The 55,807-nt window shown below is 58.4% G+C and carries 57 protein-coding genes, 3 tRNA genes and 1 other RNA gene (2 of these 61 cut by a window edge); 17 read left to right on the forward strand and 44 right to left on the reverse strand.

The features are described from left to right. From HUO12_RS05755 to HUO12_RS05785, 7 genes are all read right to left on the reverse strand, one after another. Positions 1-446, reverse strand: the 5' portion of a protein-coding gene (locus HUO12_RS05755; RefSeq protein ID WP_176272682.1) for a DsbE family thiol:disulfide interchange protein. The gene continues 82 nt to the left of window position 1, outside the view; only the first 446 of its 528 coding nucleotides appear in the window; it begins with the start codon at positions 444-446; its stop codon lies beyond the left edge, outside the window. Further along, positions 443-2,431, reverse strand: a complete 1,989-nt coding sequence (locus HUO12_RS05760; RefSeq protein WP_176272683.1) for a heme lyase CcmF/NrfE family subunit — start codon at positions 2,429-2,431, stop codon at positions 443-445. The genes HUO12_RS05755 and HUO12_RS05760 overlap by 4 nt, the downstream gene beginning before the upstream one ends. Positions 2,432-2,473: 42 nt before the next feature. Then, positions 2,474-2,935, reverse strand: a complete 462-nt coding sequence (ccmE, locus tag HUO12_RS05765) for a cytochrome c maturation protein CcmE (protein WP_176272684.1) — start codon at positions 2,933-2,935, stop codon at positions 2,474-2,476. Further along, positions 2,932-3,120 carry a hypothetical protein gene (locus HUO12_RS05770; protein ID WP_176271649.1) on the reverse strand — a complete coding sequence of 63 codons (189 nt, stop codon included), beginning with the start codon at positions 3,118-3,120 and terminating at the stop codon, positions 2,932-2,934. The genes ccmE and HUO12_RS05770 overlap by 4 nt, the downstream gene beginning before the upstream one ends. After that, entirely contained in the window at positions 3,117-3,836 is a 720-nt protein-coding gene (gene ccmC, locus HUO12_RS05775) for a heme ABC transporter permease CcmC (protein ID WP_176272685.1), read from the reverse strand. The genes HUO12_RS05770 and ccmC overlap by 4 nt, the downstream gene beginning before the upstream one ends. A gap of 85 nt (positions 3,837-3,921) precedes the next feature. Then, positions 3,922-4,953: a Glu/Leu/Phe/Val family dehydrogenase gene (locus HUO12_RS05780; RefSeq protein WP_176272686.1), complete on the reverse strand. Its 1,032-nt coding sequence runs from the start codon at positions 4,951-4,953 to the stop codon at positions 3,922-3,924. 56 nt (positions 4,954-5,009) lie between these two features. Continuing rightward, positions 5,010-5,086: transfer RNA gene (locus HUO12_RS05785), tRNA-His, on the reverse strand. Between the two features lie 339 nt (positions 5,087-5,425). Between HUO12_RS05785 and HUO12_RS05790 the strand changes: the two genes are divergently transcribed. Then, the gene (locus HUO12_RS05790; protein WP_176272687.1) at positions 5,426-5,740 is read left to right on the forward strand and encodes a TraR/DksA family transcriptional regulator; all 315 of its coding nucleotides are present in this window, start codon (positions 5,426-5,428) and stop codon (positions 5,738-5,740) included. A gap of 84 nt (positions 5,741-5,824) precedes the next feature. On the opposite strand, the gene rpmE is transcribed toward HUO12_RS05790, so the two are convergent. From rpmE to rpsB, 12 genes are all read right to left on the reverse strand, one after another. Continuing rightward, positions 5,825-6,049, reverse strand: coding sequence for a 50S ribosomal protein L31 (gene rpmE, locus HUO12_RS05795; protein ID WP_176272688.1), 225 nt, complete (start codon positions 6,047-6,049; stop codon positions 5,825-5,827). Between the two features lie 95 nt (positions 6,050-6,144). Beyond that, on the reverse strand, positions 6,145-6,597 hold the full coding sequence (fabZ, locus tag HUO12_RS05800; protein ID WP_176272689.1) for a 3-hydroxyacyl-ACP dehydratase FabZ: 453 nt from the start codon (positions 6,595-6,597) through the stop codon (positions 6,145-6,147). A gap of 32 nt (positions 6,598-6,629) precedes the next feature. Continuing rightward, on the reverse strand, positions 6,630-7,319 hold the full coding sequence (locus HUO12_RS05805) for an OmpH family outer membrane protein (RefSeq protein ID WP_176272690.1): 690 nt from the start codon (positions 7,317-7,319) through the stop codon (positions 6,630-6,632). Next, positions 7,319-10,045, reverse strand: a complete 2,727-nt coding sequence (bamA, locus tag HUO12_RS05810) for an outer membrane protein assembly factor BamA (RefSeq protein ID WP_176272691.1) — start codon at positions 10,043-10,045, stop codon at positions 7,319-7,321. The genes HUO12_RS05805 and bamA overlap by 1 nt, the downstream gene beginning before the upstream one ends. A gap of 166 nt (positions 10,046-10,211) precedes the next feature. After that, a complete protein-coding gene (gene rseP, locus HUO12_RS05815; RefSeq protein ID WP_176272692.1) occupies positions 10,212-11,288 on the reverse strand; it encodes an RIP metalloprotease RseP in 1,077 nt (358 codons plus the stop codon). A gap of 30 nt (positions 11,289-11,318) precedes the next feature. Then, positions 11,319-12,473 (reverse strand): 1-deoxy-D-xylulose-5-phosphate reductoisomerase, encoded by a 1,155-nt coding sequence (gene dxr, locus HUO12_RS05820; protein ID WP_176272693.1) that lies wholly within the window; start codon positions 12,471-12,473, stop codon positions 11,319-11,321. Beyond that, positions 12,470-13,171 (reverse strand): phosphatidate cytidylyltransferase, encoded by a 702-nt coding sequence (locus tag HUO12_RS05825; RefSeq protein ID WP_176272694.1) that lies wholly within the window; start codon positions 13,169-13,171, stop codon positions 12,470-12,472. The genes dxr and HUO12_RS05825 overlap by 4 nt, the downstream gene beginning before the upstream one ends. Further along, positions 13,140-13,823: a polyprenyl diphosphate synthase gene (gene uppS / locus HUO12_RS05830; protein ID WP_176272695.1), complete on the reverse strand. Its 684-nt coding sequence runs from the start codon at positions 13,821-13,823 to the stop codon at positions 13,140-13,142. Before uppS ends, HUO12_RS05825 begins: the two co-directional genes overlap by 32 nt. A 36-nt stretch (positions 13,824-13,859) precedes the next feature. After that, on the reverse strand, positions 13,860-14,417 hold the full coding sequence (frr, locus tag HUO12_RS05835) for a ribosome recycling factor (protein WP_176272696.1): 558 nt from the start codon (positions 14,415-14,417) through the stop codon (positions 13,860-13,862). 3 nt (positions 14,418-14,420) lie between these two features. Further along, on the reverse strand, positions 14,421-15,143 hold the full coding sequence (gene pyrH, locus HUO12_RS05840; RefSeq protein WP_176272697.1) for a UMP kinase: 723 nt from the start codon (positions 15,141-15,143) through the stop codon (positions 14,421-14,423). 376 nt (positions 15,144-15,519) lie between these two features. Continuing rightward, positions 15,520-16,446, reverse strand: a complete 927-nt coding sequence (gene tsf / locus HUO12_RS05845; RefSeq protein WP_176272698.1) for a translation elongation factor Ts — start codon at positions 16,444-16,446, stop codon at positions 15,520-15,522. A 114-nt stretch (positions 16,447-16,560) separates the two neighbouring features. After that, positions 16,561-17,316, reverse strand: a complete 756-nt coding sequence (gene rpsB, locus HUO12_RS05850; RefSeq protein ID WP_176272699.1) for a 30S ribosomal protein S2 — start codon at positions 17,314-17,316, stop codon at positions 16,561-16,563. 396 nt (positions 17,317-17,712) lie between these two features. Here rpsB and HUO12_RS05855 point away from each other — a divergent pair, with 396 nt between their 5' ends. Beyond that, complete coding sequence (locus HUO12_RS05855) at positions 17,713-17,973, forward strand: hypothetical protein (RefSeq protein WP_176272700.1); 261 nt, start codon at positions 17,713-17,715, stop codon at positions 17,971-17,973. On the opposite strand, the gene pssA is transcribed toward HUO12_RS05855, so the two are convergent. Both pssA and HUO12_RS05865 read right to left on the reverse strand, forming a co-directional pair. Beyond that, the gene (gene pssA, locus HUO12_RS05860) at positions 17,936-18,769 is read right to left on the reverse strand and encodes a CDP-diacylglycerol--serine O-phosphatidyltransferase (RefSeq protein WP_408609445.1); all 834 of its coding nucleotides are present in this window, start codon (positions 18,767-18,769) and stop codon (positions 17,936-17,938) included. The two genes, HUO12_RS05855 and pssA, sit on opposite strands and share 38 nt — an antisense overlap. A 10-nt stretch (positions 18,770-18,779) precedes the next feature. Next, positions 18,780-19,532 carry a phosphatidylserine decarboxylase gene (locus HUO12_RS05865; RefSeq protein ID WP_176272702.1) on the reverse strand — a complete coding sequence of 251 codons (753 nt, stop codon included), beginning with the start codon at positions 19,530-19,532 and terminating at the stop codon, positions 18,780-18,782. A gap of 122 nt (positions 19,533-19,654) precedes the next feature. Here HUO12_RS05865 and HUO12_RS05870 point away from each other — a divergent pair, with 122 nt between their 5' ends. Beyond that, positions 19,655-20,764 (forward strand): phosphatase PAP2 family protein, encoded by a 1,110-nt coding sequence (locus HUO12_RS05870; RefSeq protein ID WP_176272703.1) that lies wholly within the window; start codon positions 19,655-19,657, stop codon positions 20,762-20,764. Here the strand turns inward: HUO12_RS05870 and HUO12_RS05875 are convergent. Then, positions 20,725-21,855: a beta-ketoacyl-ACP synthase III gene (locus tag HUO12_RS05875; protein WP_176272704.1), complete on the reverse strand. Its 1,131-nt coding sequence runs from the start codon at positions 21,853-21,855 to the stop codon at positions 20,725-20,727. The genes HUO12_RS05870 and HUO12_RS05875 overlap by 40 nt on opposite strands. Before the next feature lie 159 nt (positions 21,856-22,014). Between HUO12_RS05875 and HUO12_RS05880 the strand changes: the two genes are divergently transcribed. The 3 genes from HUO12_RS05880 (at position 22,015) to HUO12_RS05890 (ending at position 23,824) form a co-directional block, all read left to right on the forward strand. Continuing rightward, positions 22,015-22,100 (forward strand) — tRNA-Tyr (locus HUO12_RS05880). Positions 22,101-22,153: 53 nt separating this feature from the next. Continuing rightward, positions 22,154-22,966 (forward strand): 23S rRNA (guanosine(2251)-2'-O)-methyltransferase RlmB, encoded by an 813-nt coding sequence (gene rlmB, locus HUO12_RS05885; protein WP_408609446.1) that lies wholly within the window; start codon positions 22,154-22,156, stop codon positions 22,964-22,966. Between the two features lie 6 nt (positions 22,967-22,972). Beyond that, positions 22,973-23,824, forward strand: coding sequence for a hypothetical protein (locus HUO12_RS05890; protein WP_176272705.1), 852 nt, complete (start codon positions 22,973-22,975; stop codon positions 23,822-23,824). Between the two features lie 117 nt (positions 23,825-23,941). On the opposite strand, the gene HUO12_RS05895 is transcribed toward HUO12_RS05890, so the two are convergent. The 10 genes from HUO12_RS05895 to HUO12_RS05940 all read right to left on the reverse strand — a co-directional run bounded on the left by HUO12_RS05895 (position 23,942) and on the right by HUO12_RS05940 (position 35,425). Further along, the gene (locus HUO12_RS05895) at positions 23,942-24,214 is read right to left on the reverse strand and encodes an HU family DNA-binding protein (protein ID WP_176272706.1); all 273 of its coding nucleotides are present in this window, start codon (positions 24,212-24,214) and stop codon (positions 23,942-23,944) included. Between the two features lie 259 nt (positions 24,215-24,473). Next, entirely contained in the window at positions 24,474-26,870 is a 2,397-nt protein-coding gene (lon, locus tag HUO12_RS05900; RefSeq protein ID WP_176272707.1) for an endopeptidase La, read from the reverse strand. Positions 26,871-27,036: 166 nt separating this feature from the next. Next, a complete protein-coding gene (locus HUO12_RS05905; protein WP_176272708.1) occupies positions 27,037-27,885 on the reverse strand; it encodes a hypothetical protein in 849 nt (282 codons plus the stop codon). A 132-nt stretch (positions 27,886-28,017) separates the two neighbouring features. Continuing rightward, complete coding sequence (locus HUO12_RS05910) at positions 28,018-28,812, reverse strand: class II aldolase/adducin family protein (RefSeq protein WP_232367317.1); 795 nt, start codon at positions 28,810-28,812, stop codon at positions 28,018-28,020. 95 nt (positions 28,813-28,907) lie between these two features. After that, positions 28,908-29,249 (reverse strand): YbaB/EbfC family nucleoid-associated protein, encoded by a 342-nt coding sequence (locus HUO12_RS05915; protein WP_176272709.1) that lies wholly within the window; start codon positions 29,247-29,249, stop codon positions 28,908-28,910. Positions 29,250-29,291: 42 nt separating this feature from the next. Further along, positions 29,292-31,151, reverse strand: a complete 1,860-nt coding sequence (locus HUO12_RS05920; RefSeq protein WP_176272710.1) for a DNA polymerase III subunit gamma/tau — start codon at positions 31,149-31,151, stop codon at positions 29,292-29,294. 159 nt (positions 31,152-31,310) lie between these two features. Continuing rightward, an RNA gene (ffs, locus tag HUO12_RS05925) (signal recognition particle sRNA small type) lies at positions 31,311-31,405 on the reverse strand. 132 nt (positions 31,406-31,537) lie between these two features. Further along, on the reverse strand, positions 31,538-31,816 hold the full coding sequence (locus tag HUO12_RS05930; RefSeq protein WP_176274311.1) for an ETC complex I subunit: 279 nt from the start codon (positions 31,814-31,816) through the stop codon (positions 31,538-31,540). Between the two features lie 162 nt (positions 31,817-31,978). Next, on the reverse strand, positions 31,979-34,402 hold the full coding sequence (hrpB, locus tag HUO12_RS05935; RefSeq protein ID WP_176272711.1) for an ATP-dependent helicase HrpB: 2,424 nt from the start codon (positions 34,400-34,402) through the stop codon (positions 31,979-31,981). 12 nt (positions 34,403-34,414) lie between these two features. Then, positions 34,415-35,425 carry a polyprenyl synthetase family protein gene (locus HUO12_RS05940; RefSeq protein ID WP_176272712.1) on the reverse strand — a complete coding sequence of 337 codons (1,011 nt, stop codon included), beginning with the start codon at positions 35,423-35,425 and terminating at the stop codon, positions 34,415-34,417. Between the two features lie 65 nt (positions 35,426-35,490). Between HUO12_RS05940 and HUO12_RS05945 the strand changes: the two genes are divergently transcribed. Then, positions 35,491-35,799: a chorismate mutase gene (locus HUO12_RS05945; RefSeq protein ID WP_176272713.1), complete on the forward strand. Its 309-nt coding sequence runs from the start codon at positions 35,491-35,493 to the stop codon at positions 35,797-35,799. Between the two features lie 5 nt (positions 35,800-35,804). Here HUO12_RS05945 and HUO12_RS05950 read toward each other — a convergent pair whose 3' ends face one another. The 3 genes from HUO12_RS05950 to HUO12_RS05960 all read right to left on the reverse strand — a co-directional run bounded on the left by HUO12_RS05950 (position 35,805) and on the right by HUO12_RS05960 (position 38,408). Then, positions 35,805-37,154, reverse strand: a complete 1,350-nt coding sequence (locus HUO12_RS05950; RefSeq protein WP_176274312.1) for a sensor histidine kinase — start codon at positions 37,152-37,154, stop codon at positions 35,805-35,807. Positions 37,155-37,308: 154 nt separating this feature from the next. Beyond that, positions 37,309-37,986: a response regulator transcription factor gene (locus tag HUO12_RS05955; RefSeq protein ID WP_176272714.1), complete on the reverse strand. Its 678-nt coding sequence runs from the start codon at positions 37,984-37,986 to the stop codon at positions 37,309-37,311. 116 nt (positions 37,987-38,102) lie between these two features. Next, positions 38,103-38,408: a PepSY domain-containing protein gene (locus HUO12_RS05960; protein ID WP_176272715.1), complete on the reverse strand. Its 306-nt coding sequence runs from the start codon at positions 38,406-38,408 to the stop codon at positions 38,103-38,105. Positions 38,409-38,536: 128 nt separating this feature from the next. On the opposite strand from HUO12_RS05960, the gene HUO12_RS05965 reads away from it, so the two are divergent. Further along, positions 38,537-40,345: an ABC-F family ATP-binding cassette domain-containing protein gene (locus HUO12_RS05965; RefSeq protein WP_176272716.1), complete on the forward strand. Its 1,809-nt coding sequence runs from the start codon at positions 38,537-38,539 to the stop codon at positions 40,343-40,345. A gap of 66 nt (positions 40,346-40,411) precedes the next feature. Here HUO12_RS05965 and HUO12_RS05970 read toward each other — a convergent pair whose 3' ends face one another. From HUO12_RS05970 to HUO12_RS05980, 3 genes are all read right to left on the reverse strand, one after another. Then, a complete protein-coding gene (locus HUO12_RS05970) occupies positions 40,412-40,945 on the reverse strand; it encodes a DUF4199 domain-containing protein (RefSeq protein ID WP_176272717.1) in 534 nt (177 codons plus the stop codon). Positions 40,946-41,050: 105 nt separating this feature from the next. Next, entirely contained in the window at positions 41,051-41,476 is a 426-nt protein-coding gene (locus HUO12_RS05975; protein WP_176272718.1) for a helix-turn-helix domain-containing protein, read from the reverse strand. Between the two features lie 101 nt (positions 41,477-41,577). After that, a complete protein-coding gene (locus HUO12_RS05980; RefSeq protein WP_176272719.1) occupies positions 41,578-42,051 on the reverse strand; it encodes a DUF6456 domain-containing protein in 474 nt (157 codons plus the stop codon). A gap of 123 nt (positions 42,052-42,174) precedes the next feature. Between HUO12_RS05980 and HUO12_RS05985 the strand changes: the two genes are divergently transcribed. Then, a complete protein-coding gene (locus HUO12_RS05985; protein ID WP_176272720.1) occupies positions 42,175-42,747 on the forward strand; it encodes a helix-turn-helix domain-containing protein in 573 nt (190 codons plus the stop codon). A 26-nt stretch (positions 42,748-42,773) separates the two neighbouring features. On the opposite strand, the gene secF is transcribed toward HUO12_RS05985, so the two are convergent. From secF to yajC, 3 genes are read right to left on the reverse strand one after another with little or no spacing between them, the layout of a single operon-like run. Beyond that, positions 42,774-43,754, reverse strand: a complete 981-nt coding sequence (secF, locus tag HUO12_RS05990) for a protein translocase subunit SecF (RefSeq protein ID WP_176272721.1) — start codon at positions 43,752-43,754, stop codon at positions 42,774-42,776. Between the two features lie 14 nt (positions 43,755-43,768). Continuing rightward, on the reverse strand, positions 43,769-45,367 hold the full coding sequence (secD, locus tag HUO12_RS05995; protein ID WP_176272722.1) for a protein translocase subunit SecD: 1,599 nt from the start codon (positions 45,365-45,367) through the stop codon (positions 43,769-43,771). A 47-nt stretch (positions 45,368-45,414) separates the two neighbouring features. Further along, positions 45,415-45,735, reverse strand: coding sequence for a preprotein translocase subunit YajC (gene yajC / locus HUO12_RS06000; RefSeq protein ID WP_176272723.1), 321 nt, complete (start codon positions 45,733-45,735; stop codon positions 45,415-45,417). A gap of 212 nt (positions 45,736-45,947) precedes the next feature. Between yajC and HUO12_RS06005 the strand changes: the two genes are divergently transcribed. The 3 genes from HUO12_RS06005 (at position 45,948) to HUO12_RS06015 (ending at position 47,575) form a co-directional block, all read left to right on the forward strand. Then, positions 45,948-46,024: transfer RNA gene (locus tag HUO12_RS06005), tRNA-Pro, on the forward strand. 75 nt (positions 46,025-46,099) lie between these two features. After that, positions 46,100-47,026 carry an HpcH/HpaI aldolase/citrate lyase family protein gene (locus tag HUO12_RS06010; protein ID WP_232367318.1) on the forward strand — a complete coding sequence of 309 codons (927 nt, stop codon included), beginning with the start codon at positions 46,100-46,102 and terminating at the stop codon, positions 47,024-47,026. Between the two features lie 135 nt (positions 47,027-47,161). Then, positions 47,162-47,575 carry a holin family protein gene (locus HUO12_RS06015; protein ID WP_176272724.1) on the forward strand — a complete coding sequence of 138 codons (414 nt, stop codon included), beginning with the start codon at positions 47,162-47,164 and terminating at the stop codon, positions 47,573-47,575. A 6-nt stretch (positions 47,576-47,581) separates the two neighbouring features. Here the strand turns inward: HUO12_RS06015 and HUO12_RS06020 are convergent, their stop codons facing one another. Together HUO12_RS06020 and HUO12_RS06025 are read right to left on the reverse strand one after the other, a co-directional pair. Next, positions 47,582-48,433 (reverse strand): hypothetical protein, encoded by an 852-nt coding sequence (locus HUO12_RS06020; RefSeq protein ID WP_176272725.1) that lies wholly within the window; start codon positions 48,431-48,433, stop codon positions 47,582-47,584. A 148-nt stretch (positions 48,434-48,581) separates the two neighbouring features. Further along, positions 48,582-49,604, reverse strand: a complete 1,023-nt coding sequence (locus HUO12_RS06025) for a YadA-like family protein (RefSeq protein ID WP_176272726.1) — start codon at positions 49,602-49,604, stop codon at positions 48,582-48,584. 184 nt (positions 49,605-49,788) lie between these two features. Here HUO12_RS06025 and HUO12_RS06030 point away from each other — a divergent pair, with 184 nt between their 5' ends. The 5 genes from HUO12_RS06030 (at position 49,789) to HUO12_RS06050 (ending at position 55,401) form a co-directional block, all read left to right on the forward strand. Further along, positions 49,789-50,238 (forward strand): type II 3-dehydroquinate dehydratase, encoded by a 450-nt coding sequence (locus HUO12_RS06030; RefSeq protein WP_176272727.1) that lies wholly within the window; start codon positions 49,789-49,791, stop codon positions 50,236-50,238. 124 nt (positions 50,239-50,362) lie between these two features. Further along, entirely contained in the window at positions 50,363-50,824 is a 462-nt protein-coding gene (gene accB / locus HUO12_RS06035; RefSeq protein WP_176274314.1) for an acetyl-CoA carboxylase biotin carboxyl carrier protein, read from the forward strand. 14 nt (positions 50,825-50,838) lie between these two features. Beyond that, positions 50,839-52,185 carry an acetyl-CoA carboxylase biotin carboxylase subunit gene (accC, locus tag HUO12_RS06040; RefSeq protein ID WP_176272728.1) on the forward strand — a complete coding sequence of 449 codons (1,347 nt, stop codon included), beginning with the start codon at positions 50,839-50,841 and terminating at the stop codon, positions 52,183-52,185. Between the two features lie 251 nt (positions 52,186-52,436). Next, positions 52,437-54,902 (forward strand): TonB-dependent receptor, encoded by a 2,466-nt coding sequence (locus tag HUO12_RS06045; RefSeq protein WP_176272729.1) that lies wholly within the window; start codon positions 52,437-52,439, stop codon positions 54,900-54,902. Between the two features lie 133 nt (positions 54,903-55,035). Continuing rightward, positions 55,036-55,401 (forward strand): VOC family protein, encoded by a 366-nt coding sequence (locus tag HUO12_RS06050; protein WP_176272730.1) that lies wholly within the window; start codon positions 55,036-55,038, stop codon positions 55,399-55,401. 29 nt (positions 55,402-55,430) lie between these two features. Here the strand turns inward: HUO12_RS06050 and HUO12_RS06055 are convergent, their stop codons facing one another. Next, a protein-coding gene (locus HUO12_RS06055) for an Lrp/AsnC family transcriptional regulator (protein ID WP_176272731.1) crosses the window boundary here: on the reverse strand, positions 55,431-55,807 show its 3' portion. The gene runs 88 nt beyond the window's last position; only the last 377 of its 465 coding nucleotides appear in the window; its start codon lies off the right edge, out of view — the gene reads right to left on this strand; the stop codon is at positions 55,431-55,433.

The following is a 55,807-nucleotide window of genomic DNA, read 5'->3' on the forward strand; positions in this document are numbered from 1 at the left end:
ACGCCGTCCCCATCGATCACGAATGTTTCCGGCACGCCGGACGAACCGATTTCGATCTGGATCGCGGACAATTCATCCGAACCAATCCGCGTGTAAGGATTGCCGTGATTGCTTAAGAACTCGGCCACATCCTCAGGTTTGTCGCGGATCGCAACACCGATAATCTCGGCGCCCTGTTCCTTTAAGCTCTCAAGATGCGGCGCCTCGGCGATGCATGGCAGACACCAGCTCGCCCAGATATTGAGCAGCTTCGGCTTTCCATCTGCAAAGTCCGCAAAGCCTGCGCCTTCCACCCCGTCCATTGCAGGCGGCAAGTCAAATTCGGGCAGCGGTTTGCCGATCATGGTCGATGGAATGAATTCGTCCTTGGGCTGCGTCAGCTGATAACCAAACAGCCCGAGGAAGAAGGCAAAGATGCCGAGCGGGATCCAGAGCTTCCAATTCATGCCGTAGCTCCGGCAGGCTCGGCCGCAGGCGGACGTTTGGACGCGGCGACATCCGCGCGGCGCGCTTTCCCTTTCCGTGTCGCTGACCGGCGGCGCAAATCACTTCTGAGCCGTCCGATGATCGAAAGCATCCCGCCCAGCGAGATCAGCAGTCCGCCATACCAGATGAAAGTCACGAATGGCTTCCACCACAGATTGAGCTGCCAGCGGCCATCCGGCGTCGGATTGCCTAGCACGGCGTAGAATTGGCCGTCCCAGCGGGTCAGCAGTGCGCTCTCGGTCGTTTCCTGAGCAGGTGCCCAGAAGTGGCGCTCCTGCGGGTTCATGATGTGGATGCGGCCATCGCCGCGTTGCACGGCGAGCCGCGCTTCGATCGCTGTCCAGTTTGGCCCAGCCACCGGATCGACGGTTTCCAGCGTCACATTCCAGTCGCCAACCTGCGTCACTTCGCCCGGCGTGACGGCCACCAAACGCTCTTTAGTGAAAGCGCTTTCGCTCGCCATGCCGAACAGTGCAACTGCCAGACCGAAATGCGCAATGACCATGCCCCACGTCGCTGTCGGCACACGCAGCAAATTGCGACCTCTCAACGGGAGGAAACTTGCCACAGCAAGACCAGCCGCAACGCCAAGCCCCAGCAAAGGCAGGATCGCGACATCGTCAAACAGCAGGATCAAAACGGTTACGCCGACTGTGAGCAAGGCAAGCATAATGACCGGCGCTTTCAGCCGCTCCCAGCTATCGCCGCGCCAGCGCAGCAGAGGCCCGACCATCATCACCAGCATCATCGGGATCGCGAAGACCGCGCTCACCGGATTGAAGTAAGGCGGGCCGACCGACACGCGCACATCGAAGGCTTCCGTCAGCAGCGGATAAAGCGTGCCCAGCAGGACCACGCCCAGGATCGCGGTCAGCATCACATTGTTGAACACCAGCGCGCCTTCGCGGCTGAATGCGGAGAAGCGCTTGCCTTCCGCCACACTGCCTGCGCGCAAAGCGAAGACCAGCAAAGCGCCGCCAATATAAAGCGTCAGCAGGAACAGGATGAAGCTGCCGCGTTCTGGATCCACAGCAAAAGCGTGCACGCTTGTGAGGATGCCGGAGCGCACGAGGAATGTTCCCACCATACTCATGGAAAAGGCGACGACGCCGAGCATGATTGTCCAGGCACGCAAGGCATCACGTGCCGCGAGCACGCTGGCCGAATGCAGCAGAGCGGTCGCCGCAAGCCATGGCATCAGCGAAGCGTTCTCCACAGGGTCCCAGAACCACCAGCCGCCCCAGCCGAGCTCGTAATAAGCCCAGTAAGAACCAGCCGTGATCCCGATAGTGAGGAAGACCCATGCACCCAGAACCCAGGGCCGCATGACCTTCGCGAACTCCGGGGTGACTTGCCGCGTCAACAAGGCGCCGACCGCGAAAGAGAACGCAACCGAAAGACCGACATAGCCCATGTAGAGCGTCGGCGGATGGAAGGCCAAGCCGATGTCCTGCAGCAGCGGGTTCAGCCCCATGCCTTCCGGAACAGGCTGCGGCAAGCGCTCGAAAGGGTTGGAGCTCAACAGCAGGAATGCATAGAAACCCAGCGCCACGAAGCCCTGGCTAGCAAGTGTTGCCTGCATGGTCTTTTCTGGCAAACGCTTCTCAAGCCCTGCGATCATCGCGCCAGCAATTGCCATCACTGTGACCCACAGCAGCATGGAGCCTTCATGGTTGCCCCACGCGCCCGACAGCTTGAAGATCATCGGCTTCATCGAGTGCGAATTGGTCGCGACCAGCTTTACTGAGAGGTCCGAGATAGCAAACAGCCACAGCAGCATCACAAAGGCAAACGCGGCGAGAAAACCTTGCAGCACAGCAGCCGGACGGACCAGTGCAGCTATCCCACTGTCAGGGTCGCGCTGTGCCAGTGCGCCGCCAAGCAGCTGCAGCACGGCAAGCGCAGCCGACAGCCACAGGGCCACAAGGCCAAGCTCCGCAATCATCCGTTGCGTCCGGTCATTTGGTCGCGGCCCTTCATACTAACTCTAGTAACTGCCTTCCGTCGTCTCAGCATAAGCCTGTGCGGCCTGATGCTGGCTCATTTCCTGAAGTTCCTTCGGCACGTAATTCTCGTCATGCTTCGCGAGCAGATTGGTTGCGATGAATGTGCCTTCAGCATCAAGGCTGCCTTCTGCCACTACGCCCGAACCTTCGACGAAAAGGTCAGGCACGATACCGGCGTAACGCACAGGCACCCGCGCCTCTTCCTGATCGGTAACAACAAAAGCGACTGTGATGCCGTCTGCAAGCGTTTCGATTGAACCTTCAGCCACCATGCCGCCGAGCCGCACAGCCTGTCCGACTTCCGGTGGTGCTTCGACCATCTGATCGGGCAAATAAAAGAAGTTCGCCTGACTGCGAAGCGACCATGCGGCGAGCAATCCGGCGCCAATCAGCGCTACCAGCGCCAGCACAACCAGCGTCAGCCGTTGATGTTTCGCTTTCACGAGGGTGATCCTTTGTCTTTACCGCGCTGCTTGACCGCTTCTCGCTTGGTTTCGGCCCGTTTCATGTCGAACCAGCTCCATGCGATCATGGCAAGCGTACCGCCTACACCCACAACGTAGGACGCAATGACGAAGTTCCATTGATTGAGCGCTTCGCGCACGAGATTGGGATCAGGCTCCATCATGCAGCTAACGCCTGTCTCCGCAAACGCGCTTCGACTTGGACCTCTGCGATAAGCGCGCGCATCCGGGCGAGGACCACCGCGCCAAATATGAGCGAAAAGCCGAGAACGGCGATCAGCAACGGAACAAGGAATGCCGGATCAATCGCGCTTTTCCCGACGGTGATGCTGGGTGGCTGGTGGAGCGAATTCCACCATACGACCGAGCGGTTGATGATCGGGATATTGATCGCGCCGACCAGGCCGAAAATGGCAGGGATACGGCTGGAGGTGCCTTCTCGCGCTACGGCCTGCGACAAAGCAATATAGCCTGCATAAAGGAACAGCAGCACAAGCATGCTGGTGAGCCGTCCATCCCACTCCCACCAGGTGCCCCAAGTCGGGCGCCCCCAGATCGAACCTGTCGCCAGGCAAATCGCAGTAAAGACCATGCCGGGCACGGCTGCAGCCCGCGCACCGATCGCTGCAAGCGGATGCCGCCAGACGAGGAAGACAAGGCTGGAGATCGCAATGGCGCTCCAGCCGCCCATGCCTAGCCATGCTGCCGGCACATGGATAAACAGGATGCGAACTGTCTCACCCATCAACCGGTCCGGTGGAACGCTGGTGAGACCCCACACAAGTGCGACTGCGGTCAGGACCAAACCGCTCACAAGGAGCAGCGGTGTCAACCAGCTAGCAAGCGCAAGAAATCGTTTGGGATTGGCAAAACCATGCATTGCGGGCGACCTTAACCGCCTGAAACAGTGATTACACCCTTTTTCGGATGGAAAACACGCGTTTGCTGTGCATTTGGCGCGGGGCTCACCGCCCGATGAGTGATTTGGCCATCCGATCAGCCACTTCATTGGCGGCTTGGCCACTCGCCTGCGACTCTTCCCAGATGGATTCGAGCCGTGCCGGGATCTTGTCGATCCTTGCGTTGATCGCATCATCATCCGCACCGTCGATATGGCGCAGCACATTGATGATACCGCCCGCATTGATGACATAGTCGGGCGCATAGAGAATGCCGCGGTCCTGAAGCAGCTTGCCTTCGCTACCCGTTGCGAGCTGGTTGTTCGCGCCGCCTGCAATGGCTTTCGCTGTGATGGTGTCGATGGATTGCTCGGTCAGGATTGCGCCGAGCGCATTGGGGCTGACGATATCAACATCAGCACTCAGCACGTGATCGGTTAAAACGGCTTCTCCGCCAAGCTCCTCTGCCAACGCTTTCGCGCGCGCGTCATCGATGTCAGCCAGCACAAGCTTCGCACCTGCTTCAGCGCAATACCGAGCTGCGCCGCCCCCGACGCTGCCGACACCTTGAATGGCGATGCGCACGTCTTTCAGACTGTCTGCGCCGAGCGCGCGCTTGGCCGCCGCTTCAATGCCAAGGAACACGCCTCGTGCCGTGTATGGTCCGGGATCGCCGCCCTGCCCCGGAAGACCTGCCACGTGAGATGTATGCTGCGAGAGCGCGACCATGTCCGCTTCGCTCATGCCCACGTCCTGCGCGGTGATATATTTGCCAGCGAGTGCTTCGACGGCCTTGGCAAAAGCGGTGAGCATTTCGGGCGTCTTGGTGCGCGCTTCATCAGCTACGATAACAGCCTTGCCGCCGCCTGCCGGCAGATCAGCCATTGCGTTCTTGTAGCTCATGCCGCGGCTGAGGCGCAGCGCATCGCGGACCGCTGCTTCGCCATCGGCATAGTGCCAAAAGCGCGTGCCGCCCGCTGCCGGCCCCAAATGCGTCGAATGGATCGCAATAATCGCCGTTAGACCGCTGGCATGGTCGCGCACGCAGTGCACCACCTCATGGTCGTCAAAATCGGCTAAAGTCCAAACAGCGCTCATCGCACACCCTTCGCATATCAAAGCGCGGGCGGGCAGTGACCACTTAAGGGGAGAAATGGGGCGATCGAGGGGTCTCGAACCCCCGACCTCCGGTACCACAAACCGGCGCTCTAACCAACTGAGCTACGATCGCCACAAGCCCTTGAGGCACACTGCATTTCCATGCCGCGCAGACGGGGCCATTACGCGCCTTGGCGAGCCGGTCAAGACTGCCTTCAGCGGGGGCGAGCCTGTTGCATAAACACATGGCTTTGGGAAGCGAAAACTGCGCTTGATGCTGCACATTGTAATTTTATTTCGCGGCCGCTTGAAGGCACCGGCTTGGTGCAGCTCAATCGCAGACCAGCGAATCCCTCTCATGGCTTTACTGAATAATTGCAGGCGAGATGCGGAATTTTGATCTACGTCAAGGAATAGCCGTCATCGGCATGTAGTCTGGAGGAATAAACTTCTAGCCTGATTGGAGAAAGTAATGAGTGCATTCAGTTCGATGGAAACCAAGCTACGCACACGCCTCGAGGATTTGCTTGAGCGAGCAGAGGTAATTGAAGACGATCTGCGGAGTCCACTCGATGCAGACTGGAGCGAACAAGCGGTCGATCTGTCGGACGATGAAGCGCTTGAAGGTGTTGACGAAGTGCTGAGGGCGGAAATCCAGCAGATCCGCTTGGCTCTGCTGCGGATTGGCAATGGCACCTACGGTACCTGCGCGGTTTGCGGCAATGAAATCCGCCCAGAACGTTTGGAAGCTCGGCCCATCGCGACACGCTGTATCGATTGCGCTTGAGATCTGCCCGGATAAGAAAAAGGCGGCCCCGTCGGACCGCCCTTCCCTTCGCAGCATTGCTGCCGCTTAGCTTATAAAACGCGCTTACTTCTTAAGCGAAAGACCACCAAAGCGCTTGTTGAACGCAGCTACACGGCCACCTTCCTGAAGCTGCTGCTTACCGCCGGTCCAAGCTGGGTGGCTGGTCGGGTCGATATCGAGCGCAAGCGTCTCGCCTTCGCTGCCCCAGGTGGAGCGCGTCTGAAACTCGGTACCATCGGTCATCTTGACCGTGATCATGTGATACTCTGGGTGCCCTTCGGCTTTCATCTCAAATATCCTTCATAGCTTCGGAACGGTTCCGACCGGTCCAGCTGTTGTTTGGAAAGGCGCGCGGTTAGAGCCTACGCGCACAAATTGCAACCTTATTCGGGTGCGTCGGCGATCATGGCTGTGAACGCCACTTCGCAAGTGACTGTCCCTTCGATACTCGCCTTGCCTGCAAACTTGCAGACACGCGCGCGTTTCTGGACAAATTCAGCATGCAGATCGAGCAGACAGCCCGGCTCAACTGGTGCTCGGAACTTCGCATTCTCGATCGCCATGAAATAAACGAGCTTGCCAGAACCAGCGAGGCCGAGCGATTCGACCGCGAGAACGCCAGCGGCTTGCGCCAAGGCTTCAATCTGAAGCACGCCCGGCATGATCGGCCTACCGGGGAAATGACCTTGGAAGAACTGCTCGTTCATGCTGACCGCTTTGACCGCATGAATGCGCTCATCGATCGTCAGGCTTTTGACCCGGTCAACCAGCAAGAAAGGGTAGCGATGGGGCAAGCGCTCCAACACCTGAGTGACGTCAAAGCCTGTCTCGCTCATCGCTCCCCCCCTATTGCTTCGTTTGGCTTGGCTTAGCGGCCAGATGGAGCAGCTGTATTGCCTTGCTGCTGCTGAGCGGCCTGCTGCTGTGCCTGGATCGCGGCGATTGCGTTAATCGCTTGCGTGATCTGCTGATACATCGCGAGCGAGTTGCGGCGTGGCTGCCAGCCCTGCGGCGGCACGATGCCCACATTGCTCACTTTGCTGTTCAGCGCAGTGGTCACTTGTGCGGTGATGTTGGCTTCCGGCGGCGCATAAATCACAGCCTCTGGCGACAGGATCATCTTGATGTTCTGCTGCGTAACAACCTGCTCGAGCGAAGCGCCATACTGCGCCATGATCTGCTCGACCGCATAAACGCGAGCCGCTTCGACCTGATTGTTTAGCGGAGCCATTTGCTGGTCAATCGCTTGCAAACGGGTTGCTTGGGATGAGTTTTGCGCAGCATTCTGCTCAGCTTCGTCGAGCTGGCCATCGCCATTGGTGTCAAGCTGGCGCAGCAGCGTCTGGCTCTCCGTATTGAGCGCCTGCATCTGGTCGATCTGCGCTTTGTATGTCGTGTTGATCTGCTCGTAAGCGTTCTTCAGCGCTTCCGTGTTGATCACTGCGAGCGGGGCATTGACGGTCGCCATGCGCCCCTCGACCTGAGCGGCTGCCGGCGCTGCTGTCACAGCCATTGCTGCGAGGCTCACGGCTGCGAGAGTTTTCGTTACAAGTTTCATTAGAATTGCGTTCCTACGTTGAATGTAAATGTTTTGGTGTCGTCGCCTTCTGCGCTTTTGAGGACGCGGGCGAAATCGATCCTGAACGGACCAAAGGGTGAGTTCCAGTTGACGCCGATGCCGACCGAAATACGCGGGGAGATCGTATCGCCAAGGAAGACGTCGCGGAAGAAGCTGTTTGGCACGATACGCGGCGTGTTTTCCGTTGTACCGTCAGCTGCGATCGGATTGGTGGTGATAATGAGCTCGTCCATGGTATCCGGATTGTCCGGCGTTGGATCAGGGACGAGCTCGATGAATTCAAGCAGGCCATCTGCGTTGCGGGTCTGGATACCGTTCGGATTGTCTTCGAGAATAGGCGTGGTCACGCCCCAGAGCGCACCGATATCCGCAAAGATAGAGGGGCGAATACCGAGCTCACGCGCGCCGGTACCCAGCGGGATCTCAAGCTCTGCGCGGCCCAAATAGTAATAGCGGCCACCCAACGCGTCGCCAGCAAAACCATTGCTGCGACTTGCTCGGAAATCCTCAAGAGTTTCAAGAATTGGCGGACCGTCCGGATCATCCGGGTTCTGTAGATAGTTAAGGCGAACCACCCGCGGACCAACCCCGCGAATGTCAAACCCGCGGAACTGCGGTTCACCCAGGAAGAAGCGGTCCGTCAGGCGAACATTGTCACGCCCTGGCTCATCGCGATTCTCGAACGATTCAATGATCCCACCTTCAGCCGAAAGCGAGAAGATCCAGCCTGGCAGCACCTGCCAGAACTGAGCGCCTCTGCCGCGCAGACGGGCGTAGCGCACGGAGCCACCAAGACCTGCAAATTCCACTCCCACGGTGACATTGCGGCCGCGTGTTGGACGCAGGCGACTATTGAGGGTGTTGTAAGCAAGGCTAAGGCCAAGGATCGAGCTCGTCCGTGTGCCCACAGCATCGCACAAGAAGCGGCCAGCAGCACAGTCCAGCTCACCATCGAAATCGATGTCCTGGAAGAAGCGACTACCCAGCGAAACATCGTCGACATTAAGCGTGTAGCTTACGATGCCTGAAAGATACTCGGTCAGCGGCACACCGGCACGTACTGAGAAGCCGGTTGTAGCCTGCTCGAATGAACCGGAGCGGTCCTGCGTGAAACGGTTGAAGTTGTTGAAATCGCGGCGATAGATATCTGCACCGAGCGAGATATTGCGATCGAACACATAGGGTTCGGTAAAGCTTATCTGCGCAGAACGAGAGAAGCGCGAGTAGTTGACGCTCGCTCCAATTGTCTGACCGCGGCCGCGGAAATTGCGCTGACGAATGGACGCGGCAAGAATGAAGCTTTCAATCGAGCTGAAACCTGCTGAAAGCTGCAATTCGCCAGTCGGACGCTCTTCCACGTTCGCTTCGAGAATAATCCGGTCCTGCTGCGTGCCTTCGACCTGATTAACTTCGAAGTTTTCCTGGAAATAGCCAAGCGAGTTAATACGCGCGGTTGAGCGCTGAACCTGCAGCGAGTTAAACGCATCGCCTTCACCGATACGGAATTCGCGGCGAATGACCTTGTCCTGCGTCAGCGTATTGCCGTTCACATCGACGCGCTCGACGTACACACGTGGGGCCTGACGCAGCACGTATGTGACATTCATCGTCAGATCGTCTTTGTTGCGGTCAAACTGTGGGTCAACATTCGCGAACGCATAGCCAAACGTCCCGGCAAGCTCGGTAAGCTGCTCGACTGTGTCTTCAACCGCTTTCGCATTGTACCAGTCGCCAGTTTTCATCGGCAGGTTGGCACTCATCCGGTCGCTGTCAAAATCGCGGATCTGGCTTTCAACTTCAACGTCGCCGAATTTGTAGCGCTCCCCTTCCTCCACCACGTAAGTGATGATGAAATCACGCTTGTCAGGGGTCAGCTCGGCAACGGCAGAGACCACGCGGAAATCGGCATAGCCTTCAGAAAGGTAGAACAGACGCAGCTTTTGCTGGTCGAATGCAAGCCGGTCAGGGTCATAGCTGGTGTTGGAGCTGAAGAAGCGCGTGAAGCGTGCTTGCTTCGTTACCATCTCGCTACGCAGATCACCATCGGAGAATTTCTCGTTACCGATGATGTTGATCTGACGAACCTTGGACTTGGGCCCTTCCGTTATCTCGAACACGATATCGACGCGGTTCTGCGCGAGCTCGACCATTTTCGGCTCGACAGTCGCGGCAAAGCGGCCCTGCCGCTTGTACAGCTCGATAATGCGTGCAACGTCTGCGCGGACCTTCGAGCGAGTGAAGATCTGGCGCGGCGACAGTTTGATTTCCGGCAGGATCTTGTCGTTCTTGATCCGGCTGTTTCCTTCCAGGACGATCCGGTTGATTACCGGGTTTTCCTGAACAGTGATGACAACATTGCCGCCATCATTGCGGATCGAGAAGTTCGAGAACAGCTCAGTCGCACCCAGATCCTTGAGTGCCTCGTCAGCTGCAACCGATGTATATTCCTGGCCGGGACGCAGCTTGATGTAGCTGAGGATCGTTTGCGCTTCCAAACGTTCAGCGCCTGCAACCGAAATCGTACGAATGATGTTCGTTTGTGGCTGCGGCGCTGGCTCAGGCGCTGCCGCCCGTTCCTCTTCGGATGCCTGCTGCGCGAACGCGGCTGTCGGAACACCTGCAAGCATGGTTCCACATAGCAACGCAATGGCAAGCTTGCCGGCGGGCTGATTGGGCACGAAGCCCGCCTTCGATCCTGTGTTCATGGACACTCTATTTCCCGTCACAACTCTTAACTCACTCGCGCTGCACTGTGCGAGCATCGAACCCCGTTAACGCAGCGCATATATCTACGCCGCCTCTGCCCCAAGCGCCGTGCGCAATCAAGCGGGGTGAGCCGCCAATCACCGCATGACCGGGTCCTTTCCCCCGCTAACTCCCGAATATCGGCAGCGAGACGAGGTCATTCACCGTCACAACGACCATCAACACCAGCACCATGCTGATGCCGACCCGGTACGCCCATTCCTGGCCGCGCGGCCCAACCGGCTTCCGGCGAACTGCTTCCGCCGCGTAAAATGCCAGGTGACCACCGTCGAGCGCGGGGATTGGCAGCAGGTTAATGAATGCCAAATTAAGCGAGATCAGCGCCGCGAAGCTCACGAAGGAAAGCAGCCCCAAGCTGAGTTGCTCGCCAGAATACTTCGCGATCTTGATCGGCCCGCCCAACTCCTTGATCGAGCGATCGCCTAGGACGATTTGCTTGATTCCGGTGACCATCATCTCGACAAGCCCCCAGCTTTGCGCGCCCGCTAGCGTGACCGCTTCGACTGGGCCGACTGGTGTGACCTTTGGTTCGCCAGAGTAGATTCCGATCCGCCCGATGCGAGATTCATTGCCGAACTGATCTGTCTCGACCACTTCGCCAATCGTCAGCGGAATGACCTCGGTGTTACCGTCACGCTCGATCGTCACACTGATCTGCTCGCCCGGAAACATAAGGACGCGGCTGCCAATGTCCTGAAAATTCTCAACCGCTTCGCCGTCGATCGCGATGATCTCGTCGCCGACTTCAAGGCCTGCCATCTGAGCAGGCGAATCTTCGGAAAAACGCGCGATCGAATTGTCCGCTTCGACTTTGCCGTACGTGAGATTGAAGGTTGCGAAAATCACGAGCGTAATCAGGATGTTCATCGCTGGACCTGCGAAAACGATCAAAGCGCGTTTCCACAAAGCCGCGGCCTGAAAAGTGCCCGGTTCAGCGGCTTTCTCTGCGTCAGGCATGCTCGCCGCATTCATATCACCGCGGAACTGGACATAACCGCCCAGCGGAATGGCCGAGAGCTTCCAGCGTGTCCCGCGCTTGTCGGTCCAGCCTGCGATTTCCTTGCCGAAACCGATGGAGAAAGCATCAGCGCCTACGCCAAACCAGCGCCCGACAAGATAGTGACCAAGCTCGTGCAGCGTGACCAAAGGTCCCAGCACAGCCAGGAATCCAATGATCCACATCCATACAGGCGGCGATTCAAACATGTTCTTTTATGCGTCTTCCATCAGGCTTTGTGCGACCCTGCGCGCTTCCGCATCCACTGCCAGGACATCGTCCAGACCGTTCGCTGCGTCAGGCGTATAGTGGGAAAGTGTGTCTTCCACCATTGCCGCAATGGTTGTGAACCTGATCTGACCGTCGAGAAATGCGGCTACCGCCACTTCATTGGCTGCATTGAGCACCGCAGGCGTCATGCCGCCCGCTTCACAGGCTTGCCGCGCCAGCCGGGTCGAGGGAAAACGCACTTCGTCCGGTTCAAGGAATGTCAGCTCGCCAATCTTCGCCAGATCGAGCGGCTCGAGCGGCGTATCCATGCGGTCTGGCCATGCGAGGCAGCTCGCAATCGGCACGCGCATATCCGACGGCCCGAGCTGGGCGAGCGTTGACCGGTCGCGGAACTCGACCATCGAGTGGATCACGCTTTGCGGGTGCACCACGATCCCGATCTTGTCGAGGCCAACCGGAAACAAGTGAAATGCCTCGATCAGTTCCAGCCCCTTGTTGAACATGGTCGCGCTGTCGACGCTGATCTTCGCGCCCATTTCCCAATTGGGATGCGCGATAGCCTCGGCAGGCGTCGCTGCGTCCAATTGTGCCTGAGACCATGTCCGCAAGGGCCCGCCGCTCGCGGTCAGAGTAATCTTGGAGACATCCTCCATCTTCCCGCCCGCAAGACACTGGAAGATCGCATTATGCTCGCTATCGACGGGGAGCAGCGTCGCGCCATGCTGCTTGATCGCGGCGGTCATCACTTCACCGGCGGAGACCAGCGCTTCCTTGTTCGCAAGCGCAATCGTGCCGCCGCGCTCGATGGCCGCCATGACCGGGCCGAGCCCTGCGCAACCAACAATCGCTGCGACGGTCACGTCAACCGGGCGCGCCGCTGCTTCGCAAAGCGCTGCCCTGCCTCCGGCGGCTTCGATATCGGTACCCGCGAGTGCGGTGCGCAAATCGCCAAGGCAGCTTTCATCGCCCACGACCGCAAGCTTTGCGCCGCATTGCCGCGCCATTTCGGCGAGCTTTTCTGCAGAGCAATTGGCGGAGAGAACTTCGACCTGCCATTTGTCCGGCTCGCGATTGATCAGGTCGAGCGTTTGTTCGCCTACGGATCCCGTTGCGCCAAGGATTGAGATCGAGCGGGTCATGCCGGATGCAGCGCCCACAAGAAACCGCTGGCGATCGCGACAGGCAGCAGTCCATCGACGCGATCAAACACGCCGCCATGGCCCGGAATGAGATTGGATGAGTCCTTCACGCCTGCCTTTCGTTTGAGCCAACTCTCAAAGAAATCACCCATTTGCGCAAGAACCGCAAGCATTGCGCCAATCCCGAATGCGATGAAGAGCATTGGTCGCAAAGTGATCTCCCCGGTGTTCCAGGCAAACAGCCCGCCCGAGACGAGCCCGGCGGCGATCATTCCCCCGATTAGCCCCGCCCAGGTTTTCGAAGGACTGATCGAAGGAGCAATCTTCGGCCCGCCAATAGTACGCCCGCTGAAATACGCCCCTACATCGGTGGCAATCACGACACCGAGCACGCCAACAACAACCGCTTCGGGCAAGCTCACAAGGGAATAGGCCGCCGTCGCAACATAAGCGCCAGCGGCAAGAAGAGCAGCAACGCGCGCCATTCCGGTCGGAGTGATCGCCGTTACCAGCCTTGCGAACTCCAGCAAGCACAGCACGGCCACGATCATGATAAACAGGTCGAACGCAGCGCCACCCAACCAGAAAGCACCACCGGCAACGACAAGCATCACCACCGCCGAAGCAAACCGCACCGGCAGGTCGGATTTCTTCTTCTTAGGAGCCTCAGCGTCCGCCAAAACGGCGCTCCCGTCCATCGAAATTCGCCAGAGCCTGTTTCAGCATCTCCGGCGTAAAGTCCGGCCAGAGCGTGTCGACAAACAGCATTTCCGCATAGGCGCTCTGCCACAGCAGGAAGTTCGACAGCCGCACTTCGCCGCTGGTGCGGATCAGCAGATCGAGCGGCGGCAAATCATTGGTGTCGAGATGCGCGGCAATGGTCTTTTCCGTCACTTCGCCAATCGCTGCGGCCTTGGCAGCGGCGCGCGCAATCTCTTGCTGCGAGCCGTAATTAAGCGCGACCGCCAGAATACGCGAGCCCTTGCTGGTCTGCTCCAGCGCATCTTCCAGCATCGCAACGATATCAGGCGCGAGCGACTGCCAGTCGCCGATAATCTTCAGCCGCACATCATTCGCGACAAATTCCGGCAAGTCCGATTTGATGAACTTGCGCATCAGATTCATGAGGTCATCGACCTCTTCCTCGTCACGCTTCCAGTTTTCCGAAGAAAAAGCGTAAAGCGTCAGGCACTCGATCTGCGTATCGCCCAGCCCGCGTACGAGGTTGCGCACGGCCTCCACACCGCGCTGATGGCCGACCGCGCGCGGCAGAGCGCGGCGCTTGGCCCAACGCCCATTGCCATCCATGATGATGGCTACATGCCGTGCGTGTTTGGGCGTGTCGCCCATCAGACCCCTCCAGCAATCCCCCGAAACCGCAAACGCTTACTGCGTCAGGATTTCCTGAATCTTCTTTTCTACGGCCGCATCGGTGTCAGCGACATGGCTGTCGGTAAGCTTCTGGACTTCATCTTCCAGCCGCTTGCGTTCGTCCTCGGAAATGTCCTTGGCTTTCTCGTCAGCCTTCAATGACTCGTTCGCATCGCGGCGGACATTACGGATCGCGATCTTTGCCTTCTCGCCATATTCGCCAGCGAGCTTGGCGAGCTCCTTGCGGCGTTCCTCGTTGAGGTCCGGCATGGGCAGACGCACGGTCTGGCCATCGGTCATCGGATTGAGGCCGAGATTGGCCTTGGTGATGCCTTTCTCAACAGCTGCAACGTTGGCCTTGTCCCACACCTGCACGCTCAGCATGCGCGGCTCCGGTGCAGAGACAGTCGCCACCTGGCTTAGCGGCATCATCGCGCCGTAGACCTCGCATACAACCGGATCGAGCAGACTGGTGTTGGCACGGCCTGTGCGCAAGCCCCCCAGATCGCCTTTCAATGATTCCACCGCGCCGCCCATCCGGCGCTCGATATCAGCCTTGTCATATTGCGGCATGGCTCAAGCTTCCTCTTGTACGATTGTTTGTACACCCTCGCCGCTAAGGACGCGGGCGACATTGCCTTTTTCACGAATGGAGAAGACCACTATCGGAATGTCATTCTCGCGGCAAAGGGCGACTGCTGCTGCATCCATTACTTTGAGATTGTCTGACAAGACGCGGTCATAACTGATTGTATCGAAACGCGTTGCATCGGGATTGGTCTTGGGATCGGCATTGTAGACCCCGTCGACGCTTGTGCCTTTGAGCAATGCGTCGCAGCTCATTTCCGCTGCGCGCAACGCAGCGCCAGTGTCGGTCGTAAAGAACGGATTGCCGGTGCCCGCTGCAAAAATCACGATCCGGCCCTTTTGCAAGTGCCGCTCTGCACGCCTGCGAATGTAAGGCTCGCACACGGAGGACATCGGAATAGCAGACTGCACGCGGGTCTGGACACCGAGCTGTTCGAGCGCGTTTTGCATCGCAAGTGCGTTCATCACGGTTGCGAGCATGCCCATATAGTCGCCTGTCGTGCGGTCGAGCCCCTTGGCGGCTCCCGCAACACCGCGGAAAATATTGCCGCCGCCAATCACCAGACAAATCTCAAGGCCAGTGTCCTTTGCCGCCTTCACTTCTTCGGCCAGCCGGGCAACATAAGCAGGATCAATCCCGTATTCCTGCTCCCCCATAAGGACTTCGCCTGACAGTTTGAGCAAAACACGCTTGATCTCAGGCATTGGCATAAAGCAGGATTTTCCGTCTATTGAGCGTTACTTCGCGGGAAGCCTTAGCCGCCCTTCCCCCTGCGCGCAAAGGGAAAGGAAGGCTTATCGCCAACAGCAAATATTCTCGTGATGAATGTAAGAACGAACTCCCGGTGCCGCTCCTGCCGGTTAAGGCAGCGCCCTTAGTACAACCCCAGCTACGACCCGGATCGACCATGGACCTCGCATAAAGCGAAAGCGGCTCAAGAGACGCGAGAGTCGCGCACTGTTCAGCACCAAAACGACGATAATTCGCACTCAGTTCCCGAAATTTTTTTCGCTGATTCCGGGAACAAAAAACGCCCCAATCCTGACGGATCGGGGCGCTTTTGTAAGCTGTTGAGCTTAGTAAGTTTTAGCCAGCGACGGCTGCTGCGACCTCTGCTGCAAAGTCGCTTTCTTCCTTCTCGATGCCTTCACCGAGCTGGAAGCGGACATAGTCGACGAGCTTGATTGAGCCGCCATTGTCCTTGCCGGTCTTGGCAACCACGTCTTCAACCGAAGACTTGTTGTCCATGACGAACATCTGGCTGAGAAGTGCGTTCTCTTTCGCGAACTTCTTGATCGCGCCTTCGACCATCTTTTCCTGCACGTTCTCAGGCTTGCCGCTTTCAGCCGCCTTTTCAGCAGCAATCGCGCGCTCACGCTCGATCACTTCAGGGTCGAGGCCTTCCGCGTTCAATGCCTGCGGGAACATCGAAGCGATGTGCATCGCAAGCTGCTTGCCGAACGGTTCAAGCACGTCAGCACCAAGGTCGCTTTCCAAAGCAACCAGAACGCCGATCTTGCCGAGACCTTCAGCCGCTGCGTTGTGAACGTAAGAAACGACAGAACCTTGCGAAACTGCAACGCTCTTGATGCGGCGAACCTGCTGGTTCTCGCCGATGGTCGCGATGTTGTCAGTCAGCTTGTCAGCGACAGTGCCGCCGTCTGGATAGCCAGCAGCCTTGAGCGCTTCGACATCGTCGCCGTCTACGCCGAGAGCGACTTGTGTCGTCTTGCGCACGAAATCCTGGAACTGGTCGTTTTTCGCAACGAAGTCTGTTTCGGAGTTTACTTCAACAGCAACGCCCTTTGTGCCTTCGACAGCAACGCCGACGAGACCTTCCGCAGCGGTACGGCTGGACTTCTTCTGAGCGGTCGCGAGACCCTTTGCGCGCAGTGCGTCAACAGCAGCTTCGATGTCGCCACCGGCTTCGGTCAGCGCTTTCTTTGCATCCATCATGCCTGCGCCAGTTTTTTCGCGCAGAGCCTTCACATCGGCGACTGAGAAATCGGCCATGAGAAATTCCTTCTTGAAATCATCTGTGCTGCAGCAAGCCCGTAAAAGGGGCCTGCTTGCAGCATTGTCTGAGTATGTGACGCGGCTAAGACAGCCGCATCAACACGGGGTGACTTAAGCGGTTGCTTCCGCTTCAGCAGGAGGAGTGTCCATCGCACCAACGTCTGCGCCGCTGTCTGCAACAGCACCGCCACGACCGGCGATCGCTGCGCCAGCTACGGCTTCGCAGTACATGCGAACCGCGCGGCTCGCATCGTCATTGCCTGGAACAGGGAAAGCGATGCCCGTTGGATCAACATTGGTGTCGAGAACCGCGATCACAGGAATGCCGAGAACAGCCGCTTCCTTGATGGCGAGGTCTTCCTTGTTGGCATCGATCACGAACATCACGTCCGGAATGCCGCCCATGTCGCGGATACCGCCGAGCGAAAGTTCCAGCTTCTCACGCTTACGAGTGAGCTGCAGGACCTCTTTCTTAGTGAAGCCGCTCGTGTCGCCAGAAAGCTGCTCTTCCAAAGTCTTGAGAAGCTTGATCGACTGCGAGATCGTCTTCCAGTTGGTGAGCATGCCGCCGAGCCAGCGGTGGTTGACGAAGTGCTGACCGCTTGAACGAGCTGCTTCTGCGATCGGCTCTTGCGCCTGACGCTTCGTACCAACGAACAGAACCTTGCCGCCTGCGCGGGTTGTGGACTCAACGAAGTCAAGCGCACGCGCGAAAAGCGGAACGGTCTGCGAAAGATCGATGATATGAACACCGTTGCGAGCGCCGAAGATGTACGGCTTCATTCGCGGGTTCCAGCGGTGGGTCTGGTGGCCGAAATGTGCGCCGGCCTCAATCAATTGCTGCATCGTGACGGTAGGAGCCGCCATAACAAAATTCCTTTCCGGTTATGCCTCTGAAGAGCTGGAACCTGTGATGCGGAGCTCCCGCGTCAGGCACCGGTATGTGTGCTCTCCATGTGGATTTACTGAGCCCAGGTGGCTCGGGTGAGCCGCCTTTATAGGTTCAATGAGCGCGCCACTAGCTTGTGTTTGAGGATAAATCCAGCCCTAATCCGTTAAAATCGCGCCTCTCAGGGTCCTACTTCGCGAAGGATTAGTCGCACGGACGATTCCACTCATCGCGATTCCCGCTTGACAGGTGAGAACAAATAGGGAACATACGACTCAGGCAGGGATCAAAATCACTGTGTAAGTGTTTTCACTATGTTCTCCTCTCGCTGTCAAGCGAAAGGTATCGAACCCAAGAGACGTAAGGATTAGACGATGTTCGCATATGCTGTGGCCGCACTGTTCGCTCTTACCGCCCTGCTGGTCGCACTGTCGCTGACCGACAGTGCGATGCGTGCACGCCGTGCGTTTCGTCGTCTGGCCTTAGAGCGCCGCAATATGGATGCGTTTGCATCAGATGTCGTCGTGACTGTCGTGCGACCTGGTACTGAAGCTGCCACGAACGTTGTGAAGCTGCCTTCACGCAAGCCTGCGGATGCTATCCGCGCGCTGCGTCCTCTCGCCGCTGCCGCTTGACCTTGCCATAGCGCGCAAGCGCATAGGGCATGAGCGCCAGGTAGACGACGCAAATTCCGACCAGCGTCCACCAGGGCTCCAGCAAAAGCGCTGCAAACATCAGCCCGCCAAACGCGATCAGCTCTAAGCGCACAGAACGGCGAGGACGGATCGAGCCCCAACTCAGCGTCGCCATGTTGGAAATCATCAGAAAAGCGATCACAGTAAGCCAGATCGCCACGTAGATCGGCTCTCGGAAGACCTCGAGATCAGTGGTCTTCCAGAGATAGAACGGCAGGAATGCCAGCCCTGCCCCAACAGGTGCGGGAACGCCGGTCAAAAATCCGGCAGACTTGTGCGGTTGCTCATCCGTGTCGATCTGAGCATTGAAGCGCGCGAGGCGCAAAGCGCAGCAAATCGCAAAGGCAAGCGATGCAAACCAGCCAATGCGCGGCAAGTCCTGCAAGCTCCACATATAAAGGATGAGCGCAGGCGCCATACCGAAACTCAGGGAATCAGCGAGACTGTCCATCTCAGCACCAAAGCGCGATTGCGCATTCAAGAGCCGCGCGATCCGGCCATCCACTCCATCGAGGATACCCGCCAGGATCACTGCCATGATCGCGAAGTTCCACTCGCCGGCAATCGCAAAACGAATGCCTGTAAGCCCGGAACACAGAGCTGCGGCCGTCACGATATTAGGGAGCATCACCCGCAGCGAGAGCCCTCGCCTGCGCGGCCCCTTGCCGGTCAGATCATCTTCCGCAGCCTTAGGCCCGAGCCGAGGCTGATCGTCAGGCCCGCCGGTTGAAGTCACAAGTGCGACCTCACTGAGCCTTGCCTTCCAGCAGCTTGGTCTCGCCGAGCTCTGCAAGGATCGTTTCTCCTGCGACAACCTTCTGACCCAGCAGGACGCGCGGCTGCGTTCCAGCAGGCAGATAGACATCAACCCGGCTACCGAAACGGATCAGGCCAACCCGCTGGCCGACAGCCATCAAGTCGCCCGGCTTCACAAATGGAATGATCCGCCGCGCGACAAGGCCTGCAATTTGCGTAAAGCCAATCGCCAGACCATCGCCGCGCTCGATAAGGATATGCTGCCGCTCGTTCTCTTCGGACGCTTTGTCCACATCCGCATTCATGAACTTGCCGGGTATGTAGACTACGCGGCGCACTGTGCCGCTGATCGGCGCGCGATTGATGTGCACATCGAACACGCTCATGAAAATCGAGACTCGGGTCACTGGCCCGGACGGCAAACCTTTCGTGCCTGATCCATCGTCAATCTTAAGCTCGTCAGGTGGCTCGACCTGCGCAATCAGCGAGATGAGCCCATCCGCAGGTGTGACTATGGCGTTCTCGTCCTGCGGGACTACACGCTCTGGATCGCGGAAAAAAGCGAACACACCGCCGGACAGTGCGAGAAGCGGCCAGCCGACAATCTCCCAGTCCAGCAGCAAAAGGAATACCAAGCTGATCGCAATCGCGATCACGCCAAACTTGCGCCCTTCAGGGTGGATGGGCGGCCAGCTCCAGCCGACTTCACCGCGCCCCTGATTATCGAGTATTTCACCTGCCATGAGTGCCAACTAGTGTCTTTGCATGTGAGTAACAAGCCGTCGCGTCCTAAGTGCTTGTTTCCATGATCAGGCAAGTCGCACGGTAGGTTTTCATTAATCAAACTTGTTTATCCGCGATGCCAATGGGGAATTCGACTCAAACATCGGTTTTGACTGCGGAAGCGAACGCACAGCGCATGCCGGGCATGCTGCTGCGCGATGCGCCCGTATATGCTGTCTCGATTGCGCTGTTTGTGTTCTGTCTTGGCCTGTTCGCAAGCTATGGCATCGGGATCGGCCCTGATCTGATCATCGCCAATAGCCGTCTCTATATGCTGTCGGCTTTTGCTTTGCTGGTTATCGATGCTGCTCTCTTGCTGTTCCGCAATCGTCCGGATGGCCCGACCAAGTTCCTGGTTGAGACTTACCGTCAGCGCCTTAGCAATCTGCGCTTTCTGATCAGCGTTCCCGCATTCGCGATTGTGATCATCTTCATGCCGTTTTTCTCGAAACTGAAATCGATGATCCCGCTTTTCAACGATTTCACTTGGGACCCGGCGTTTGTCGCTTGGGATCGCGCGATCTTCTTCGGTTATGACGCGTGGGAGCTGTTGCAGCCGATCTTCGGCTATCCACTCATCACCGCCGGCATGGCGGTGCTCTACCATGCTTGGACGCTGCTGATTTACGCAGGCACGCTGTTCTTCCTGTTCTACAGCGCCGGTCAGTCAATTCGCCGCGAATACCTAGTCGGCTTCTTCCTGATCTGGACGATTATTGGTGGCGCGATGGCAACCATGCTCGCGTCAGTCGGACCATGCTTTGTCGGGCCGATCCTTGGCGATCCGACTTTCGATGCGCAGATGGCCTATTTGAACGAGGCTAACGAGCAAGTGCCTATCCTGACGCTCCACGTGCAGGAAATTCTGCTGGGCTGGTACAATGCCGGTGAGCGTGGGCTTGGAAGCGGCATCACTGCAATGCCAAGCATGCATGTGTCGATGGCTATGCTGTTCTGGCTCGCGATCCGCCGCGTCTCGCGCTTCGCCGGACACTTCTTCTTCGCTTTCCTGATCATCATCTGGATTGGCTCAGTGCATCTGGCCTATCACTATGCGGTCGATGGCCTTGTCTCGATCATCGCAACCGCATTCGTCTGGAAGCTGTCCATCGCAATCGTGGCCGCATGGGATGCTTTTATAGCCGGCCGCGATCAGGCAACTTTGCGTACGAACACTGTTCCGGCCGAGTAACCCGCACCAAAACTGCAGATCAGACCGGTATCGCCTCTGGCGAGGTCTTCGCTATGCTTGTGAAACGCGATAATCGAGCCTGCGCTTGAGGTGTTGCCATACGTGTCGAGCACGGTCGGGCTTTCATCCTCATTCGCTTCATGGCCCAGCACGCGCTGCGCAATGAGACGGTTCATGCCTGCATTGGCTTGATGCAGCCATAGCCGCCGCAAGCTTTGCGGATCAATCTTGAGCCGGTCAGCCTCGTCGATGATCATCTGCGCGACCATCGGCACGACTTCCTTGAAGACCTTGCGCCCTTCCTGGACGAAGAGCTTGTCCGCGCCGCCTGCGTTTTCCGGCGCAGCGCGGTTCAAGAAACCGAAATTGTTGCGGATGTTGTTGGAGAAGACTGTCTTCAGCTTCGTGCCGAGAATGTCCCAATGCTGTGCCGGAGCATTGTCGCGCGATTCGACCAGCACAGCGGTGGCTACATCACCAAAGATGAAGTGGCTGTCGCGGTCGCGCCAATTGAGATGGCCGCTTGTAATCTCAGGGCTGACCACCAGCACACTCGTCGCATTGCCCGCACGGATATAGTCGGCGGCCGTCTGGATACCGAAAGTCGCCGACGAGCATGCGACGTTCATATCGAAGCCGAAGCCATCAATGCCGAGCGCGTTCTGGATCTCGACTGCCATTGCGGGATAGGGCCGCTCCATATTTGAAGCAGCGCACAGGACCGCATCCACGTCCTTCGGATCGCGCCCGGCCCGCTCAAGCGCCTGATTGCACGCCTTCACGCCGATCTCTGCCATCATGGAAAGCTCGTCATTGCCGCGCTCTTCCCAGCGCGGCGCCATGATATCGGGATCAAGCACTGGCTGCTTTGCCATCACATGGCGTGCCTTGATACCGCTCGCTTTCTCGATGAACTCGACTGAGCTGTGATGGAGTGGGTCCATCTCGCCGGCGGCAATGGCGTCTGCATTGGCAGCGTTATGCTTGTCGACGAATGCATTGAAGCTCGCGACCAGCTCTTCGTTCGTAATGCTCTCTTCCGGCGTGAACAGGCCGGTAGAACTGATAACAGGATGTGTGCTGTCTGACATGGCATTCGCGGTAGTCTCTGCCGCGCTTTCGGGCAAGCATTGGAGATGGCTTGTTGACAGCATGGGCACGCTTCGCCAAAGGGGCGCGTCTCGGCAATGCGATGTCTTTGAACATCGCATATTGAGCCGCGGTTTTGCCGCGGCATCGATCCGGTAAGTGGACAGGTGGCCGAGTGGTTAAAGGCAGCAGACTGTAAATCTGCCCGCGCAAGCGTACGCTGGTTCGAATCCAGCCCTGTCCACCATACCGAACTCCTCTTCTCGCACTGCCCCCTTCCCCTTGGCCGCGCGCGCTGGCATGGCGCCTGTCACTATGTCGAAGAACAAGAAGAAAGCGCTGCGCGGCCGGGCTGGCCGGATGAAAGGCGGACGTGGGTCTGGCCGGGCGACCGCCGGTAATGTCCGGCTATGGGGCCGCCACGCAGTCGAAGCTGCGCTAAAGAACCCCGCGCGCGAGCACCGCAAGCTGTGGGCAACCCGCGACGGGATCGATTCGCTCGATGGCGAGCTGCCGCCTGATTTTCCGATCGAATATGCCGATGTAACGGACCTGGCGCGGCTCGTCGCCAAAGATGCCCCGCACCAGGGGCTAGTGCTCGAATGCCTGCCGCTTGAAAACCGTTTCCTCGATGAGTTTACGCCAGCCGATCCAGCCCGCTCGATAGTCGTACTCGATCAAGTCACCGATCCGCATAATGTCGGTGCGATCCTGCGCTCTGCGGCCGCTTTCGGAGCCGCTGCGATTGTTACGCAAGACCGACATGCACCACCGGAATCAGGCGTCATCGCGAAATCTGCTTCCGGCGCTCTGGAAGTCGTTCCCTGGGTGCGGGTCGTGAACCTGGCACGCGCGCTCGATGAAATGGCGGATGCGGGATATTGGCGCATTGGTCTCACAGGTCACGCAGAAGAGACACTCGCAAGCGCTCTGCCCAGCGGCCCTGTCGCGCTGGTTCTCGGCGCGGAAGGCGAAGGCATGCGCCATAATATCGAGCAGCATTGCGACGCACTGGCCAAGCTTCCGATCACACGCGACATTGAAAGTCTAAACGTTAGTAATGCAGCAGCAATCGCGCTCTATGCTTGTGCGACACGCGTTTCAGAGGGGTAGAATACCATGCTTGCACGCTTCCTGTTTGTCCTTGCAGCGCCGCTGCTGTTGACCGGTTGTCTGATTTCACCGGGCAAGTTCGCATCGACGCTCGATCTCAATGACGACGGCACCTTTGCATTCACGTACGAAGGCGAGATTTTCTTCATGGGCCTCAGCCAGCTGGCGCAGATGGGCAATGCCGCCGAGGAATTCGAAGCGGAAGAATGCTACAACGAGGAAACGTTCGAGGATCGCGAATGCACTGAAGAAGAGCTCGCTCAGCAACGCGCCGAGTGGGATTCGGGGGCGGAACAGCGCGCGGCGGAAGCCAAGAAAGAAGCCGAAGACATGGCCGCGATGATGGGCGGTATCGATCCGAGCGATCCGGAAGCGGCCGAAGAGCTGCGCCAATTGCTGCTGCGTCATCGCGGATGGAACCGCGTCGAGAGCAAAGGCAACGGCGTTTACGACGTAAGCTATTCCGTCACTGGCCAGCTTGGCCATGATTTCATGTTCCCAACGATTGAAGGCTTTCCGCCTACCAATCCGTTCGTGCAGATTGTGCTGCGCGATGAAAACACTGTCCGCGTCAACGCGCCCGGCTTCGCTGCAGAAGACGGCTCAAACCCGATGGGCGCCATGATGGGCGGTATGACTGGTCTCGCTGGCCTGGCGGCTCTAGGTGATGAGGATGCGGCGAAGGAAATGGGAGAGATCCCGTCTTTGGAAGGGACCTTCACGATCCGCACCACAGGCGAAATCCTTGCGAACAACACCGATGAAGGCGCGAGCCGCGATGGCAATGCGCGCGTCCTGAGCTGGGATGTGGATGCCGCCACGCCAAGCGCGCCGACGGCACTGGTGCGTTTCGACTAAGCGATCCGCCGCTTCGCAGCGCAGCTGATGCTGCAATGAAAAGACCCCGCAAGCGTCGTGCTTACGGGGTCTTTTTCATACGCTCGAGCTCAGCCCGGCGCAGCGCAGTCAACCTGCTTAGTTGACTGCGTCTTTGAGGCCTTTGCCGGCCTTGAACTTCGGCTGGTTCGATGCCTTGATCGTCATTGGCTCACCGGTCCGGGGGTTGCGACCAGTGGATGCCTTGCGCTTGGCTACTGAAAATGTGCCAAAGCCGACCAAGCGAACTTCATCGCCGCCAGACAATGCCTTGGTGATGGAATCGAACACGCCCTCCACTGCGCTCGATGCATCGCTCTTTGACAGACCGCTGGCTTCTGCGACCGCGCCGATCAGATCATTTTTGTTCATTTTATGAGAACCCCCTCATTATGCGTACATAAATCTACAAACTGAGAATCGCTTAGATGCGAAGTTGCGCAAACTGAGAGCTTGAGGGTGATGAGTCAAAGGCAAATCACGCGAAAAAGCGCAGAATCGAGCCATTTCGAGGCCAATTGCGACGAATTGACGACATTCGGCACCTACTACGCGCAAATGTAACGCGCACGCGGCCCCGTCGCGTTCAAAAACCCAGTGGAGTCGCTGCAGCGCAGCATGACCCTAAAGTTCAGTGCGCAGTCGGCGTGCCCGGTGATGCATCAGCCGCACCATGCGGCTGGCTCGCCAGATCATCTTTCTCTGTCCATTCGATGGGTTCAGGCATGGATGTGAGCGCGTGTTCCAGCACAGCATCGACATGCGCCACAGGAATGATTTCAAGCCCTTCCTTCACGTTCGCAGGGATCTCGGCGAGGTCCTTCACATTCTCTTCCGGGATCAGGACCGTCTTGATGCCGCCGCGAAGCGCCGCGAGCAGTTTCTCTTTAAGGCCGCCAATCGGGAGCACACGTCCGCGCAAAGTCACCTCACCCGTCATCGCGACGTCCGGACGCACAGCAACGCCCGACAGGGTCGAGACGATCGATGTGACCATGCCGATACCAGCACTCGGTCCGTCTTTCGGCACAGCGCCTTCCGGCAAGTGAATGTGGATGTTCTTGCGCTGGAAGATCGACGGCTTGATGCCATAGGCAGGCGCTCTTGCCTTCACAAAGCTGAAGGCCGCCGCGATACTCTCGCTCATCACGTCGCCGAGCTTACCGGTCGATTTGATCTCGCCCTTGCCCGGTGTCGTAACGCTTTCAATAGTCAGCAGCTCACCGCCCACTTCCGTCCAAGCAAGGCCAGTGACAGCGCCAATCTGCGCTTCGTCTTCAGACATGCCATGCTTGAACTTCTGCACGCCTGCAAAGTCGCCGATATTGTCAGGCGTGATAGTGATCGACTTGGCTTCTTTTTCGAGGATCTTGCGCAAGCTCTTGCGCGCCAGCCGTGCAATCTCACGCTCGAGCGTCCGCACGCCGGCTTCGCGCGTGTAGTGGCGGATCAAAGCGCGTAGGCCATCTTCGGTCAGCGTGAACTCGCCATCTTTCAGCCCATGCGCTTCGATCTGCTTCGGGATCAGGTGACGCGTCGCAATCTCGACCTTCTCGTCTTCCGTGTAGCCTTCCAAGCGGATGATCTCCATCCGGTCGAGCAGCGGCTGCGGAAGATTGAGCGAGTTCGCCGTGGTGACAAACATCACATCGCTGAGGTCGATATCAAGCTCCAGATAATGATCCTGGAACTTGCTGTTCTGTTCCGGGTCCAGCACTTCGAGCAGCGCTGACGCCGGATCACCGCGGAAATCCTGACCAAGCTTGTCGATTTCGTCGAGCAGGAAGAGAGGGTTGCTGCTTTCTGCTTTCTTCAGGTTCGTGACGATCTTGCCTGGAAGCGAGCCGATATAAGTCCGGCGGTGACCGCGGATTTCCGCTTCGTCGCGTACGCCGCCGAGGGACTGACGCACGAACTTACGGCCAGTCGCTTTGGCAATGGACTTACCCAGCGAGGTCTTACCAACGCCAGGGGGACCAACGAGGCACAGGATCGGACCTTTAAGCTTGTTAGTACGCGCTTGCACCGCAAGATATTCGATGATGCGGTCCTTGACCTTTTCAAGGCCATAGTGATCTGCATCAAGCACTTCCTGCGCTTTGGAGATATCTTTCTGCAGACGCGATTTCTTGCCCCATGGCAGGCCCAGCAGCACATCGAGATAATTGCGAATGACAGTCGCTTCCGCGCTCATCGGTTGCATTGCGCGCAGCTTCTTGAGCTCAGCCTTCGCTTTGGTTTTCGCTTCCTTGGAGAGCTTGGTCTTTTCAACCTTCTCCGTCAGCTCAGCCATCTCGTCGCCGTCTTCGCCATCCCCGCCGCCGAGCTCGCTTTGAATCGCCTTCAATTGTTCGTTGAGATAATATTCGCGCTGCGTCTTCTCCATCTGGCGCTTTACACGGCCACGGATCTTGCGCTCAACCTGCAGGACGGAGAGCTCGCCTTCCATGAAGGACATGACCATTTCGAGCCGCTTTAACGGGCTTTCTTCAGTCAGCAGCGCTTGCTTGTCTGATACCTTCGCGCTGATTGCTGCAGCGATCCCGTCCGCCAGCTCGCCTGCATCATCGACTTCGCCCAGGTCCGCGCTCGCATCTTCGCCGAGCTTCTTGTTAAGCTTGGCATACTCGCCAAACTGCTCGACAACCTGCCGCATCAAAGCGGTAACTTCGCTGCCAGCAACAGTCTGCTCTTCGCGAATTTCGATATCTGCCAAGACGTACCCGCCTTCAGGGCGGAGCTCAGTCAGCGCAGCGCGCGATTTGCCTTCGACAAGCACGCGGACGGTGCCATCGGGCAGCTTCAACAGCTGCAGGACCTTGGCGACAACGCCGACATCGAAAATCTCGTCGCGACCCGGATCATCGCATCCCGGATCGAGCTGAGCGACAAGGAAGATGTCCTTTTCCGCTTCCATTGCCGCTTCCAGCGCCGCCACGGATTTATCGCGCCCGACGAAAAGCGGGACGACCATGCCGGGGAAAACAACAATATCGCGCAAAGGCAGGAGAGGCAGAGAGTTTGTCATCATAAATCCAGTCAGCGGCCTGCGCCGCCCATATACTTTTTCGGGAGCAGAGCGCTCCTCACTTCTCGAAGGATATGGGTAGCCGGTCGCGCACTCGCAATGGCGCGTTGACGGCAAACTGTGGATTGGTCATCAGGCGAGCGCTTTTGACGCGCTCACGCGGCGATCAGGAAGCGATGGCGCGGCGCTGCTCGCGCTCGTCCGGATGGCGTCCCGTGCGACCGCCATGTTCTTCCATGATAGTCGCCGCCGTATCACCCATGCCGCCCGCAATGCGAGTGTCGACCGAAAGGAAGACCTTACCGCGACGGATCTCGTCATCATACTGCTGGGCGGTGACGCCATCGACATCGTGGTCGGTGAGCATCTTGGCAAGCGCGCCACCGGTTGCACCGATAACGCCGCTGACCGAAGCCATAGAGGACAAGGCCGATGCAGCAATCGCGCCGCCCGCGGCCACCGGACCAACACCAGGCACAAGCAGCACGCCCATGCCCACCAAAGCGCCTGCAACACCACCGCTCGCAATGGCGCCGGCAACGCTGAATGTGGAATGACCTTCCGGCCACTCTGCTTGCGTGTCCATGAACTGGCTCGCGCGGAACAAAAGCGAGATAGCGCGCGTCGGAATGCCTTCAGTGCGCAGCGCGCTGATCGCTTTCTCAGCCGCTTCGCGATCATCGAACATCGCAGAAATCACATCGTCCTTGAGGACCTGTTCTTGCTGGCAGGCCTTGCGAAATGCTTTGGCGAAGGCCTCGCGGTCTTTCTCGCTGCGAAAGACAACCCGCAAACCGGCGCTGTCATGCAGCTTCTGGACGCTCGGGCTGCGCTCCGGCTTGTAAAGCGTGCGCAGCAGCATCGCAGTCGTTGTCGGACGCATAGTCTGGTCCGTTCCGCGATTGATCCATTCCACCGAGCGCGGGCGCGGATGATCTGGCGCGAGGTAATTGATCGCGCGCAGCTCTTCGGCCTTGATCACATATTGGATCGTTGAACTCGGTTTTTCACTCATCCGACTGGTTAAAAAGAGGAAATCTGTCTGTAGTCTATTGCCACAAACATGGTTGTCTCAATCACGGACAAGCCCCCGCCCGAGTGTAAATTGGTGAAGATCAGCTTATCGCAGGCCCCCTTCCGGATAAGCTTAGTCGCGGAAGCTGGGATCAATCCGGTCAAGCTTACGCAACAATGCCGGCCAAGCGAGCGCATTGGCGACCATGCCGATACCGGCAGGTGGTGTCTGCTCTTTGACCTTCTCCGGCGTGCCTTGCGGCGGATTGTAGAGATAGTCGCGGCCCGCAGCGAGCATCTTCACCTGCGCATCGCAAGCGCGCTCGATGAAATAGAGGCGCAGGAAGCATTCGCCGACACTCTTGCCGATGGTCAGCGTGCCGTGATTGCGCAGGATCATGGCGTGCTTGTCACCCATGTCCTCAACCAGCCGCTCTCTCTCTTCAAGATCCGTCGCGATACCTTCATACTCGTGATAGGCAATGTCAGCGCGCGCGATCATGCCTGTTTGCGTATGCTCTAGCAGACCATCCTTCATCGCACTGACCGCTTGGCCTGCCGGTGTATGCAAGTGCATGACCGAATGCGCGTCTTCGCAATTCATGTGCAGCGCGGAGTGGATCGTGAAGCCAGCCGGATTGACCGGATGCGGCGTTGGAATGACAGGCTGTCCATCAACGTCGATCTTGACCAGCGACGATGCGGTAATCTCTTCAAACATCATGTCATAGGGATTGATGAGGAAGTGATGCTCCGGCCCCGGCACACGCGCGGACAAATGAGTGAAGATCAGATCATCCCAACCGTAGAGAGCAACCAGACGATAGGCCGCAGCGAGATCGACCCGAACCGCCCATTCCTCATCGCTCACCTGACCACGGATATCTGCATCCGATCCGCTGCCATTATCATTCATTACGGTTGCCATGATGCATCCCTCTCTACGTTCAGTTTCAAGTGGCTACTAACACGCCTCACGCCGAAACGGGACTCTGAATTGCAATTGGCAGCCTTCAGGCGGAATCAGCCCATGCCCGGCAGATTGAAGCCAGGCGGCAATCCCATCCCACCCTGCACTTTCTTCATTTCCTCTTCGGACACGCGATCCGCCTTGTCGCGCGCATCGTTGAAAGCCGCCGTCACAAGGTCTTCGACCATTTGCTTCTCTTCCGGCTTCATCAGGCTCTCATCAATGGTGACAGCAAGAATGCGCCCCTTCGCACTCGCGCGAACCTTGACGAGTCCGCCGCCTGCCTGCCCTTCGACTTCAATCGCGTCGAGCTTGGCCTGCATGTCATTCATCTGCGTCTGGATCGTCTCAGCTGCTTTTTGAGCTGCCTGGATCATTTCTTCCATCGATTTCATGGGTCGGGTCCTTTGTTGGGGGTCCGTTATTGCAAAGACATATCAGCGGTTCCAGCGATCGCCGCCGGCGCGCGTGACATTGTCGGTCTCGTTGAGAATTTCTGCGTCGGGAAAGCCTTCCAGCACCGCTTTGACCAGCGGGTGGTTGCGGCGACGCTCTTCATCGGCTTTGGCCTTCGCTTCGGCCTGTTCGCGCAGGCTCGGCACGCCATCGCTATCGCTTTGCTCAAGCTGCCAGCGCTGGCCGGTGACCTTGAGCAAGGCCTCGCGGATTTCAGGCGCAGGATCATCGCTGATGCCCGGCACGAGCGAGTAAACGAGCCTGTCAGGCCCAATCTCGACGACGCGGATCCAGTCGCGCATCAGCTGGGCGACGCGCAATTGCCCGCTATCGTCGACTTGCTGCACAAGCTGTTCCCAATCTGGTGCGCCTGCGCTTGCAACGGGTGCGGCTGACGGCGCTGCGCTCGTCTCCCCGCCCGGCGCAGGGCCGCGCTTGGCCAGCTCTTCCAGTCTGTCCGCAAGCTTGCCCGGATCAGGCAATTCATTGGCATGCAGCGCGCGCAGCAATGCCATTTGCGTGGACACAAGCGGGTCGGGCGCGCCGCGCACTTCCTCGTGGCCCTTCAGGAGCAATTGCCACAAGCGGTGCAACTGGCCCGCACTCAGCCTCGCCGCCAGTTCGCCAAGTGCCGCGCGTTCTTCGCTGCTTGGCGCGTCCGGTTCCGCCCCCGTGACTTTCGCGACCGTAATGCGGTGAATGAGGTCAAGCTGCCCGCGCATCAAGGCAAGCGGCTCCACGCCCAGCGCATACTGGTCTGCTACGCCGGCGAGCATGGCTTTGGCATCGCCTGCAAGAAGTTGTTCAAGCAGTTTGCGCTGCGCGCTCTTGTCCGCAAGGCCGAGCATGTCGCGCAGGCGAACAGCGGTGACCTTGCCGTCCGTGTCCAGGTCCGCATGCGCAATCGCCTGATCAAGGATCGACAAACCATCGCGCGCGGAGCCTTCTGCCGCGGCAGCGATCATGCGGATTGCTTCTTCCTCGGCTGCAACGCCTTCCTGCTCGCACACCCATGCGAAGTGCTTCTCCAGCAATTCAGCCGGGATGCGCCGCAAATCGAAACGCTGCGTGCGGCTGAGCACAGTCACAGGAAGCTTCTCGACTTCCGTGGTCGCGAACAGGAATTTCACATGCGGAGGCGGTTCTTCCAGTGTCTTCAGCAGCGCGTTGAACGCGTTGCGGCTGAGCATGTGGACTTCGTCAATGATGTAGATCTTGTAGCGCGCGCTCACCGCAGCATAGCGCACCGCTTCGATGATTTCGCGCACATCGTCGACACCGGTGTTGGAAGCCGCGTCCATTTCGATCACATCGATATGGCGGCCTTCCGCAATTGCGGTGCAAGGCTCGCACTGGCCGCAAGGATCAATCGTCGGCCCGCCCTGCCCGTCCGGCCCGACACAGTTCAAAGCCTTGGCGATCAGCCGCGCGGTCGACGTCTTGCCGACCCCGCGAACGCCGGTCATCAGGAAAGCGTGCGCCAGCCTGTCGCGCTTGATCGCATTGGCGAGCGTTGTGACCATCGCATCCTGGCCAACGAGCTCGCGGAATGTCTGCGGGCGGTATTTGCGCGCAAGCACGCGGTAGGGTTGGCTCGCTTCGTCCTTCGCAGGAGCGGCGTTTGGCGGCGCGCTCGGTGCTGGGTCCGCAATGGGTTCAGCTTGAGGTTCTGCTGTTGGTTCGGGTGTGGCTTCAGGCGCAGGATCGCCAAACATCGCCGACTGCCCGGCAGCCTCGAGGTCAGCCGCACTCGGCTGCTGCTCTTGCGCTTCCGCTTCGTGCCCTTCTTCAGGCCCTTCAGCCCAAGGCGGCGAATCCGTGTTTTCTGGTGAATCACCCATGCTCACTAGCTACGCGCTAGCGGCGCTTTTGTCATGGTGTGTGTGGGAGATTTCCGGTGCCACCCGCACCCTCTGCCCTTCCACCCGGAGCCTACGGGGATACCATCCGGGTGGAAGGGCAGAGGGTGCGGGTGGCTAGGCCAATTCAGAGAGCCTCATGAAAAAGGAGCCGAGCGACCCGCCGCAATCCACCTGGGCTGCTTCCTTCCGGACCTGACCCGGTGAGCGAACGCAAACGTCCACCCGACTCCCGGAGCGCCATATGGCGAGCAAAATGCGATTCTTCAAGTGTATTTACCCACCCCGACCCCTCCCGCCTGCGGGAGGGGAGCGAGACTTGCCGAACTGGCAGGTGAGGCTAGTCGCAGCGGGGTGGGCGCGCTTTCTTACCTAAAATTATCGGCGTAAGCCTGCAGCTTAAGTGACTTTGGCGGTGTTGCATGGACCCGCGCGGTGATCCCGTATTTCTCCGTATAGGCTTTCGCGGCCTCTTTGGTCGGAAAAGACAGCGAAACCTGCGCCTGCGTATCTCCGCTGCCGGTCCAGCCCATCAGCGGATCAGCCTTGCGCGCTTCGGATTGCTCGAATTCGAGCACCCAGTCATCGGTCCGCGCCTTGCCGGACTGCATCGCTGATTTCGGTCTCTGGTATATTCTCGCCGCCATGAATTCCCCTTTCTTCAACATACCGAAGAAATCAAGTCCAATTCGGCCGCAAGGGCGACTGCCCGCCCGCAGCGTGGGCAGCTTGCCTGCCCGAAAGCGAGGATAGCCAAGCGAACGGATGTGAGTGAGCCTGCACTCGCGAAAGCGGGTGGCGCTTGAGGCTCAACGATTAAACGCGTTCTTCGTTTTGAGGCTCGGTTTTTCTGTCCAAGGCTCATCAGGCCAGCGATGTTTGGGATAGCGGCCTTTCATATCCTTCTTCACGTCGGCCCAGCTACCGCGCCAGAATCCAGGCAGATCGCGGGTTGACTGGATCGGGCGGCCAGCCGGGCTGGTGAGCTTCAAAAGCAGCGGCGTATTGCCAATCATCGGATGCCTGTCGAGTCCAAAGAGCGCCTGGACGCGAACCTCCACTGACGGGGCATCATCGCCTGAGTAGTCAATGTTGTGGCGTGTCCCGGCAGGCGAGGTGAACTCACGCGGCGCTTGCTCGTCGAGCCGCTGCCGATCCTCCCAGCTGAGCATGTTCAGGATCGCATCGATGATTTTGCCTTTAGCGATCTCCATATCTCTGCGCCCCGTCAACAGAGGTACGAGCCACATTTCCGCACGATCTCGCAGTATCTCAGGGTTTAGCGCGTTTATCTCGGCATATCTCCCGCGTGCCAGGAGCTCGCTCGGAACAAGGTTTTCCAGCTGTTCCAACGCGTTTTCCACTAAGATATCCACAAGCGCCTGCGGGTCCGGATCAGAGTCAGGACCGCTCGCCAAAGTGATTGCACCGAGCCGCCTGACGAGCCTTGCCTCTGCCCGATTTGCCTCGCTATTCCAGTGAATTACAGACGTTTTCTCGATCAGATGCGAACAGTGCGCTTCGATCTCTACCAAGCTCAGTTCCGCCGCCGCTGTGATCCGCGCGCCCTTCGCGGAACCGGTCGCATCTCCGATGATAATCCACTCAGCCCCTGAAAGCGGCGATGCGGGATCCAGCCGGAACCCACTGCCACCAGCCGACAGCCAGTTTTCGCCTGATTTATCACGCTTTTTTGCAATGAAGTCGGGTCTTGCCTGCGCCAGAAAAAGGGCCGGATTGACCGCATCATTTCGCGAACCTTCGACCAGGTTCTCAGCCGCTCTCGCCCAGCGTTGAGCGAGCTTTCTGGACGCTTCCGCTCGCCCGCCGCGCTCGTTATTCCAGCGCGAAAACCTCTGGTGTAAATCCTCGCCGCGCCCACCCAGCCCGCGTTCCTGCACCAGGAGGACCAGCTTGGCCGCATCCTCAGCCTGACCCGCTTCAGCGCCTGCTAGAACTGCCGCTGCCGAACCGGGATCAAGCGGGAGCGAAGCGATTGATTCGCCTCGCTTTGTGATCCGCGCATCGCCGCCCAGCGCGCCAAGTCTTTCAAGCTGAGCGCGCGCTGCCGCAATGGAGCCGACAGGCGGTAGATCAAGCCAAGGCAAGCTCATCGGATCAGCCGTGCCCCATTTGGCCAAGGTCAGAACCAGAGGCGCAAGGTCAGCCGTTTCTATCTCTGGCGGCGCGAACTCAGGCCTGCCCGCATGCCCATGCTCTTCCCACAGGCGATAAGCCACACCCGGCCCTTGCCGCGCTGCGCGCCCTGCCCTTTGTGCAGACGCCGCCTGGCTCGCGCGGTGGGTGACGAGGCGCGTTGACCCGGCCTGTTTGTCATATTCCGCCATGCGGGCGAGGCCGCTATCGACCACCACTCGCACACCATCCAGCGTCAGTGACGTCTCAGCGATTGCGCTGGCCAGAACGATGCGTCGACGCCCTTCCGGATCGCGCTTAATCGCGGCGCGCTGCTGCGCGGGCTGGACCTGTCCGTGAAGCGGGAGGACAGGCGTATCCGGCAAACGCGCTTCCAGGCGTTCGCGCGTTCGCTCGATCTCGCCAACGCCAGGCAGAAAGGCGAGGATGTCGCCTTCTTCCTCGCGCCACGCCTGCATCACCGCGCTTGCCATCGCGTCTTCGAGCCGCGCATCAGGCGATGAGCCAAGCCACTTGATTTCAAGCGGAAAGGCGCGGCCTTTGCTTTCGATCACAGGCGCACCCTCGCCCAGCAAGTTCGCGAAACGAGCGCCATCAATCGTCGCGCTCATCACCAGCACCCGCAACTCGTCGCGCAGCACGGTGCGGCTTTCCAATGCGAGGGCCAAACCCAGATCGCTGTCGAGATGCCGCTCATGCGCTTCGTCAAACAAAACGGCTGAAACACCCGTCAATTCCGGATCTTCAACGATACGATTGACGAAGATCGCTTCTGTTACGACGAGAATGCGCGTCTTCGCAGAGGTTTTGCTGTCCAGCCGCGTGAGATAGCCTACCGTCTCGCCCGGCTTTTCACCCAGCATTTCCGCCATGCGCTCCGCTGCTGCTCGAGCGGCGACGCGGCGCGGTGACGTCAATATGATCTGACCGGTGCACCACTCGGCCTCCAGTAAAGCGCGCGCGACTGCTGTGGTTTTGCCTGCACCAGGAGGCGCGACGAGGACTGCTGCACCGCGCTCTGCAAGAGCGCTTTGCAGGCCCTCTATGACATCATGGATGGGAAGTGCGGTGCTCAAAACCCCGGCGGATTAGTAGCCGCGCGCGACAGCGAAATGCGCGGCTTCCGCCATGGCAGCGCGTGCTTTGCTGTCAGGGAAGATCGAGATTGCATCGATCGCGCGCTGCGCAAAATGCCGCGCCCGCTCACGCGTATCCTCAACCGCATTATGCTTGTTGATGAGCTCAATCGCGTGGGCGAGATCGTCATCCGAAGTACGATGGCCAGCGATCGCAGCCTTCCAGAACTTGCGCTCTTCTTCATCGCCGCGCGCATGTGCCAGGATGACCGGCAAAGTCATCTTGCCCTCGCGGAAGTCGTCGCCTTGATCCTTGCCCATCTCAGCCGCTTCGGAATCGTAGTCGATCGCATCATCGACGAGCTGAAATGCTACGCCCAGATTACGTCCGAAATCATCCAGCGCCTGCTCTTGTTCCTCCGAACACTCCGCTACTACTGCGCTAATCCGGCTTGCAGCAGCAAACAAAGCAGCTGTCTTCGCACCGATAATGTGCAGGTAGCGCTCTTCGCTGGTCTCGATCTGACGCTGGGCGGTGAGCTGGGAGACTTCGCCTTCCGCGATCACCGCGCTTGCGCTGCTGAGGATCTTGAGAACCTTGAGGCTGCCGTCCTCGGTCATCAACTCAAACGCGCGACTGAACAGGAAGTCGCCAACCAATACCGTCGCCGGATTGCCAAATATGATATTGGCAGCGGCCTTGCCGCGCCTTAGCTCGCTGCCATCGACGACATCATCGTGCAGCAAAGTGGCGGTGTGAATGAACTCTACCGCTGCAGCGAGCTTGTGATGCCGCGTGCCGTTATATCCGACGAGCTCGGCGCCAGCCAGCGTGAGCATTGGACGCAGCCGTTTGCCACCGCCCGAAATCAAGTGTCCAGCCAATCGCGGGATGAGCGGAATTTCGCTCTGCATCCGGTCGAGAATGACCTGATTGACGCTGTTCATGCCGCTAGCAGTGAGCGAAAGCATAGGCTCAAGCGAGGGACGTTTGCGCGGTAGAGGAACGACTTCAGCGGACATCGCAGATCACATGGCGTTCGCATCGCAGCTTGGCAAGCGTGGATTTGGTGCTAGCTATGCAAGCCATGTCCGATGAAACGCACTCTACCGCTGGCGATGATCCGGTTCTCACCGGCTTTCGCAAGAGCATCGACAATATCGATGCGGCGATCATTCACATGTTGGCTGAGCGCTTTCGTATTACTCAGGCGGTGGGCGAATACAAAGCCAAGGTCACGCTCCCACCAGCCGATCCGGACCGTGAAAAACGCCAGATCGAGCGGCTGCGTCGTTTATCAGAGGAAGCTGATCTCGACCCGGAGTTCAGCGAGAAATTTCTGCGCTTCATTATCGACGAAGTGATCCGCCACCACGAGCAAGCGCGGCAAAAATAGTGCGACTATCCGGCGCGCGGCAGGCTGAGCCTGACGAGCAATCCGCCCAAGTCTTCGCTTTCATCGAGCTCGACTGAGCCGCCGTAAATTTCAGCGACATCGCGCACAATCGCTAGGCCCAGTCCGGTACCTGGTTTGCCTGTATCGAGCCGCGCGCCGCGGTCGAAGATGCGTTCGCGCTCGGCGACGGGAATACCTGCACCGTCGTCCTCGACCCATGTCACGCAAAGCTCTGAGCCCGGTTCCGCATCGAGCGTCACAAACACACTTCCACCGCCATATTTGGCTGCGTTCTCGATGAGATTACCGAGAATTTCGTCAAGGTCCTGGCGCTCCATGGTGACCAGCGTATCGCCCTTGCCGTCAATGTCGAAGCGGACATGTTTATAGAGGCGCTCAACCGCGCGTTGCACGGCTCGAGCGCTTTCGCCGATTGGAGTGCGCGCATGGCCCACAGCGCGGCGCCCAACTGCCCTTGCCCGCGCGAGATGGTGATCGACATGGCGCTGCATAGTCCGTGTCTCACGGATCACAGAGTCACCCAAATCAGGCGCGCGCGCTGTCGCTGCGTTCGTCAGCACGGTCAGCGGTGTCTTCAAGGCGTGAGCGAGATTGCCCGCATGGGTCCGCGCTTCTTCGGCCTGTTTCTCTGAGTGTTCGAGCAATGCATTGAGCTCATCCACCAGCGGCTCGACTTCCGTCGGCAAAGGGTCAGTGATGCGGTTCGAGCCCGTCGTACGCAGCCGTTGGATTGCCATCCGCACGCGGCGCAAGGGCGAAAGGCCATAGCGGATCTGCAGCAGCGTCATGAAAAACAGTCCAAGGCCCAGGACGACAAAGCTCCAAATAAGGATCGAACGGATGCGATTGATCTGGAAGTCGAGCTCTTCGGTTGCTGACGCGACAGCAAAGGTCCAGCGCGTCTCGCTGCCTGGCAGGATCACGGTGCGCTCGACGATGCGCAGCGGCTCATTCTCGAACTGGTCGGAATTGTAGAAATGCGGCTCCGCGTCGAAGTGCCCGTCTTTGCCCGGCCCCTCCAGCTGGAGCGTATCGTCCCACAGGCTTTGCGAGGCATCGGCTACCAGAGAATAGGAAGAGAAGTCCTCTTTCCCTTCCGCGCTGATCTGCCAGTAAAGGCCGCTATTGGGCTCAAGGAAACGCTGATCACCCAGTCGTCGATAGAAGAATATCTCGCCATCCGGCCCAATCTCCGACGACGCGATCATCGCTGTCAGCATATAAGCGAGCTGGTCGTCGAAATTGCGTTCCACCAGATTGACCAGCGTGCGCTCCAGCGCAAAGCCGCCACCGAGCAGCAGCACCATGATCCAGCCAGCCGCGATCAGCGCCATGCGCCGCGCAAGACTGCCCTGGCTTGCGACTTCTTTTACCGCTTCTACGGTGGAGTCCGGTTCGTTCAGAAAGTCACTACCATCCGTTGCGGCTTTATCAGCCGCATCAGCTTGACCATCACGCTGTGGCTTAGAACCTGGATCCTCAGCGGACTCAGGCTCTAGGTGCGTCTGCGGGGTCGTCGAGGCTGTAACCGAGTCCACGGATTGTCGTAATCACTTCTGCGCCGAGTTTCTTGCGAATGCGCGTGACGAACACTTCAATCGTGTTCGAGTCGCGGTCGAAATCCTGATCGTAAATATGCTCGATCAGTTCTGTGCGACTGACCACCTTACCTTTGTGGTGCATCAGGTAGCTCAGCAGCTTGTATTCCTGTGCCGTCAGCTTGACAGGCTCGCCTTTCAGCGTGACCCGGCCAGACCGTGTATCCAGCCGGACATCGCCCGCTGTCAGTTCAGACGAGCTGTTGCCTGACGCACGACGAATAAGCGCGCGAAGACGTGCGATCAGCTCTTCGGTTTGGAATGGCTTTGCAAGATAATCATCAGCGCCGGCATCAAGGCCTGCGACCTTGTCTGACCAGCTGTCGCGCGCTGTCAGGACGAGCACTGGGAAGTCCCTGCCTTCCTTGCGCCACATGCCAAGCACGGAAAGACCGTCAATCTCAGGCAAGCCTAGATCGAGAATGACTGCGTCATAATCCTCTGTACTGCCGAGGAAATGTCCGTCTTCACCATCGGTCGACAGATCGACCGCATAACCGTTTTGCTCAAGCGTCGATTTGAGCTGTTGCCCCAGCGTGGGCTCGTCTTCGACAATCAGGATACGCATGAATTTCCACCTTTATTCAGGCTCGATTGTAGTGTTGATATGGGTTTGCGCCAATGCAGCATGAGGGTCAAGCGAGCGGCCTACTTGGCTGTGTGCAGCTTGTGCTTGCCTGCAGCTTAACGAGAGCGATTGATGATGCGGCCAGTGCGCGCATCGACATCGATAAATGTGACGCGGCCATTCTTGATGAATTTCAGCCGATAGGCGCGTGCTGTGCTGTCATAGGCCGGTCCAAGATACTCGGCCCCGCGCATTTGCGGCAACACCCGTGCTTCGATCTCTCTTAGAGAAAGTACGTTGCCAGCACGCATTTCCTTTCGCGCTTCGCCTTGATCGGAACGCGACTGCGCCTGCGCTGGCACGCTTGCCAGCCCGGAAAGTGCGACCGCCGCCGCTGCAAAAAGAGAGAGTGCGCGTTTCATGATGTGTGTGTGCCTAAACCCGAACCATTGAACAAGGTCTGAATACACTGCGATTTCCCCGTTCAGCTTCGTTGAGCTCCATTCAGAGACTTGTGGCTGTTCTCGCAACCTCCTAACGCGCGGGCGTCATGGCGCAACCACCAATTCTTTCCTGGGAAGGTCTCGGCCTGCAGCAAGGCGGACGCTGGCTGCTGGGCGGACCGGATCGCGAGGATCTGGACCTGCATATCGGGCCGCGTGACAGGCTCGCGCTGATTGGCCGCAATGGGGCAGGCAAGACGACGCTCTTGAAGCTGATCGATGACCGGATTGAAGCGGATCGCGGAATCCGCAAAGTGAAACCCGGCACCAGGATCGTGTTTCTGGAGCAGGAGCCTGATTTCAAAGGCTTTGAAACGCTGATGGACTTCGCGCTGGCGGGCGATGATGCGCCAGCCGCGCATGAAGTCGAAGCGATTGCAGGACAGTTGGGCATCGCGATGGACCGCTCGGCTGCGACCGCAAGCGGGGGCGAGAGACGCCGCGCGGCAATCGCCCGCGCGCTGGCGCAAGACCCCGATCTCTTGATGCTGGATGAACCGACAAACCATCTGGACCTCAGCGCGATCGACTGGCTGGAAGATTGGCTGACCCGTTACAAAGGCGCGTTCGTGACTATCAGCCACGACCGGACATTCCTCAAGCGTTTGACCCGCGCAACGCTTTGGCTCGACCGCGGCATCGTTCGCCGCAAGGAAGTCGGTTTCGGCGGCTACGAAGCGTGGGAAGAACAGGTCTACGCTGAAGAAGCGCGCGCTGCTGAAAAACTCGATGCGAAGCTGAAGATCGAAGCGCATTGGCTTGAGCGCGGTGTGACTGCGCGTCGTAAGCGCAATCAGGGGCGGCTGGAGAAGCTGTGGGAGATGCGCGCGGCACGTGCGGCCATGATCTCCGACAGTGGCGCTGCCAAATTGAAGCTCGCGAATGACGATGCGTTCAAGTCGAAGTCGGTGATTGTCGCGGAAGGCGTGACGAAAAGCTTCGATGATCGCGCGGTGATCAAGGATTTCTCTCTGCGGGTGCAACGCGGCGACCGGATCGGGATTGTCGGCGCGAACGGCGCTGGCAAAACGACGCTGCTCAAGATGCTCACCGGAGAGCTGGCGCCGGACAAAGGCACTGTCACGATTTCGAACAAGCTCACGGGCGTGATGATCGACCAGCAACGCAGCCTGCTCGGGCGCGGCAAGACCGTACGCGAAGTTCTGGCTGAAGGCGGCGACTGGATCGATGTGCGCGGCGCTCGAAAGCATGTCCAAGGTTACCTCAAAGAATTCCTGTTCGACCCGAAGATCGTAGACAGCCCGGTCGATGCTCTGTCGGGCGGTGAACGCTCCCGCCTGTTGCTGGCGCGTGAGTTCGCGCGCACCGCCAATCTGCTTGTCCTTGATGAACCGACCAACGATCTAGACTTGGAAACGCTCGATCTTCTGCAGGAAGTGATCGCAGATTTTGACGGCACGGTCCTGATTGTAAGCCACGATCGCGACTTCCTGGATCGCACGGTTACCATCACGCTTGGCCTCGACGGATCGGGCAAAGTCGACATTGTCGCTGGTGGATACGAGGACTGGGAAGCCAAGCGCCGCAAGCATGTGGTTGGAAAATCCAAAGCATCAAAGCCCAGCGAGCAAGCTGCGCCGCCGCCCCCTCCGCCGGCCCCCAAATCGGACAAGCTCTCTTACAAGGATCAGCGCGATTTCGAGCTGCTGCCTGCGCGCATCGAAGAACTGGAAGCTGCCATCACCAAGGGCGAAGCAATCCTTGCTGATCCTGATCTCTATGTTTCCGATCCGCAGAAATTCGCGACGATTACACAAGGTATCGAGAATGCCCGCGCAGAAAAGGATGTCGCAGAGGAGCGCTGGCTGGAATTGGCGGAAAGAGTTGAAGGCTAAGGCGCCCAACGGCTGACCTGACCCCGGAGTCCGGACAGCCGCGTGACGCATAGTCGCGAAGCTTGCTTAAGCGACAGCCTTGGCTGGCAGGACCTTCGGGTTCTTGAGGATCAGCGCTGAAATCAGCGCTACGACCAGTCCCACCGGGAAGATTTCGATGAAGGTGATCGGTAAGCGGAACACAGGATTGCGATACATCTCCATTCCCTCTTCCAGCTCGGCAATTTGGGCCGCTCGCGCAGCTTCCGCCAGGTTTTGCGCCTCGATATCAGCGCGAAGACTCGCTGAATAGGTCTCGATAAAGGCGTAGTCTGTTGTTAGGAGGTACGCTTCCCAGGTGATAACGTAGAACACCGCAGCAACAACTGCGATGCCCGCTCCGACCCCTGCGGCCTGATTGAATGTGATCACTCCGCCATGCTCGATATCGCGGAAGCGCTTGATGCCAATAAACACCAGAGAAAGAACCGCGAGCATAACCGCATAACCGGCTGCTTCGGATGTGTTCAGATTGTCAGGGCCTGACATCATCATTGCCAGCATGAAAGCAATCACGACCACGCCGATGATGGAACCGTAAATGAGGGAATAACGAAGCATCGCACATCTCCTTTGCGTTTGGAAGAGCATGCCGTCCCTCATTTTTCGCTCAAAATCTATCACCCAGATGGGTGAATTCGCTCAATTCACCCGCTCTAACGAGCCTCACGGGATCAAGGCCAGAGAACGCGCGGCCTCCACTGCTTTGCCCCGCCCGCCAACCTCTAACTTCATGTAAAGATTGGCGATATGTGTCTTGATCGTATTGGGCGAGACACCCAAGGATCGCGCGATTTCTTTATTGCTGGCTCCCGATGCCAGATGTTCGAGAATTTCGCATTCGCGCCGAGTTAGCCCAAGCGCGGCAATCGCCTTGTCATTGCGCTCGAAGCCTGCACCGCCGCGCTTCGGGGTCAATTGCATGCCCACCCAGATCCCGACCAGTACAAAGATCAACGCGACTATCGCGATATAGACTTCGCTCGGCATGCGCATGAACAGATGGCGGTACTGCGCCCATTGGAGCAGCCCGGCGATAACGGCCAGCGCGCCGCCATAGATCAGCCCGTATCGTACAATCCCCCGCCACATGCCAAGAGGATTGCCAGAAGGTTTCGCCCGGGTCCAGAGAGCAGCGTAACCTCGCATGTTGGATACGCATGTTACACAGTCCTGAGACAAAAACTGTACCTTCACGCAATCCGATAAAAATCAGCCACGCGGTCGAGCGCAAGTTTCAGCACCAGCTTGCCTGAACGCGCGGGCCAGCCGAGCGCCTTTTCTGCCTCGGGCAGCGCTTCATGGCCGCACACGACGCGCCACAACACATCTGCAAGCCCCTTACCCGCCTCCTGAAGCGCGCCATCGAAGCGGTCTTTCGCGACCATCGCGCGCTCGCTCGCAGTCAGATCCTGCTCTCCGGTGGTTTTCACACGCACCAGATCCCACCGCATCGTCACATTCGGGCCAAGCTGCGCGCGTTCAAAATCCCTGCGCAAGCGCTCCCCTGCATCGAACAGCCGATCATCTATGTGGCCGCGCGCATGGAGCCAGCTAAGGGGAGACTCCGCGAGATTGACGGTCACGGTGCGCCGTTTGCCTTTCGCCCCGCTGCCCCGGATCGGGCCTTCATTCGTCAATTCGCGTTCGACCAGCTTGCGCTGCATGATGCTCTCCTGTCCTTTAGGCCTGTGCATGAAATCCTCAGGAGCGCTTGCATTTATTCGGTTCTTGTAGGAAAGATAAATAACCATTCCGGTTATAAGCTATTCGGGGAAGAGGAGACGCGCATGATCAATCGCATCAGAGCCATTCGCAAGGCCAGAGGCCTGACCTTGGCTGATCTCGCAGCGGCATGCTCTCCGCCGACAACCGCGCAAACCATTGGCCGCCTCGAAACAGGAACGCGCAATCTGTCGCTTAAATGGATGGACCGGATCGGCGTAGCGCTCGGAATAGACCCGGAAGAGCTAGTCCGGTCAGACGATAACGAGCCTGTGATGATCGTCGCAGAACTCGCGGCTGCAGGGCCTGAAGCGCTTGGCACACAGCGCGAAGCGATTGCGCCGGGCGACATCGCGGGCGAAGGCGAGCGCATGGTCCTGAGCGTTACGGAAAGCGTCGGCGAATTTCGCCCCGGCGATCAGCTATGGCTGAGACAGATTGCGCCTGAGGATGCAGGGCTTGCGATCAATCGCGACGTGCTGGTGCCACGTCCCGGAGGACGATTTGCATTCGGCCGCTTGATTGACCGACAAGGGACACTCGTCGGCGTCCTTCCACCCGGAAGCGGGCAGAAGCAGCAAGTCGTGGACTCGCCGCCATGGATTGGCGTTGCAGAGATGCTGGTACGCAGCCTTTAGCAGCCCGCTAGGACCGCTTGGATGGACTAGCCCGCTTCGCCGCGCGCGATGCGCTCCTGCTTGTCCGCCACGCTCTCCTGCGGGACGAAACTGTCCGAGGTCACGCCCAGCCAGACGAGGATAGGCGCAGCCGTATAGACCGAGCTATACGTACCCACGAACAAGCCGATAGTGATCGCGATCACCAGACCGAACAGGCTTTCCGGGCCAATAAACAGCAGTGGCAACAGCGCGACCAGCAGCGTCAGCGAAGTCATCACCGTACGCGCCAGTGTTTCGTTGACAGAGAGGTCCAGCAAGTCCGGCAGATGCATCTTGCGATACTTCTTCAGGTTCTCGCGTATCCGGTCATAGACCACGATCGTATCGTTCAAGGAGTAACCGATAATCGCAAGGATCGCGGCGATAATCTGCAGGCTAAACTCCCATTGGAATAGCGAGAACAGCCCTAGTGTAAGCGACACGTCGTGGAACAGCGCGAACAGCGCCCCAGCCCCGAACTGCCATTCGAACCGTATCCAGATATAGATCGCAACCGCCACCATCGCGGCGAGCAATGCGAACACAGCATCCTGGCGGAATTCGCCCGCAACCTTGCCAGACACGGTGTTGTTGCTGTCACGTCGTACGTCAGGATATTCAGCGACAATGGTTGCGATGACTTCGTCGCCAATCGCAGAGGCAGCGCCAGGTTGATCTTCGACACCTTCAGGCAACCGGACCCGGATCGAAACCTGGTTTGGCGCGCCAAATTCCTGCACTACAGGTGTGCCATAGCCCAGGCCGCTAACGAGCTCGCGCAGCGCGGGAATGGGCGCTTCCTCGCTTTGCGTGAATGTTGCGGTCACTTCCTGACCGCCGGCAAAGTCGACCCCATAATTGAGCCCTTGCGTATAGACCATCGCCCAGCTGGCAATCATCAGCACCAGGCTGACAATAAAGAACGGCCAGCGGAATTTCAGGAATTTGATATTTGTATCGTCCGGGACGAGTTTGAGCAGTTTCATGTCCAATTCCTCCCTTAGATATTCAAATCGCTTGGACGCGTTTTGCGCAGCCATCCGGCAACCCACATGCGGGTCAGGACGACGGCGGTAAAGACGCTGGTGAAAAGGCCGACGACCAGCACGACGGCAAATCCGCGAACCGGGCCGGAGCCGAACAGGAACAGCAAGACGCCGGCGATGAAGTTGGTGATGTTCGCATCGTAGATTGCGCGGCTCGCTTCTTTATAGCCGTTCTCGACTGCGGCAATCACGCGCCGCCCGCGTTTCCGCTCTTCGCGGATGCGTTCATTGATGAGCACGTTGGCATCGACCGCCGCACCGATAGTCAGCACGAAGCCCGCGATGCCCGGCAAGGTCAGCGTGGTGTTGAGGCCCGCCATTAAGCCAAGAATGATCAATACGTTAAAGAACAATGCGAAGGTCGCATAGACGCCGAAACGGCCATACGTCGCCACCATCAATGCGATAACAGCAACCGCGCCAATAAGCAGCGCCAGCATACCTTTGCGGATCGAGTCAGCGCCCAAGTCCGGACCGACTGTGCGCTCTTCGATAACCGTGAGGTCAACCGGCAGCGCACCCGAGTTCAACGAGATCGCCAGCTGGTTCGCCGTGTCAGCGGTAAAGCCGCCGCTGATTTGTGCGCTGCCCCCAAGGATCGGTTCGCGGAAGAATGGCGAGGAAATGACTTCGCCATCCAGAATGATCGCAAAGCGTTGCCCGACATTCTCCGTGCTCAGCAGCGCAAAACGTGCGCCGCCTTGCGGGTCGAATTGGATGTTGACCACGTCTTCATTGGTGTCCTGACTGATCCCTGCCTGCGCGTTGGTCAGGCTGTCGCCGCGAATGCCGCCCAATCGCTGGACCGCTTCGAATGTACCGGGAAAGTCCGACGTTTCAGAATATGGGAAAATCTCGCAACCAACCGGTGCAATTCCGGCCTGGACTTGCGTCGGCAAAGCATTGCGGCAGACGAGCTTGAACTCGAGCTTCGCGGTCTGGCCGAGCAAGTCCTTGAGCTGGTCCGGATCCTGAAGGCCAGGCACTTGCACCACGATACGCGTGTCGCCCTGACGGATAATCGTCGGCTCGCGGGTTCCCAACGCATCGATACGGCGACGAACCACTTCGGTCGCGCTGTCCATCGCATCCGTGACCGCTTGCTCAATGCCATCCTCGGTCGGTTTAAGCACCATACGCTGCCCGTCTTCGACATTGAGGTCCCACTGACGCGTCAGGCCATCGCCGTTGATTTGCGGCAGCAGAAGCTCACGCGCCCGGTCCAAATCCGCAACATCATCAAGCATGAAAGAGAGCTGGCCACCGGCTGTCGAGATATCGCCGATACGAATGCGGTCAGTCGCATTGCGCATAGTCGTGCGCACGGACTCTTCCATATTCTCCAGCCGCTGCTCAGCGACCTGGGCCGGATCAGCTTCAAGCAGGATGTGCGATCCGCCAGCCAAATCCAGACCGAGATTTACAGTCGGCTCCGGCAGTGCGTCAGGCCAGCTGACATTGGCTGCACTAAATAGCGAAGGCATCGCCGCTGCACATGCCAGCAGCGTCAGGCCCCACAGCCAAATCTTTTTCCAAGTGGGAAAGTCGAGCATGTCCGTGCGTCCGCCTAGTCCGGTTCTTTACTCTGTCCGAAGCCGGATCAGTCGTTTGCCGCGCTGCCGCCCGGCGGAATGATATCGCCGATGGTTGCTTTAACCGCTTTGACGCGGACACCTTGCGCAAGTTCAAGCTCGGCATAGTCATCATCAACCTTGGTCACTTTGCCGACGAGCCCACCAGCGGTCACGACCTTGTCTCCTTTCTTGAGGCCTGCGACTTTCGCCTGATGTTCCTTCTGCCGCTTCATTTGCGGGCGGATGATGAGGAACCAGAAAATCAGGATCATGCCGATGATCGGCAGCCAGCTAATCCAGGCAGGAGGCGCTTCAGCAGAGCCTGCAGCGGCGAGAAGTTCGAGCATTGGTTTTCGACCTATCGTCTATCAGAATAACACTTGAGAAAAGGTCGTCCCCATTGCGGCTATTACCGCCCCGGCTCCTTCCCCTTTTTCCGTAAGTGGGCGCGGTTAGCAGCATTGCAAGACGTCCGCAATTGAGACCGCGCTGACAGTGCGTCATTTTTGCACGCTTGCAAGGCCGCCAGCCCCGCCGTATAGGCCCGCGCTCCACTCGTCGGGACGTGGCGCAGTCTGGTAGCGCACTATACTGGGGGTGTAGGGGTCGCTGGTTCGAATCCAGTCGTCCCGACCAGTGGACTTCCCTCATCGCTCATCTTGCCCAGGCTGGCGCGCAGGCTTACTCCGCTCAGCCAAGAGAGGATTCTGCATGAGCGATAGCGGCCCCCTGCCCCATACTGACCTTCCTTCGATCGACCGCTTGCGGATGCGCAGCTGGCTGTTTGCGCCGGGCGACAGCGAGAAGAAGATGACCAAGGCGGCTGAAAGCGCAGCGGACATCGCGCTGCTCGACCTGGAAGATTCCGTTATGCCTGAAGCGAAGCCCGCCGCGCGCGAAGCGGTTGCGGCATTTCTTGGCGGTCGTCGCGGCGGGCAGCGGCTTTGGGTACGGATAAACCCGCTTAGCTCTGGCGAGACAGCAGCAGACTTGGACGCGATCATGCCTGCCCGCCCCGGCGGCGTGTTCCTGCCTAAGGCCGAAGGGCGCGAGGATGTGGTCGCGCTCGATGCCATGCTGACAGAATGCGAGATCGCAAATGATATCGAGGTCGGATTGACCAAGATCGCCGCACTGGTCACAGAGACACCGCTCGCGATGTTCCGCTGCGGCGACTATGCAGGCGAGTATCCTGGCTCGGAAAGGCTCGTGGCGATGAGCTGGGGGGCGGAAGACTTGTCGTCTGCTCTCGGCGCGCGAGTCCAGCATCGCTCAGACGGCAGCTATATGCCGACCTATGAGTTGGCGCGCAGCTTCTGCTTGCTGGGCGCGGTCGCGGCAGGTGCCGCTCCGATTGAAACAGTGATGCCGGAATTTCGCGATCTCGATGCGTTGAAAGACCGTGCGGAGATGGTGCGCGGTCAGGGCTTTACCGGCATGCTCGCCATCCACCCCGCGCAGATCGATGTAATCAACGCGGCTTTCACGCCGAGTTCGGAGGAAGTCGCAGCGGCACGTGCTGTGGTCCAGGCCTTCGCGGACAATCCGGGCAAAGGCACGATAGCGATTAATGGACAGATGTATGATTTGCCGCATTTAAAACTGGCGGAGCGTTTGCTTGCGGAAGCCGCCGAGTAGCGGCGGCAATATACGCGCCTCACACTGAATATGGTTCAAATGCTTTCCTACACTATCCTATTTGGATAACTCGCGCCTATCTCAACACGTCTAGGGGTCATCTCACGCCCATCTAGGCAATGATGGAGCGCATCTATGGCTATTCTCGAGACACTTATCGGACCGATCGCGGACCTTTTGGACAAGCTGATCCCCGATAAGGAAGCCCGCGCCAAGGCCAAGCTTGAGCTCATGCGGCTCGAAGGCACTCAGGAAATGGAACTGATCGAAGCGCGCTTGAAAGCCATTGTTGCTGAAGCGCAATCGACTGACCCCTGGACTAGTCGTGCCCGCCCCAGCTTCCTCTATGTCATGTATGTCATGATCCTGTGGGCATTGCCGATGGGCATTCTCGCGGCGTTCAATCCGTCCGCAGCAAAGGACATCGCAAACGGAATGAACGCCTATCTCAATGGCCTGCCGGAACCGCTCTACGCGCTGTTTGGCACAGGCTATCTCGGCTACACCGCCGCGCGGCAATGGGGCAAAGTCAAAGGCGTAGAGAAGTAACGCGCTTTACCGCGACAATTGTGTGAGCGCCGGTTCTACTCGAACCGCGTGCGACCAGCCCATCGTAACCATCACTCGCTCATCTTGCTCCATGAGTTCACGGACTATGTTGAGCATATGCTGATCACGAATATCATTCCCGTATTCGAACATCTCGCCGAGAAATCCGGGCGCGCCATAGACGCCGTTTAAGGCGCGCCAATCCTCGCCTGATGCAAGGTTTCGATCCCAAGCCGCGTCGAACTGCTCGAGACTTCCAATTACGCCCTGAATGCCGGACCTTCCCTTGCGATCTTCGATAATGGCAGACAGCGTTGCCTCCGCTTCAGCTGCGGAGTTTCCGCCTGGAAATGGACGCATCAACAGATAGATAGCGACCTGCTCTTCGCTGAACCTGTCCAGCAGCAACGCTACTTCATCATCGCGCTCAAGCTCCCAGATATAGGTCGTACTGCCCGATTGACGTGCCAACTGTACCAACGCTCCTGACTCTCCATATGTCTCGATTGGGTCCATAAACGGTACAAGAAGCGGGCCGGGACGTCCCTCCACCACAACGACAGTCGGATCAAACCGCGCAAATGCCTCTTCCAGCTCCGCAAATTGGGGGTGCGAGGGATCATTGGAATGCTCGGCCCCGAAGAAGAGCAAAGCGCCTCGATCAGCCTCAGTTTGAATAATGATCGGCAATGCAAATTCGCTGGCTCGCTCGCGATAGTCGCTCCAACTAAGCAGGGAGAATTCCTGCTTGGCAGAGTCCAGCGCATAGGGCTTGGCGATCCCATGGAAGGCGTAGCCAATATAGGCTGCAAGCGCTGCCAAAACAGCAAGAACCAATAGAGCCAATCTGCGCTTCATGAATTCCTCTCTTCCACAGCATGATTGTACACCGCTTTGGAGCCGGAACAATATTGGACGCCCGCCGGCTTTCGCGATCTGAATCAATGCCAATGATGTTGATTGGTTGCCTTTGCGAAGCGGAGTCTTTCGCCACCTTCAAGTAGGCCTACCATGCAACCTGAAATCCTCCTCGCGCGCCCACTTCTCCGCTATCAAAGCCGACGCCTACTCCAGCAGAAATAGCAGCGCGGTCGCTTACGCGCGCAGTCATTGCCATCGATCCCGCAGCAGCATTGTCGAAATAGCCGATCCCGCCGGATAGTGCGAAACTTGTCCCAGACGGAAGCGCAGGCGATTCCATCGAAAGCGCTAGCGCTACACCTTCATTCGCGCGCCGAATGGCCGAGCGGTTCTCCGCAGTCTCGCTGAAAAGCTCGTCGATTTGCGCCGTGTGCGATGCGCTCATGAATTGCAGCGATTTGATCGAGCTTTGCGCCGAGCTCATTTGCGCAGAGCTTGCCACCGGCATGAGGCCCAATGTTCCTTGGGCATCAGCCGTCACAACCTGAATCGGGCCCGATTGCGCAAGCGTGCTTGAATCGAGGCTCGCGACAACAACTTGACCCGCAGCAGTCGCGGTAGCGCCATTACCGATCGCGATCGAATTCTGACCTGAAGCAAAGCTGCCAGTGCCGATGGCTATCGCCCCTTCCCCCGTCGCTTCAGCGGCAGAACCCATGGCGATGGCTGCGGGCGCGCTTGCAAAGGCATTCCAGCCAACAGCCATGGAATCGGTGCCTTCAGCGTCTGCACCCGTTCCGATGGCAGTGCTTCTCTCTGCGAGAGCGGCAGACAAGTTTCCGATTGCAAGCGCCCATCTGTCAGTCGCAAGGGCGCTGTTGCCAACCGCCAAACTGTCGACGCCGCTTGCTTCTGAATTGTTGCCAACTGCCTGAGCCCAGTCGCCCGTCGCGATTGCTCCCTCTCCGCAGGCGAGAGTGTCTGTGCCAGAGGTGGTAGCGCCGGCGGTCGAACGGCTTGCCGCTTCATCCTCAAGCACACATTCGCCTGCACGTGCGACGCCGGGTATTGTGGTAGAAGCGAGCGCGGCGGCAAGCGCCATTGCCGCGAGGATCTCAGCTGACTTTTTGGACAACGGATTGTGAGATTTGATTTCTAGCTTTTTCATGCGGCATCCGGTGGCGAAAGACTGACAAGTTTGAACTCGCAGACCTACCGAGCTGCTCATGCTATCAGCTCAATTGCGAGCTAGGTTTGGCCCCAGACACTTCGGGAAGTCGTAAGTAACCATTATTGCGCGAGCGCATTGCTTTGGACTTCTCTTCGCGCAGACTTGGCGCTACCCACCCCGCATGGATGAGACCACAAACACTGTTTACGTCCTCAACGGCCCCAACCTCAATTTGCTCGGGCTTCGCGAGCCGGAGATCTATGGCTCCGACACGCTCGACAGCATTGCAGGCATGCTGGAGGACCGTGCCCGCGATCACGATCTCGAGATCGACATGCGCCAGACCAATCATGAAGGCATGCTGGTCGACTGGCTGCACGAGGCGATGGCAAACAAGGCTCGTGCGGTTCTGCTCAATGCGGGTGCGTACACGCATACATCAATCGCTCTGCTTGATGCCATTCGCGCGATAACCATTCCGGTTATCGAAGTGCACTTGTCTGATCCAAAATCGCGAGAAGACTTTCGTCATCGCTCCTATGTTGGCATGGCCGCGGCCAAGACCGTCGAAGGACACGGCGCGAAAAGCTATCTCATTGCATTGGATGCCGTAGCGGCGGGCGAAGTCTAAAACTCACATTTTATCGCCCTTGCCCCTTGCCAGCCACAATTCGCGCGAATAGTCAGCGCCGCAATGACAGGTTTGAGGGGCATACATGGCCGAACGAAAATCTTCCGCTGGTCGCAAAACCGGTATGAATGTTGACACAAAGCTCGTCCGCGAGCTCGCAGAACTGCTCGGTGAAACGGGCCTCACAGAAATCGAAGTCGAAGACGGCGATCGCAAGATCAAAGTCTCGCGTGGTGGCGGTGTCGCTGTTGCAGCGCCTGCGCCTGTAGCGGCCGCGCCTGCTGCACCAGCCGCAGCGCCAACACCCGCTCCTGCCCCGGCAGCCGAGGATACAGGATCGGCAGAAGCGCCAGCGGGAGCGATCCTCTCGCCCATGGTCGGCACTGTCTATCTCGCACCGGAGCCAGGCGCTGACAATTTCGTGCAGATCGGCGACAGCGTGAAAGAAGGCGACACGCTGCTGATCGTGGAAGCGATGAAGGTCATGAACCCGATCACCGCCGATAAATCCGGCAAGGTCACTGCGATCCTGGTCGAGAACGCGCAGCCGGTTGAGTTCGACCAGCCGCTCGTCGCCATCGGCTAAGGGCGAGCGAGCACATGCCGATTACCCGTATCCTGATTGCCAATCGCGGCGAGATCGCTTTGCGCATCCATCGTGCAGCGCATGAAATGGGCATTGAGACCGTCGCGGTTCACTCGACCGCTGACTCTGACGCAATGCATGTGCGGCTGGCGGACCACGCGGTCTGCATTGGTCCGCCACCTGCTACCGATAGCTATCTCAATGTCGCGAACATTATCTCAGCGGCCGAAGTCGCGCATTGCGATGCGATCCATCCCGGATATGGCTTCCTTTCGGAGAACGCGAAGTTTGCTGAAATCGTCGAAGCGCATGACATTGCCTGGATAGGGCCGAAGCCCGAGCATATCCGCACGATGGGCGACAAAGTCGCGGCCAAGCAAACTGCCGGCGAGCTGGGCTTGCCGCTCGTGCCTGGTTCGGACGGCGCAGTTTCCGATCCTGAGGAAGCGAAAAAGATCGCCGCGGAAATCGGCTATCCGGTGATCATCAAGGCTGCCAGCGGCGGCGGCGGTCGCGGGATGAAAGTCTGCGAAAGCGAAGACAAGCTCGAAAGCCTGATGAAACAGGCGGGCAGCGAAGCGAAGGCCGCTTTCGGCGACGACACGGTCTATATCGAGAAATATCTCGGCAATCCGCGCCACATCGAGTTTCAGGTGTTTGGCGACGGCAAAGGTAATGCGATACATCTTGGCGAGCGCGATTGCTCGCTTCAGCGCCGCCACCAGAAGGTGCTCGAAGAAGCGCCCTCGCCCGTCATTAGCGATGACGAGCGCATGCGCATGGGCGAGGTTTGCTCCAAGGCGATGCGCGACATGGGCTATCGCGGCGCAGGCACTATCGAGTTCCTGTGGGAAGATGGCGAGTTCTACTTCATTGAGATGAACACCCGCCTGCAGGTCGAGCATCCTGTCACAGAAGCGATCACCGGCGTTGACCTGGTGCGCGAGCAGATCCGTGTTGCTGATGGCAAGCCGCTCTCGGTTGCGCAGGAAGACCTGGAATTTACCGGCCATGCGATCGAGTGCCGGATCAATGCCGAAGACCCGTTCACCTTTGCGCCGTCCCCTGGCAAAGTGAGCTATTACCACCCGGCTGGCGGAATGCATGTGCGCGTCGATAGCGGGCTTTACGCAGGGTATTCGATCCCGCCTTACTACGACAGCATGATTGCAAAGCTGATCGTCTATGGCCGCAACCGCGAAGGCTGCATCATGCGGCTGCGCCGTGCCCTAGAAGAGATGGTCGTCGAAGGCGTGAAGACCAACATTCCTCTGCATCAGGAATTGCTGCGGCAGGGTGATATCCTGTCCGGCGACTATTCAATCAAATGGCTGGAAGAATGGCTCGCGGCGCGCGACTGAGCCGTATTCCTGACTGTCTTGCCTTGCCGATCAAGGCCATCAGCTGCGACGCAATGATTTAAATACGCCCCACTCAGACGAGGGTTAGCGCAACAAAACTGCCTAACCCACTGTTTTATAAGTGCACCGTCAGTGTTGCATAGACAACACACCTATTCCTCGATTGTTGCGGGGGAGGCACGATTTACTCCTCGTTTACCAAAAAATGCGCAACACATTGCTCCCCCAATCCTTTCGCAGGGAGACTGATAATGAAAAACGGGAAAATCTCGAAGAATTCGCGCACGCGCCTCGCTTTGCTGAGCACTTGCGCGCCCATGCTTCTCGCAACACCTGCCTTCGCGCAGGACGCTGAAGCTGAAGAAGACACAGCTTCCGGCAACGTCATCGTGGTGACCGCGACAAAGCGCGACTCCACTATTCAGGACGTGCCGTTCTCCATCAACGCACAGACCGCTGAAGACATTCAGCGCTCAGGCGCAACGAGCCTCGAGGACCTCTCGCGTAACGTCGCGGGTCTTTCGATCCAGAACCTCGGTCCTGGCCAGAGCCAGGTCTCTGTCCGCGGCGTTTCAGCTGGCCAGGTCGTGCGCGACCAACCGGGTGTGAAAGAGCAGGTCGGCGTCTATCTCGACGAATCCGTGATTTCGCTTTCGCTGTTCACACCAGATCTCGACCTGTTTGACCTCAATCGCGTGGAAACCCTGCGCGGCCCGCAAGGTACGCTGTTTGGCTCCGGTTCTGTTGGCGGTACGATCCGCTACATCACCAACCAGCCGGTTATGGGCGTTTATGAAGGCCAGGTTGAAGGCAACCTCAATCTGGTTGATGGCGACGACCTTGGCTATCACCTGAAAGGCGCAGTGAACATTCCAGTGGGTGACACTGTCGCAGTTCGCGCAGTTGGCTACTACACCGAATATGGCGGGTTTATCGACGCTGTGGGCCCTGCCGGCGGCGATGACGTAAATGGCGGCGAACGTTATGGCGGCCGTTTGGCGGTCAAGTTTGATGCCGGCAACGGCTTTAGCCTTACCCCGCGTATCATCTATCAGAAGATCAAGGCCGACGGCTTCAATCGTCAGGAATTCTTCAACCTCTATTCGAACGAGTTCACAGATCCAGCGTTCACTTTCGACGAGCGCGAGCAGTATCTGCTGCTGCGCGAAGCTTTCGAAGATGAAACGCTGATCGCTGATCTAGTCGCAGAGGTCGAGTTCGGCGGTGTGACGCTGACATCTGTCACGTCTTACACCAATCGCGACATCCTCGTGAGCCGCGATGCCAGCGCGCTGTCCGGTTCTGTGTCGGTTGACCTCGGCTTCCCTGATGCCGGTGTGAACCTACCATCGAACCTGCGCGACACGACTGATCTTGAATCCTGGACTCAGGAATTGCGTCTGTCGTCGAACGATGATGGACCACTGCAATGGGTTATCGGCGGTTTCTATTCCGACACCGATCGCTTTTATCGCCAGCGCTTGCCCACTCCGGGCTACGATGCGTTCGTGAACGATTTCTTCGCGGCACAATGTGCAGCGGACGATCCTGGCACGCCTGAGAATGAAACGGATGGCTGCGCAGACCCTGCAACGCTGACACCGGTCACTGCGGCAGACATTGCCAACGGCTTCCCGGCAGATTCTCCGTTCAACTCCGACCTGCCCTATAATATCGAGCAGATCGCGGTATTCGGTGAAGCGACCTATGCGTTCAATGATCGTCTGGATGTCACTGTCGGCGCGCGTTATTACGACTTTGACGAAACGCGCACCATCACCACGGGCGGCCTGTTCGCCAACGGTGACACCGGTCAGGTCGACGAGACTAGCTCTGACGGCTTCAGCCCGCGCGTTCTCGTAAGCTATGACGCGTCGGACAACATCACTGTCAATGCGCAGGTCTCCAAAGGCTTCCGTCTGGGCGGCGTGAACGATCCGCTGAACGTCCCGCTCTGCTCTGCAGAAGACGAAGCGCTGTTCGGCGGCTTCCAGTCCTATAATGATGAAACGCTATGGAACTACGAGATCGGCGCAAAGGCGACCGGCAACGGTTTCTATGCCAACGTCGCTGGTTTCTACAACGACATCAACAATTTGCAGGTTACGCTGGACGCAGGCAGCTGCTCTTCGCGTATCGTGTTTAACGTTGAAGAAGCGCACACCATCGGTGTCGAAGCGGAATTTGGCTTCTCACCGCTGGACGGACTGGACCTCGTCTTCTCCGGCAGTGCGATTGAAGCCGAGTTCGACACAACCCTGCCAGATCCGCTGGCTGGTGCGACAGGTATCCGCGAAGGCAACCGCCTTCCGTCCGTACCGCAGCTCCAGTTCTCGGCATCTGGCAGCTATGAGTGGCCCGTGTCTGACACGGCTGACGCGTACATCTCGGCAAGCTACTCGCATGTCGGCAACCGCTTCACACAGCCGGCTGACCAGGAAGACAACCCGCGTACCTTCGCGCACGGCCTGCCATTCAACGGCATGGACGGCAGCGAGGAAACAACGGTGGACCTGCTTCTGCCGTCCTATGACCTTGTGAACATCAGCGCAGGGATCGACTTCGACAGCGGGCTGAGCTTCGTGCTCTATGCGAACAACGTGTTCGACGAGAACGCATTGCTGAGCTTCGACCGTGAGCGTGGTGGCCGTGCTCGCCTGGGTTACCGGGTGAACCAGCCGCGCACTTACGGCCTGACCGTGCGTCAGAGCTTCTGATTGGCTGAATAAGGCAATTCAGACTTGAAAAATGAAAGGGCGGGCCTTCGGGTCCGCCCTTTTCGTTTCGGGTGGAACTCGTATTTGGACCGGGCTGGACGAAGCAACCACCTGCCGCCAAGATGAGCTCGCTATGCAAACTCTTAAATTTCACCATGTCGGAATTCCGACAGACCGAAAACTCCCCGACGAAGACTACAGTCCCACACTAGAGATTCACGGAAGCGGATACTTCGACACGCCTTACGGCGTGGAATGGCACAATTTCGATCCTGACAACGAACTGCCTGATGTCATCAAGTCCATGCCGCATGTCGCGTTTGAAGTGGATGATATTGAAGCGGCTGTCGAAGACAAGGAAATCGTCTTCGGGCCTACCAGCCTGGTCGAAGACGTGGTCGTTGCATTCATCATGGACGGAGGCGCATTGATCGAATTTCTTCAGTTCAATCGACCAGAACAGGAAATTTGGCCACACCCGACCAAGTTTCAAATCTGATTCGGTTCACCCTCTGACTTGACCGGGTCCTACTCTAGCGGCACACCCGGCTCGTGCTTGGCGGTGCGGATTGTAAGCGAAGTCTTAACGCTCGCCACATTGGGTGCTGGCGTAAGTTTGCTGGTCAGGAACTCCTGGAAGCTCTGCAAGTCGCGGCTTACGATCTTCAGGATGAAGTCGATCTCGCCATTGAGCATGTGCACTTCACGCACTTCCGCAAGCTCGCGCATGGCTTCTTCAAACTCGCGCAATGCCCCTTCTGCCTGGCTCTTCAAGCTCACCATTGCGAATACCGTGATCGCAAAGCCAAGCTTGGAGGCGTCGAGATCAGCATGGTAGCCACGGATCACGCCGTCATCTTCCAGACTGCGCACACGGCGCAGGCATGGCGGCGCTGTGAGACCGA

The organism is Altererythrobacter lutimaris, from assembly GCF_013371495.1.
Classification (GTDB): domain Bacteria; phylum Pseudomonadota; class Alphaproteobacteria; order Sphingomonadales; family Sphingomonadaceae; genus Erythrobacter; species Erythrobacter lutimaris_A.

Coding starts and splice junctions, on each gene's coding strand:
- HUO12_RS06015 (WP_176272724.1), top strand. CDS start 47,162: ATGGCTATTCTCGAGACACTTATCGGACCGATCGCGGACCTTTTGGAC.
- accC (WP_176272728.1), top strand. CDS start 50,839: ATGCCGATTACCCGTATCCTGATTGCCAATCGCGGCGAGATCGCTTTG.
- rlmB (WP_408609446.1), top strand. CDS start 22,154: ATGGCGCCTGTCACTATGTCGAAGAACAAGAAGAAAGCGCTGCGCGGC.
- HUO12_RS05780 (WP_176272686.1), bottom strand. CDS start 4,953: ATGAGCGCTGTTTGGACTTTAGCCGATTTTGACGACCATGAGGTGGTG.
- HUO12_RS05865 (WP_176272702.1), bottom strand. CDS start 19,532: ATGGCAGGTGAAATACTCGATAATCAGGGGCGCGGTGAAGTCGGCTGG.
- HUO12_RS05915 (WP_176272709.1), bottom strand. CDS start 29,249: ATGAAATCGATGGAAGAAATGATCCAGGCAGCTCAAAAAGCAGCTGAG.
- HUO12_RS05960 (WP_176272715.1), bottom strand. CDS start 38,408: ATGAAACGCGCACTCTCTCTTTTTGCAGCGGCGGCGGTCGCACTTTCC.
- ccmC (WP_176272685.1), bottom strand. CDS start 3,836: ATGCATGGTTTTGCCAATCCCAAACGATTTCTTGCGCTTGCTAGCTGG.
- HUO12_RS05980 (WP_176272719.1), bottom strand. CDS start 42,051: ATGCAGCGCAAGCTGGTCGAACGCGAATTGACGAATGAAGGCCCGATC.
- uppS (WP_176272695.1), bottom strand. CDS start 13,823: ATGGGCGACACGCCCAAACACGCACGGCATGTAGCCATCATCATGGAT.
- secF (WP_176272721.1), bottom strand. CDS start 43,754: ATGAAACTGCTCAAACTCGTCCCGGACGATACAAATATCAAATTCCTG.
- HUO12_RS05760 (WP_176272683.1), bottom strand. CDS start 2,431: ATGATTGCGGAGCTTGGCCTTGTGGCCCTGTGGCTGTCGGCTGCGCTT.
- HUO12_RS06050 (WP_176272730.1), top strand. CDS start 55,036: ATGCAAACTCTTAAATTTCACCATGTCGGAATTCCGACAGACCGAAAA.
- HUO12_RS06025 (WP_176272726.1), bottom strand. CDS start 49,604: ATGAAAAAGCTAGAAATCAAATCTCACAATCCGTTGTCCAAAAAGTCA.
- HUO12_RS06045 (WP_176272729.1), top strand. CDS start 52,437: ATGAAAAACGGGAAAATCTCGAAGAATTCGCGCACGCGCCTCGCTTTG.
- tsf (WP_176272698.1), bottom strand. CDS start 16,446: ATGGCCGATTTCTCAGTCGCCGATGTGAAGGCTCTGCGCGAAAAAACT.
- rseP (WP_176272692.1), bottom strand. CDS start 11,288: ATGTGGATCATTGGATTCCTGGCTGTGCTGGGACCTTTGGTCACGCTG.
- HUO12_RS06020 (WP_176272725.1), bottom strand. CDS start 48,433: ATGAAGCGCAGATTGGCTCTATTGGTTCTTGCTGTTTTGGCAGCGCTT.
- rpmE (WP_176272688.1), bottom strand. CDS start 6,049: ATGAAAGCCGAAGGGCACCCAGAGTATCACATGATCACGGTCAAGATG.
- HUO12_RS05875 (WP_176272704.1), bottom strand. CDS start 21,855: ATGTCAGACAGCACACATCCTGTTATCAGTTCTACCGGCCTGTTCACG.
- fabZ (WP_176272689.1), bottom strand. CDS start 6,597: ATGAGCGAGACAGGCTTTGACGTCACTCAGGTGTTGGAGCGCTTGCCC.
- lon (WP_176272707.1), bottom strand. CDS start 26,870: ATGACAAACTCTCTGCCTCTCCTGCCTTTGCGCGATATTGTTGTTTTC.
- HUO12_RS05905 (WP_176272708.1), bottom strand. CDS start 27,885: ATGAGTGAAAAACCGAGTTCAACGATCCAATATGTGATCAAGGCCGAA.
- HUO12_RS05970 (WP_176272717.1), bottom strand. CDS start 40,945: ATGCTTCGTTATTCCCTCATTTACGGTTCCATCATCGGCGTGGTCGTG.
- HUO12_RS05930 (WP_176274311.1), bottom strand. CDS start 31,816: ATGGCGGCGAGAATATACCAGAGACCGAAATCAGCGATGCAGTCCGGC.
- HUO12_RS05770 (WP_176271649.1), bottom strand. CDS start 3,120: ATGATGGAGCCTGATCCCAATCTCGTGCGCGAAGCGCTCAATCAATGG.
- HUO12_RS05920 (WP_176272710.1), bottom strand. CDS start 31,151: ATGGGTGATTCACCAGAAAACACGGATTCGCCGCCTTGGGCTGAAGGG.
- bamA (WP_176272691.1), bottom strand. CDS start 10,045: ATGAACACAGGATCGAAGGCGGGCTTCGTGCCCAATCAGCCCGCCGGC.
- pyrH (WP_176272697.1), bottom strand. CDS start 15,143: ATGCCAATGCCTGAGATCAAGCGTGTTTTGCTCAAACTGTCAGGCGAA.
- dxr (WP_176272693.1), bottom strand. CDS start 12,473: ATGACCCGCTCGATCTCAATCCTTGGCGCAACGGGATCCGTAGGCGAA.
- yajC (WP_176272723.1), bottom strand. CDS start 45,735: ATGCTCGAACTTCTCGCCGCTGCAGGCTCTGCTGAAGCGCCTCCTGCC.
- HUO12_RS06010 (WP_232367318.1), top strand. CDS start 46,100: ATGAGCGATAGCGGCCCCCTGCCCCATACTGACCTTCCTTCGATCGAC.
- accB (WP_176274314.1), top strand. CDS start 50,363: ATGAATGTTGACACAAAGCTCGTCCGCGAGCTCGCAGAACTGCTCGGT.
- HUO12_RS05945 (WP_176272713.1), top strand. CDS start 35,491: ATGTCCGATGAAACGCACTCTACCGCTGGCGATGATCCGGTTCTCACC.
- HUO12_RS05955 (WP_176272714.1), bottom strand. CDS start 37,986: ATGCGTATCCTGATTGTCGAAGACGAGCCCACGCTGGGGCAACAGCTC.
- frr (WP_176272696.1), bottom strand. CDS start 14,417: ATGCCGCAATATGACAAGGCTGATATCGAGCGCCGGATGGGCGGCGCG.
- HUO12_RS05855 (WP_176272700.1), top strand. CDS start 17,713: ATGTTCGCATATGCTGTGGCCGCACTGTTCGCTCTTACCGCCCTGCTG.
- HUO12_RS05975 (WP_176272718.1), bottom strand. CDS start 41,476: ATGTGGCGGGGGATTGTACGATACGGGCTGATCTATGGCGGCGCGCTG.
- HUO12_RS05790 (WP_176272687.1), top strand. CDS start 5,426: ATGAGTGCATTCAGTTCGATGGAAACCAAGCTACGCACACGCCTCGAG.
- HUO12_RS05895 (WP_176272706.1), bottom strand. CDS start 24,214: ATGAACAAAAATGATCTGATCGGCGCGGTCGCAGAAGCCAGCGGTCTG.
- HUO12_RS05805 (WP_176272690.1), bottom strand. CDS start 7,319: ATGAAACTTGTAACGAAAACTCTCGCAGCCGTGAGCCTCGCAGCAATG.
- HUO12_RS05825 (WP_176272694.1), bottom strand. CDS start 13,171: ATGGACGGGAGCGCCGTTTTGGCGGACGCTGAGGCTCCTAAGAAGAAG.
- HUO12_RS05985 (WP_176272720.1), top strand. CDS start 42,175: ATGATCAATCGCATCAGAGCCATTCGCAAGGCCAGAGGCCTGACCTTG.
- HUO12_RS05890 (WP_176272705.1), top strand. CDS start 22,973: ATGCTTGCACGCTTCCTGTTTGTCCTTGCAGCGCCGCTGCTGTTGACC.
- HUO12_RS05965 (WP_176272716.1), top strand. CDS start 38,537: ATGGCGCAACCACCAATTCTTTCCTGGGAAGGTCTCGGCCTGCAGCAA.
- HUO12_RS05950 (WP_176274312.1), bottom strand. CDS start 37,154: ATGGCGCTGATCGCGGCTGGCTGGATCATGGTGCTGCTGCTCGGTGGC.
- rpsB (WP_176272699.1), bottom strand. CDS start 17,316: ATGGCGGCTCCTACCGTCACGATGCAGCAATTGATTGAGGCCGGCGCA.
- HUO12_RS06030 (WP_176272727.1), top strand. CDS start 49,789: ATGGATGAGACCACAAACACTGTTTACGTCCTCAACGGCCCCAACCTC.
- secD (WP_176272722.1), bottom strand. CDS start 45,367: ATGCTCGACTTTCCCACTTGGAAAAAGATTTGGCTGTGGGGCCTGACG.
- HUO12_RS05870 (WP_176272703.1), top strand. CDS start 19,655: ATGGGGAATTCGACTCAAACATCGGTTTTGACTGCGGAAGCGAACGCA.
- HUO12_RS05940 (WP_176272712.1), bottom strand. CDS start 35,425: ATGTCCGCTGAAGTCGTTCCTCTACCGCGCAAACGTCCCTCGCTTGAG.
- HUO12_RS05910 (WP_232367317.1), bottom strand. CDS start 28,812: ATGGCAACCGTAATGAATGATAATGGCAGCGGATCGGATGCAGATATC.